At 66.6% G+C, this 57032-nt stretch carries 46 protein-coding genes and 1 pseudogene (1 of these 47 running past the window's edge); 20 read left to right on the top strand and 27 right to left on the bottom strand.

Translation table 11 applies throughout. The features are described from left to right. Positions 1 to 1551, top strand: partial view of a beta-mannosidase gene (locus GTP90_RS14175; RefSeq protein ID WP_161084158.1) — the 3' portion only. The gene continues 1026 nt to the left of window position 1, outside the view; the window shows 1551 of its 2577 coding nt (coding positions 1027-2577); the start codon falls outside the window, past its left edge; it ends in the stop codon at positions 1549 to 1551. Positions 1552 to 1587: 36 nt separating this feature from the next. Here GTP90_RS14175 and GTP90_RS14170 read toward each other — a convergent pair whose 3' ends face one another. From GTP90_RS14170 to GTP90_RS14160, 3 genes are all read right to left on the bottom strand, one after another. Next, the gene (locus tag GTP90_RS14170; protein ID WP_161084157.1) at positions 1588 to 2853 is read right to left on the bottom strand and encodes an MFS transporter; all 1266 of its coding nucleotides are present in this window, start codon (positions 2851 to 2853) and stop codon (positions 1588 to 1590) included. Between the two features lie 111 nt (positions 2854 to 2964). Beyond that, positions 2965 to 5400: a GH92 family glycosyl hydrolase gene (locus GTP90_RS14165; protein ID WP_254451858.1), complete on the bottom strand. Its 2436-nt coding sequence runs from the start codon at positions 5398 to 5400 to the stop codon at positions 2965 to 2967. Positions 5401 to 5431: 31 nt separating this feature from the next. Continuing rightward, complete coding sequence (locus GTP90_RS14160) at positions 5432 to 7462, bottom strand: glycoside hydrolase family 97 protein (protein ID WP_161084156.1); 2031 nt, start codon at positions 7460 to 7462, stop codon at positions 5432 to 5434. A 325-nt stretch (positions 7463 to 7787) separates the two neighbouring features. Between GTP90_RS14160 and GTP90_RS14155 the strand changes: the two genes are divergently transcribed. Next, positions 7788 to 8243: a cache domain-containing protein gene (locus GTP90_RS14155; protein ID WP_175048087.1), complete on the top strand. Its 456-nt coding sequence runs from the start codon at positions 7788 to 7790 to the stop codon at positions 8241 to 8243. An 18-nt stretch (positions 8244 to 8261) separates the two neighbouring features. Here the strand turns inward: GTP90_RS14155 and GTP90_RS14150 are convergent, their stop codons facing one another. From GTP90_RS14150 to GTP90_RS14140, 3 genes are read right to left on the bottom strand one after another with little or no spacing between them, the layout of a single operon-like run. Continuing rightward, positions 8262 to 10124, bottom strand: a complete 1863-nt coding sequence (locus tag GTP90_RS14150) for a feruloyl-CoA synthase (protein ID WP_161084155.1) — start codon at positions 10122 to 10124, stop codon at positions 8262 to 8264. 14 nt (positions 10125 to 10138) lie between these two features. Continuing rightward, positions 10139 to 11593 (bottom strand): aldehyde dehydrogenase, encoded by a 1455-nt coding sequence (locus tag GTP90_RS14145; protein WP_161084154.1) that lies wholly within the window; start codon positions 11591 to 11593, stop codon positions 10139 to 10141. Between the two features lie 47 nt (positions 11594 to 11640). Continuing rightward, positions 11641 to 12474 (bottom strand): p-hydroxycinnamoyl CoA hydratase/lyase, encoded by an 834-nt coding sequence (locus GTP90_RS14140; RefSeq protein ID WP_161084153.1) that lies wholly within the window; start codon positions 12472 to 12474, stop codon positions 11641 to 11643. A 119-nt stretch (positions 12475 to 12593) separates the two neighbouring features. On the opposite strand from GTP90_RS14140, the gene GTP90_RS14135 reads away from it, so the two are divergent. Next, positions 12594 to 13052, top strand: a complete 459-nt coding sequence (locus GTP90_RS14135) for a MarR family winged helix-turn-helix transcriptional regulator (RefSeq protein WP_161084152.1) — start codon at positions 12594 to 12596, stop codon at positions 13050 to 13052. Here the strand turns inward: GTP90_RS14135 and GTP90_RS14130 are convergent. The 7 genes from GTP90_RS14130 to GTP90_RS14100 are packed head-to-tail and all read right to left on the bottom strand — an operon-like array spanning position 13029 to position 25027. Further along, entirely contained in the window at positions 13029 to 14312 is a 1284-nt protein-coding gene (locus GTP90_RS14130; RefSeq protein ID WP_161084151.1) for a thiolase family protein, read from the bottom strand. The two genes, GTP90_RS14135 and GTP90_RS14130, sit on opposite strands and share 24 nt — an antisense overlap. Further along, complete coding sequence (locus GTP90_RS37585) at positions 14309 to 18499, bottom strand: carboxylesterase family protein (protein ID WP_161084150.1); 4191 nt, start codon at positions 18497 to 18499, stop codon at positions 14309 to 14311. The genes GTP90_RS14130 and GTP90_RS37585 overlap by 4 nt, the downstream gene beginning before the upstream one ends. A 36-nt stretch (positions 18500 to 18535) precedes the next feature. Further along, positions 18536 to 19621, bottom strand: a complete 1086-nt coding sequence (locus GTP90_RS14120; protein WP_161084149.1) for a WD40/YVTN/BNR-like repeat-containing protein — start codon at positions 19619 to 19621, stop codon at positions 18536 to 18538. Between the two features lie 15 nt (positions 19622 to 19636). Continuing rightward, positions 19637 to 20995: a DUF1329 domain-containing protein gene (locus tag GTP90_RS14115; protein WP_161084148.1), complete on the bottom strand. Its 1359-nt coding sequence runs from the start codon at positions 20993 to 20995 to the stop codon at positions 19637 to 19639. Positions 20996 to 21008: 13 nt separating this feature from the next. Further along, positions 21009 to 22712 (bottom strand): DUF1302 domain-containing protein, encoded by a 1704-nt coding sequence (locus tag GTP90_RS14110; protein WP_161084147.1) that lies wholly within the window; start codon positions 22710 to 22712, stop codon positions 21009 to 21011. Between the two features lie 59 nt (positions 22713 to 22771). Then, positions 22772 to 23539, bottom strand: a complete 768-nt coding sequence (locus tag GTP90_RS14105) for a coniferyl-alcohol dehydrogenase (RefSeq protein ID WP_161084146.1) — start codon at positions 23537 to 23539, stop codon at positions 22772 to 22774. Positions 23540 to 23557: 18 nt separating this feature from the next. Beyond that, positions 23558 to 25027, bottom strand: a complete 1470-nt coding sequence (locus GTP90_RS14100; RefSeq protein WP_161084145.1) for a benzaldehyde dehydrogenase — start codon at positions 25025 to 25027, stop codon at positions 23558 to 23560. Between the two features lie 301 nt (positions 25028 to 25328). Here GTP90_RS14100 and GTP90_RS14095 point away from each other — a divergent pair, with 301 nt between their 5' ends. Continuing rightward, positions 25329 to 27137 carry a sigma-54-dependent Fis family transcriptional regulator gene (locus GTP90_RS14095; protein ID WP_161084144.1) on the top strand — a complete coding sequence of 603 codons (1809 nt, stop codon included), beginning with the start codon at positions 25329 to 25331 and terminating at the stop codon, positions 27135 to 27137. 7 nt (positions 27138 to 27144) lie between these two features. Here the strand turns inward: GTP90_RS14095 and GTP90_RS14090 are convergent, their stop codons facing one another. Then, positions 27145 to 27636 (bottom strand): MarR family winged helix-turn-helix transcriptional regulator, encoded by a 492-nt coding sequence (locus GTP90_RS14090; RefSeq protein ID WP_161084143.1) that lies wholly within the window; start codon positions 27634 to 27636, stop codon positions 27145 to 27147. A gap of 128 nt (positions 27637 to 27764) precedes the next feature. Here GTP90_RS14090 and GTP90_RS14085 point away from each other — a divergent pair, with 128 nt between their 5' ends. Together GTP90_RS14085 and GTP90_RS14080 are read left to right on the top strand one after the other, a co-directional pair. After that, complete coding sequence (locus GTP90_RS14085; RefSeq protein WP_161084142.1) at positions 27765 to 28925, top strand: ABC transporter substrate-binding protein; 1161 nt, start codon at positions 27765 to 27767, stop codon at positions 28923 to 28925. An 11-nt stretch (positions 28926 to 28936) separates the two neighbouring features. Further along, positions 28937 to 30664: a tannase/feruloyl esterase family alpha/beta hydrolase gene (locus tag GTP90_RS14080; RefSeq protein ID WP_161084141.1), complete on the top strand. Its 1728-nt coding sequence runs from the start codon at positions 28937 to 28939 to the stop codon at positions 30662 to 30664. Positions 30665 to 30677: 13 nt separating this feature from the next. On the opposite strand, the gene GTP90_RS14075 is transcribed toward GTP90_RS14080, so the two are convergent. Next, positions 30678 to 31853 (bottom strand): ABC transporter substrate-binding protein, encoded by a 1176-nt coding sequence (locus tag GTP90_RS14075; RefSeq protein ID WP_161084140.1) that lies wholly within the window; start codon positions 31851 to 31853, stop codon positions 30678 to 30680. Between the two features lie 206 nt (positions 31854 to 32059). Here GTP90_RS14075 and GTP90_RS14070 point away from each other — a divergent pair, with 206 nt between their 5' ends. Further along, positions 32060 to 33151, top strand: coding sequence for a porin (locus GTP90_RS14070; RefSeq protein WP_161084139.1), 1092 nt, complete (start codon positions 32060 to 32062; stop codon positions 33149 to 33151). On the opposite strand, the gene GTP90_RS14065 is transcribed toward GTP90_RS14070, so the two are convergent. Then, positions 33148 to 33987, bottom strand: coding sequence for an IclR family transcriptional regulator domain-containing protein (locus tag GTP90_RS14065; RefSeq protein WP_161084138.1), 840 nt, complete (start codon positions 33985 to 33987; stop codon positions 33148 to 33150). The two genes, GTP90_RS14070 and GTP90_RS14065, sit on opposite strands and share 4 nt — an antisense overlap. Positions 33988 to 34122: 135 nt before the next feature. Here GTP90_RS14065 and GTP90_RS14060 point away from each other — a divergent pair, with 135 nt between their 5' ends. From GTP90_RS14060 to GTP90_RS14030, 7 genes are all read left to right on the top strand, one after another. Then, complete coding sequence (locus GTP90_RS14060; protein ID WP_161084137.1) at positions 34123 to 34788, top strand: 3-oxoacid CoA-transferase subunit A; 666 nt, start codon at positions 34123 to 34125, stop codon at positions 34786 to 34788. After that, entirely contained in the window at positions 34785 to 35429 is a 645-nt protein-coding gene (locus tag GTP90_RS14055) for a CoA transferase subunit B (protein WP_161084136.1), read from the top strand. Before GTP90_RS14060 ends, GTP90_RS14055 begins: the two co-directional genes overlap by 4 nt. A gap of 11 nt (positions 35430 to 35440) precedes the next feature. Continuing rightward, entirely contained in the window at positions 35441 to 36655 is a 1215-nt protein-coding gene (pcaF, locus tag GTP90_RS14050; protein ID WP_161084135.1) for a 3-oxoadipyl-CoA thiolase, read from the top strand. 69 nt (positions 36656 to 36724) lie between these two features. Further along, positions 36725 to 37591, top strand: coding sequence for a branched-chain amino acid ABC transporter permease (locus GTP90_RS14045; protein WP_161084134.1), 867 nt, complete (start codon positions 36725 to 36727; stop codon positions 37589 to 37591). Between the two features lie 59 nt (positions 37592 to 37650). Continuing rightward, the gene (locus GTP90_RS14040) at positions 37651 to 38622 is read left to right on the top strand and encodes a branched-chain amino acid ABC transporter permease (protein ID WP_254451862.1); all 972 of its coding nucleotides are present in this window, start codon (positions 37651 to 37653) and stop codon (positions 38620 to 38622) included. Next, on the top strand, positions 38619 to 39377 hold the full coding sequence (locus GTP90_RS14035) for an ABC transporter ATP-binding protein (protein WP_117011121.1): 759 nt from the start codon (positions 38619 to 38621) through the stop codon (positions 39375 to 39377). The genes GTP90_RS14040 and GTP90_RS14035 overlap by 4 nt, the downstream gene beginning before the upstream one ends. Further along, on the top strand, positions 39370 to 40071 hold the full coding sequence (locus GTP90_RS14030; protein ID WP_161084132.1) for an ABC transporter ATP-binding protein: 702 nt from the start codon (positions 39370 to 39372) through the stop codon (positions 40069 to 40071). The genes GTP90_RS14035 and GTP90_RS14030 overlap by 8 nt, the downstream gene beginning before the upstream one ends. A 9-nt stretch (positions 40072 to 40080) precedes the next feature. Here GTP90_RS14030 and GTP90_RS14025 read toward each other — a convergent pair whose 3' ends face one another. The 3 genes from GTP90_RS14025 to GTP90_RS14015 all read right to left on the bottom strand — a co-directional run bounded on the left by GTP90_RS14025 (position 40081) and on the right by GTP90_RS14015 (position 41688). Further along, positions 40081 to 40542 (bottom strand): cache domain-containing protein, encoded by a 462-nt coding sequence (locus GTP90_RS14025; RefSeq protein ID WP_161084131.1) that lies wholly within the window; start codon positions 40540 to 40542, stop codon positions 40081 to 40083. 77 nt (positions 40543 to 40619) lie between these two features. Further along, complete coding sequence (locus tag GTP90_RS14020; protein ID WP_161084130.1) at positions 40620 to 41081, bottom strand: cache domain-containing protein; 462 nt, start codon at positions 41079 to 41081, stop codon at positions 40620 to 40622. A 112-nt stretch (positions 41082 to 41193) separates the two neighbouring features. Beyond that, complete coding sequence (locus GTP90_RS14015) at positions 41194 to 41688, bottom strand: MarR family winged helix-turn-helix transcriptional regulator (RefSeq protein ID WP_161084129.1); 495 nt, start codon at positions 41686 to 41688, stop codon at positions 41194 to 41196. A gap of 109 nt (positions 41689 to 41797) precedes the next feature. On the opposite strand from GTP90_RS14015, the gene GTP90_RS14010 reads away from it, so the two are divergent. From GTP90_RS14010 to GTP90_RS14000, 3 genes are read left to right on the top strand one after another with little or no spacing between them, the layout of a single operon-like run. Then, on the top strand, positions 41798 to 42829 hold the full coding sequence (locus GTP90_RS14010) for an aromatic ring-hydroxylating dioxygenase subunit alpha (protein ID WP_161084128.1): 1032 nt from the start codon (positions 41798 to 41800) through the stop codon (positions 42827 to 42829). Further along, positions 42826 to 43791 carry a PDR/VanB family oxidoreductase gene (locus GTP90_RS14005; RefSeq protein WP_161084127.1) on the top strand — a complete coding sequence of 322 codons (966 nt, stop codon included), beginning with the start codon at positions 42826 to 42828 and terminating at the stop codon, positions 43789 to 43791. Before GTP90_RS14010 ends, GTP90_RS14005 begins: the two co-directional genes overlap by 4 nt. A gap of 15 nt (positions 43792 to 43806) precedes the next feature. Further along, positions 43807 to 44991, top strand: coding sequence for an ABC transporter substrate-binding protein (locus GTP90_RS14000; protein ID WP_161084126.1), 1185 nt, complete (start codon positions 43807 to 43809; stop codon positions 44989 to 44991). Positions 44992 to 44996: 5 nt separating this feature from the next. Here GTP90_RS14000 and pcaCD read toward each other — a convergent pair whose 3' ends face one another. The 4 genes from pcaCD to pcaH are packed head-to-tail and all read right to left on the bottom strand — an operon-like array spanning position 44997 to position 48916. Continuing rightward, positions 44997 to 46259 carry a bifunctional 4-carboxymuconolactone decarboxylase/3-oxoadipate enol-lactonase PcaCD gene (gene pcaCD, locus GTP90_RS13995; RefSeq protein WP_161084125.1) on the bottom strand — a complete coding sequence of 421 codons (1263 nt, stop codon included), beginning with the start codon at positions 46257 to 46259 and terminating at the stop codon, positions 44997 to 44999. Beyond that, positions 46256 to 47659, bottom strand: a complete 1404-nt coding sequence (gene pcaB, locus GTP90_RS13990; RefSeq protein WP_161084124.1) for a 3-carboxy-cis,cis-muconate cycloisomerase — start codon at positions 47657 to 47659, stop codon at positions 46256 to 46258. Before pcaB ends, pcaCD begins: the two co-directional genes overlap by 4 nt. Positions 47660 to 47677: 18 nt before the next feature. Beyond that, complete coding sequence (locus GTP90_RS13985) at positions 47678 to 48211, bottom strand: peptidase associated/transthyretin-like domain-containing protein (protein WP_161084123.1); 534 nt, start codon at positions 48209 to 48211, stop codon at positions 47678 to 47680. Positions 48212 to 48223: 12 nt separating this feature from the next. Beyond that, a complete protein-coding gene (gene pcaH / locus GTP90_RS13980; protein ID WP_161084122.1) occupies positions 48224 to 48916 on the bottom strand; it encodes a protocatechuate 3,4-dioxygenase subunit beta in 693 nt (230 codons plus the stop codon). Between the two features lie 144 nt (positions 48917 to 49060). Here pcaH and GTP90_RS13975 point away from each other — a divergent pair, with 144 nt between their 5' ends. Both GTP90_RS13975 and GTP90_RS13970 read left to right on the top strand, forming a co-directional pair. Next, positions 49061 to 49834 carry an IclR family transcriptional regulator domain-containing protein gene (locus tag GTP90_RS13975; RefSeq protein WP_161084121.1) on the top strand — a complete coding sequence of 258 codons (774 nt, stop codon included), beginning with the start codon at positions 49061 to 49063 and terminating at the stop codon, positions 49832 to 49834. Positions 49835 to 49925: 91 nt separating this feature from the next. Next, the gene (locus GTP90_RS13970) at positions 49926 to 52826 is read left to right on the top strand and encodes a ligand-binding sensor domain-containing protein (protein WP_161084120.1); all 2901 of its coding nucleotides are present in this window, start codon (positions 49926 to 49928) and stop codon (positions 52824 to 52826) included. Between the two features lies 1 nt (position 52827). Here the strand turns inward: GTP90_RS13970 and GTP90_RS13965 are convergent, their stop codons facing one another. Beyond that, positions 52828 to 53718 carry a helix-turn-helix domain-containing protein gene (locus tag GTP90_RS13965; RefSeq protein WP_161084119.1) on the bottom strand — a complete coding sequence of 297 codons (891 nt, stop codon included), beginning with the start codon at positions 53716 to 53718 and terminating at the stop codon, positions 52828 to 52830. A gap of 125 nt (positions 53719 to 53843) precedes the next feature. On the opposite strand from GTP90_RS13965, the gene GTP90_RS13960 reads away from it, so the two are divergent. Beyond that, positions 53844 to 55010 carry a 4-hydroxybenzoate 3-monooxygenase gene (locus tag GTP90_RS13960; RefSeq protein ID WP_161084118.1) on the top strand — a complete coding sequence of 389 codons (1167 nt, stop codon included), beginning with the start codon at positions 53844 to 53846 and terminating at the stop codon, positions 55008 to 55010. A 5-nt stretch (positions 55011 to 55015) separates the two neighbouring features. Here GTP90_RS13960 and GTP90_RS13955 read toward each other — a convergent pair whose 3' ends face one another. The 3 genes and pseudogenes from GTP90_RS13955 to GTP90_RS13945 form a co-directional block, all read right to left on the bottom strand. Next, positions 55016 to 55234, bottom strand: a complete 219-nt coding sequence (locus GTP90_RS13955) for a hypothetical protein (RefSeq protein ID WP_117011105.1) — start codon at positions 55232 to 55234, stop codon at positions 55016 to 55018. Between the two features lie 24 nt (positions 55235 to 55258). Next, on the bottom strand, positions 55259 to 56185 hold the full coding sequence (locus GTP90_RS13950; protein WP_161084117.1) for a PaaX family transcriptional regulator C-terminal domain-containing protein: 927 nt from the start codon (positions 56183 to 56185) through the stop codon (positions 55259 to 55261). After that, positions 56182 to 57032 (bottom strand): annotated as a pseudogene (locus tag GTP90_RS13945) (permease); the annotation flags it as partial. The pseudogene GTP90_RS13945 and the gene GTP90_RS13950, both read right to left, overlap by 4 nt.

Here is a 57032-nt window from a genome sequence, read left to right as displayed (position 1 = left end):
GTCGTCAACGACATCGCCGTGTTCGCCAAGGGCGCCAACGTGATCCCGTTCGACATGTTCCCCAACCGGGTGGCCCCGGCGGCGATGCGCGCGATACTGGAGTCGGCGCGGGAGGCCAACATGAACATGCTGCGCAACTGGGGCGGCGGCTATTACGAGTGCGACGAGTTCTACGACATCGCCGACGAGCTGGGCCTGATGGTCTGGCAGGATTTCATGTTCGGCGGCGGCGTCGTGCCGGCCTACGATGCGCGTTTCCGCTACAACGTGCTGCGCGAGGCGGTGCAGCAGGTGCGCCGGCTGCGCGACCACGCCTGCGTTGTGCTCTGGTGCGGCAACAACGAGGAGGAAACCGCGTGGAAGGAGTGGGGCGTCGGCGCCAAACTGGCGGCGGAGGCGCCGGAGTTCGCCGCCACCGTCTGGGATGGCTATGTGCGCCTGTTCGGCGCCAACCTGCGCAAGGTGGTGGCCCGGCACGGCGGCGGCATGCCGTATCTGTCCAGCTCGCCGAGCAACGACCTGGACGGCCCGGCCAACGACAGCGACAACGGCGACAAGCATTACTGGGATGTCTGGGCCGGCTCCAAGCCGGTCGAAGCGTATTTGCGGGAGACGCCGCGCTTCATGTCCGAGTTCGGCCTGCAGGCCTGGCCGGTGGCCGCCACCATCGACAGCGCGATCGCGCGCGCGCACCAGCAGGTCGACTCGCCGCAGGTGCGCGGCCACCAGAAATTCCTGGCCGGCGCCGGCAACGACAGGATCTTGCACTACATCCGCGCCAACTATCGCGAGCCGGCCAGCTTCGCCGACTTCGTCTACCTGAGCCAGGTGATGCAGGCCGAGGGCATCGAGCTGGCCAGCCTGCACCACCGCGCCAGCATGCCGCGCACGATGGGCTCGTTGTACTGGCAGCTCAACGATGTCTGGCCGGGCGCCTCCTGGGCCAGCGTCGACTACCATGGGCGCTGGAAGGCGCTGCAATTCCATGCGCGGCGCTTCTTCGCGCCGGTCATTGTCGCGGCCACCCGCGACGAGGGCGTGACCTGCGTGGCGCTGGTGTCGGACCACCAGCAGACGTTGCTGGGCGAACTGCGCGTGCGCGTGATGGACATGCATGGCCATTGTCTGCGCGACACCCGGGAACAGCATGTGATGCCGCCCTGCGCCGCCATGCAGGTGGCCAGCTACCACGACCAGCAGCTGCTGGGACCGTTGGACGCGCGCAGCCACGTGGCGGTGTTCGACCTGTCGCTGGCCGGCGAGCTGGTCTCGCGTGGCGTGGTCTACTTCGCGCCGGCCAGGGAAGTGAAGTGGCCGGCATCGGCACTGCACGCGGAGCTGGGCGAACAGGACGGCGAAGTGCGGCTCGAGCTGTCGTGCAAGGCGCTGGCGCGCGCGGTGTGGGTGGAGTTTGAAGGGCTGGACGTGGAGGTGTCGGACAATGCGCTGACCATGCTGCCGGGCGAGCGGCGCGTGCTGCGCCTCGGCGGCGCCGGCCTCGACGACCTGCGCCGCTGCCTCAAGCTGCGCCACCTGGGCGAGGCGGCCTGACGCCTTGCGGCGCCGGCACGCGCCGGCGCCGCTTGCCTATTGCTTCGGCGCCGCGCCGGGCAAGGGCATGCGCCGCACCAGCAGCGTGACCGGCACGGCGCTCAGCAGCACCCACAGGAAGAAATGCTGGTAGCCCAGCGCCGCCTGGATGTCGCCGCTGATCACCTTGAAGATCACAAAACCCAGCTGCATGATGCCCGACGCCAGCGCGTAATGCGCCGCGCAATATTTTCCCACCGACAGCACCTGGATGATGAACAGGATCAGGCCGACAAAGCCGAAACCATAGCCCAGCATCTCCACGCTGATGGCCGCCGTGATGACCCACAGGTCGGTGGGCATCTGGGTGCTGAGGAAATAGAACACCAGGTTGGGCAGGTTGACCGCCAGCACCAGCGGCAGCAGGGCGCGCCGCAGGCCCAGCCAGGCCGCGAAGTAGCCGCCCCCCAGGCTGCCCAGGATGAAGGTCAGCGTGCCGGCCGTGCCGTACACCGAGCCGATCTGGCCGGTCGTCAGGCCCAGGCCGCCCAACTCCCGCGCGTCGCGCAGGAACAGCGGCGCGATGGTCTGCACCTGGGCCTCGCCGGCGCGAAACAGGATGATGAACACGATGCACAGCCAGATGTCCGGCTTGCGGAAAAAGTCGCTGAACACGTCGCGCAGCGTTTCGCCGGCGCTCATCGGCGAGCCGGCCGGCGCGGGCGTGTGCGGGATCGCCCTCCAGTGGTAGGCCCCGAGCGCGAGCATGATGGCCGCCAGCAGCACGAAGATGATGGCCCACGCGGTGCGCACCGGGTAACGGCTTTCCAGGTAGCCGGCAAGGATCACCAGGCCGCCAAGCGAGAGGAACTTGCCGGCGTTGAAGAAGGCGCCGCACCAGCCCGCGTAGCGGGCCTGCTGGTACTCGTTCAGGTGCAGGATGTAGAGGCCGTCGGCGGCGATGTCGTGCGTGGCCGCCGACAGCGAGGCCAGCATGAACACCGCGATGCAGGCCGCGAAATAGCTGGGCAGCTGCAGCGCCAGCGCGACCAGGCCGAAGGCGCAGCCGGTGATCCACTGGCAGACGATGACGGTGCTTTTCTTGTTCGAGCTCAGTTCCAGCAGCGGGCTCCAGAGCGGCTTGAAGACCCAGGCCAGGCCGAGGAAGCCGGTCCAGTGGGTGATTTGCTCGTTCGATATCCGCAGGCTCTTGAACATCAGGCTGGCGACCAGGGCGACCGCGTAGAACGGCAATCCCTCGGCCAGGTACAGGCTGGTGATCCAGCGCAGCGGATTGCGCATGCTATCGGTGTGTTGGTTCATGTCGGAACTTTCGGGAAGGCAGGCCGGCGCGGGCGTGCGGCCGCCTGCCCGTGGTGGCGCGGGCAGGCGGGAGGACGACGAGGGAATGCCCGGCGCGAACCGGGCAGGGTGTTACGGCGCCGCGCTGGCGCCCGGTTCAGGCGGCACGCTGGCCGGGCTGCTGCCCCAGTGTGCGGCGGCCGGGTCGGTGGACAATTGCATGCGCAGCTGTCCGCCGCGCTGCAGTTGTTCCCAGTCCAGCCAGACCTTGTCGTGCGGCTTGGCGTTCCAGCTCAGCTGCGTGACGAAGGAGGGCAATGCCGCCGGCGAGGTGGCCGACGATGCGGCCGGCGCATTCTTCTCGATGAGCAGCTGCTTGCCGTTGCCCAGGTCGACCTGGGCCTTGGCGAACTTCGGCTCATGCAGCAGGAAGCGGCCGCTGCCCGGCGTCGACGGATAGATGCCCAGCGCGCTGAACACATACCACGCCGACATCGTGCCCAGGTCGTCGTTGCCGGTCACGCCGTTGGGCGCGTTGCTGAACAGCGTTTCGGCGGCGCGCAGCACGGCGCTGGTTTTCCACGGCTGGCCGACCAGCGTGTACATCCACGGCGCGTGCAGGTCCGGTTCGTTGTTGGGGTTGTAGCGGAACTGGTTGTAGTAGTTGTACGCGCCCATCACCCATTCCTTGCGCACCGCCTGGAAGGGATCGGCGCTCAGCGCGTCGTAGGCGAAGAAGGCGTCGAGCCGGCGCGCGGTCTGCTCGCGTCCGCCCATGGCCTTGACCATGCCGCCCACGTCCTGCTGCACCAGCCACTGGTATTGCCAGGCCGTGCCCTCGTGGAAGCCGTGCTCGGCGCGCGGCGTGTAGCTGCCGTCGAGCTCGGTGTACCACTGGCCGTCGGCGGTCTTGGCGCGCGGGAAGCCCTGGAAGCCCAGCTGCTGGTCCTTGGCCGCGTTGTCCCAGACGTTGCGCCAGTTGCCGGCGCGCTGGCGCAGCAGCGCCGCGTCGGCCTTCTTGCCCAGCGCCTCGGCCATGAAGGCCAGCGCGCCGTCGGCCTGCGCATATTCCATCGTGGCCGAGCCGCCGTGGTGCGGATCGACGTCCATGCCCTTGGCGCGGAACGACAGGTCGTACTGCACGTAACCCTTGCTCAGGTAGCTGGGGTTGCCGGCGCGGCCCTCGCTGCGGCTGCCGAACGGCGGCACGCCGAAGGCGTTCTCGCGCAGCGCCGCGTAGGCTTGCTGCTCGCGGCCCTTGAGAGCGCCGTAGCGCCACAGGTCGACCAGGAACGGTGTGACCGGGTCGCCCGTCATCACGTTCGATTCGAAATTGGCGTAGCCCCAGCGCGGCAGCCAGCCGCCTTGCTCGCGGATCTTCAGCACCGAATCGGCGATGTCGCGCGCACGCTCGGGACGCAGCAGCGCGATCAGCTGGTTCTGCGCGCGGTAGGTGTCCCACAGCGAGAAGAACTCGTAGTAGGTGGCGTTGCCGGCCGAGTGGATGCGGTCGTCGTAGCCGCGGTAGCGGCCGTCGACGTCGTTGCCGGTCAGCGGCTGCAGCAGGGCGTGGTACAGCGCGGTGTAGAACACGGTGCGCTGGTTCTGGTCGGCGCCCTCGATGCTGACCGACTTGAGTTCCTTCTGCCACGCCTGCTGCGCCTGCTCGCGCATGCTGTCGAAGCTGCGCGGCGCGCCTTGCGCGTAGGCGTCGGCGCGCAGGTTGCGGCGGGCGCCGTCGGCGTCAACGTGCGAGATGGCGCTGATGGCCGTCACCGCCTGCTGGTCCTTGACGTCGAAGGTGAACCAGGCGCCGTGCGGGCGGCTGTCGCCTTGCAGGCTGGGCTGGCGCGAGCCGGGCGTGCCGCCGGTCTCGTTCCAGATGCCGTGCGCGCTGAAGGGGCGGTCGAACTCCATGCGGAACCAGGTGGCGTACTGCGCGCCGCCGCAGAAGCTGCGCGTGACGATCTTGCCTTCCACGCTGTGGTCGTCCACCACGCGCAGGCTGCTGCCGACCACCGAATGGCGCTCGTTGGCCTGGCCCAGGTTGACCAGGATGTGGCCTTGCGCGGTGCCGTGCGCGAAGGTGTAGCGTTCGGCGGCGGCGCGGGTGAGGGCGGTGGTTTCGGCGGTGATGCCGCCGTAGCTGGTCAGCTTGACCTTGAAGTAGCCGGCATCGCCCACCTCGCCGTCGTGGGTGTACTCGGACGCGTAGCGCTTGTGGTCGAAGCTGTCGGCCTTGCTGGTGTCGAAGGTGCCGCCCTTGCCGATGCTGCCGGTGACCGGCAGCACCGACAGCTTGCCGCCCTGTTCCCAGCAGCCCGCGCCGGACAGGAAGAAGTGGCCGAAGCCGCGGATCTTGGGATCGGTGTAGTGCCAGCCGGCGTAGTGCTCGCCGATCGGACTCACCTGCAGCATGCCGAACGGCGCCGACGCGCCGGGGAAGGTGTTGCCGTCGTCCTGCGTGCCGATGAAGGTGTTGACCGGCGCGGTTGAGGTTGCCGCGATGGCCTGGGTGCCCAAGCAAAACGCCGCGCCGGCAAGGATGCCGTAAATCTTGTTCTTCATGCGTGTCTCCAAAAATTATTGTTGTGGGTGTTCAGTCGAGTGCCTTGAAGCGCACCGCCGCGCCGCCGCCCGGCGCCAGCCACAGCGGCAGCACATCGTCGCGGCCGACCTCGCGCTGTTCGATGACGATGTCGTAGGGATTGCTCTCCCAGTCGGCGCGCGCGCCGTCGCGGTAGATCTGCGCCTGGTAGCGCTTGGACGGCGCCAGGAAATCCAGCTTGAGCTTGAGCGAACGCGGCTGCTCGTTGCTGAGCGCGCCGAGGAACCAGTCGGCGCCGCCACGCTGCTGGCGCGCCATCGCCACGTACTGGCCGACCTCGCCGGCGATGGCGCGGCTCTGCTCCCAGTCGGTCGGCACGTCGACGATGAACTGGAAGGCGTCGCGCCGCGCCTCGTAGTTTTCCGGCAGGTCGGCCGCCATCTGGATCGGGCTGTACAGCACCACGTACAGCGCCAGCTCCTTGGCCAGCGTCGAGCGCACGCGGTTCTCGGACTGCTCGCCGTTCGGCTTCAGGTTGAAGATGCCCGGTGTATAGTCGAACGGCCCGGACAGCATGCGCGTGAACGGCAGGATGGCCGTGTGCTCGGGCGGATTGGGCGGGAAGCCCCAGGCGTTGTACTCCTGGCCGCGCGCGCCTTCGCGGGTGATCCAGTTGGGGTAGGTGCGGCGCAGGCCGGTGTCCTTGACCGGCTCGTGGGTGTCGATGCTGATGTGGCGCTTGGCCGCCTCTTGCACCGAGCGCAGGTATTCGCCGACCATGAACTGGCCGTCGTGCCACTCGTAGCGCACGCGGCCCTGCGCATCGATGCGCTTGATTTTGGCGTTGTCGGCCACGTAGCCGGTCTTCACCTGGGTGACGCCGTTGTCGCGGTAGTAGTCGTAGGCGGCGCCCATCTGGCTGGCGTAGTGGCTGACCGCGCCCGAGGTCTCGTGGTGGCCGATCAGCTGCACGCCGGTTTTCTTCGCGTAGGCGGCCACCGCCTTCATGTCGAAGTCGGGGTAGGGCTGGGTGAACTTGAACAGGTCGCCGTTGTCCGGCCATTCGCCGTCCCAGCCCACGTTCCAGCCTTCGACCAGCACGCCGGAGAAGCCGTACCTGGCGGCGAAGTCCATGTAGCGCTTGGTCTCCTCGGTGGTGGCGCCGTGCTTGGGGCCGGACGACCAGGTCTTCTGCCACAGGTGCATGGCCCACCAGATGCCGATGTACTTGCCCGGCTTGACCCAGGAGACGTCGCCCAGCTTGTTCGGCTCGTTCAGGTTGAGGATCAGGTCGGAGTTGAGCAGGCCGGGCGCGTCCGGCGAGATCTGGACGGTGCGCCAGGGCGACTTGAATTCGCCGTGGGTCTTGACCTTGACGCCGTCGTACCACGGCGTCAGGTCGGCCTTGAAGACGCCGTCGCGCTGCTGCGCCAGGGTCATCGACGCGTAGTCGGTCAGCGCCGCCTCGTGGATGCTCAGGTGGACGCCCGAGGCCGTGCGCATCGTGAACGGCGTCTCGACGTGTGCAGCGTCGCGCAGCGGGGTGCTGCGGTACAGGTATTCCAGGCTGCGCCAGGCGCGCGCCGGGATCCACCAAGCGCGGGTGGTGTCGACGTCGGGCAGGTTGAATTCGGTCGATTCGTCGACGATCTCGGCCTGGTCAAAGCCAGCCTGCTTGGGCGCCTCGTAGCGGAAGCCGATGCCGTCGTCGAACACCCGGAAGCGCACGGTGAAGCGGCCGGCCGTTGCATCCTTGGCGGCGAAGTCGACCCGCAGTTCATTGTGCTTGTCGTGCACCAGCTTGCGCTCGCCCCAGGGCTGGGTCCATTCGGTATCGGCGGCGGCCGGCGCGCTGGCGACGATCTGGTAGCCGTCGCCGAACGACGGCTGGTCCTTGAACACCAGGCCCAGGCGGGAATGGTTGATGATGTCCTTGCCGCGATAGCTGACCCGGTAGCTTGGATGGGCGCGGTCATCGCTGACGGTGACGACAACGGCGCCGTCGGGCGAGCGCACGCTCAGGTCGGTGGCGCAGGCGAGCGGCGCGACCAGCGCGAGCAGCAGGGCGGTGGAGATATGCATACGGCGGTTCCGGTGTGGATGAAGTGCTGATTTAATCACGACCAGCCGGGGCGGGGCAGGGGAAGGCCCCGGGGAGGGCTCAGTTTCACTTGTTTCACTAAACAAGAGGCTGTTGCCGTGAAATCGCGCGGGCGGCGGCCGGCTGGGATGGTCTATGCTGGCGCTGGGCATGTCGTACGTCCCGAGCCGGAGCGGCTACGTTAAGCATTCGCCAATAAGGGAAATCACGTAGCGGAGCGGCCCGCGGAGGGCGGTTTCAAACTGCTATAGTTGGGATGCCGCCAATGCAGCGGCGCTCGACCAATTTCGGAGACTGGGTAAGATTATGAAAAATACCATGCTGGCGGTGCTGCTGTCTGCCACCGCGTTAAGCTCCGTGCCGGCGCTTGCCGCCGACGCCTCCGCCGCCGCCGTCGCGATGGTGGACAAGGGCGCCGCCTACTTGCAAAAGAATGGCAAGGACGCGCTGATCAAGGAAGTCAACAACAAGAATCCAGAGTTCGTCACCGAACACACCTACCTGACGGTGCGTGCGCTGGACGGCACCCAACTGGCCCATCCCACCAACCCCAAGCTGGTCGGCAAGAACATGGTGGTGCTGCCGGACGCGGACGGCAAGCTGTTCCGCAAGGAGATCATCGACCAGGCCAAGGCCAAGGGCAAAGGTTGGGTGGACTACCGCTACAACAATCCGAACACCGGCGAAATCGAGAAGAAGTCGACCTACTTCGTCAAGGAAGGCGACATCATTCTCGAAGCCGGCATCTACAAAGGCAAATAGCCTTTACGGCGGGCGCGTTCAGCCGGCGACCAGCACGCCGGCGTGGGTGCCGTCGTACATCGCCGCCACCAGCGCGGCGCGCCGCTCCAGCACCACGCGCTGGTTGATCGACCCCTTGTCGGTCTGCTCGCCGGCCGTCACCGACGGCGCTTCCTCCAGCAGCAGCAGGCGGTCGACCCGCGAAGCCGATCCCGTGGCCACTACGTTCAACTGCGCCAGCAACTGCTGGAAGTGGCGCCGCACCGGCGCGCTGGACAGGATGGCGGCGGCACCGGCATCCTCGCCCAGCCCCGACAGCAACTGGCACTGGTCCATGCGCGGGAACACCAGCAAACCTATGGCGTCGCGGTCGATGCCGGCCACCACCACATCCTGGATATAGGGCGCGCCGGTGCTGATGACCCTTGCCCGCAACGGCCCCACGCTGACGAAGGTGCCGCTGCTTAGCTTGAAGTCCTCGGCGATGCGGCCGTCGAACATCAAGCCCAGTTCCGGCCGCGCCGGATCGACGAAGCGCACCGCGTCGCCGCTGCGGTAGTAGCCTTCCTCGTCGAAGGCGTCGGCGGTGGCCTGCTGCGCGCGCCAGTAGCCGGGCATGACGTGCGGGCCGCGGAAGCGCGCCTCGTACTTGCCGTCCACCTGCACCAGCTTGACCTCGCAGGCCGGCGCCGGCAGCCCGACATAACCGGCCATCATCACCGGACCGGTGGTGAAGGTGCACGACGGCGCGGTCTCCGTCATGCCCAGGCCGGCCATGATGCGGATGCGCTGGCCGCAGCGGTTCTCGCTGACCCGTTCCAGCGCATCCCACGCCGCCTGCGACAGGCCGGCGCCGGCGAAGAAGAACAGCTCCATCTGCGAGAAGAAGTGGCGGCACAGTTCCGGGTCTGCCTCCAGCGCGGCGGTGAGCAGCTCCCAGCCTTTGGGCACGTTGAAGAACACCGTCGGCGCGATCTCCTTCAGGTTGCGCACCGTGGCGGCGAAGTCGCGCGCGGTGGGCTTGCCGTCGTCGATGTAGTAGCTGCCGCCGTTGTACAGCGCGATGCCGACGTTATGGCTGCCGCCGAAGGTGTGGCTCCACGGCAGCCAGTCCAGCAGCACCGGCGGCTTGTCGCCGAAGGCCGGGAAGGTTTGCAGCAGCATCTGCTGGTTGGCGCATAACATGCGTTGTGTGGTGGTGACGGCCTTGGGCAGCTTGGTCGAGCCGGAGGTGAACAGGAACTTGGCGATGCTGTGCGGGCCGATGGCGGCGTTGGCCGCGTCCACCGTGCGCGGCACGGTCGCCAGCAGTTGCGCCAGCGGCGTGCTGGCGCGGCCGGCGTCGCCGTGGCTGGTGACGATCTCCACCTCGTCCGGTACCGTGACCGCCAGCGCCTCCGCGCAGGCGGCGCCGTCGGAGGCGTAGACCATGCCGGGCGTCAGGTGGCGCACGAAGTGGGTCAGTTTGGTGAGGTCGGCGTGGGGGCCGGAGGCGGCCGGCGACACCGGGCAATAGGGGATGCCGGCGTACAGCGCGCCCAGCGCCAGTTGCAGGTGCTGCAGGTCGTTCCCGGACAGGACCATCAGCGGGCGTTCAGCCGACAGGCCGCGGTCCAGCAAGGCCTGGCCGACAGCGCGCGCCTGTTCCAGCATCTCGCGATAGCTGATGCGCTGCCACGCGCCGTCGGCGCCGCGCTGCGCGACCAGCGTGCGGTCCGGATGGCGCTCGGCGCCGAGCACCAGGCGGTCGGTGAGGCGGTCGGGGTAGGCGTCCAGCGTTTCCTGCGACGCCAGGCGCCAGGCGCCGTCGGCGCCGGCCTCGATCCGCACCGGCGCGCCGCCGACGCGCACCGGGCGATAGCGCGACAGGTCCAGCGCGGAGGAGGTTGGGAGCTGCGTCATCGCGTGCTCCCTCATCACACCGGGTAGTGGCGGTGGCCGCTCTGGATGGTGATCCAGCGCAGGTCCGTGAATTCGGCGATGCCGGCCTTGCCGCCGAATCGCCCGTAGCCGCTGGCCTTGACGCCGCCGAACGGCATCTGCGCCTCGTCGGCCACGGTGGAGCTGTTGATGTGGCAGATGCCCGATTCCACGCGGCGCGCCAGCGCCATGGCGCGGCCGATGTCGCGGCTGAAGATGGCGGCGGACAGGCCGTATTCGCTGGCGTTGGCCTCGGCCAGCGCCGCTTCGTCGCCGTCGACGCGGATGATGCCGACGATGGGACCGAACGACTCTTCCTGGTACACCGCCATGTCCGGCGTGATGTGGTCGATGATGGCCGCTTGCAGCACGTTGCCGTCGCGGTCCGCGCTGCCGCAGACCAGCTTCGCGCCCTTGGCTTCGGCGTCGGCGATCATGCCTGCCACGCGGCCGGCGGCCGAGGCGTCGACCATGCCGCCCAATACGGCGCCTTCCTCGCCCGGTCTGCCGGCGCGCAGGCCGGCGGTCTTGACGCGCAGTTTTTCGACGAAGGCGTCGGCCACCTTGTTGTCGACGATGATGCGGTCGGTGGACATGCAGATCTGGCCCTGGTTGAAGAAGGAGCCGAAGGCCGCAGCCTGGACCGCCTCATCGAGGTCGGCGTCGTCCAGCACCAGCAGCGGATTCTTGCCGCCCAATTCCAGCACCACCGGCTTCAGATGCTGCGCGGCCTGCTGGGCGATGATGCGGCCCACCTTGGTGGAACCGGTGAAGTTGATGCGCTTGACGGCCGGATTGGCGATCAGGCGCGCCACCACGGCGGCGGCGTCCTGCGGCGCGTTGCTGATCACGTTGACCACGCCGGCCGGGAAGCCGGCATCCTCGAACACCTTGCCGATCAGGCGGTGCAGGGCGGGGCAGATCTCGGACGACTTGAGCACCACCGTGTTGCCGCAGGCCAGAGGCGTGGCGATGGCGCGCGTGCCAAGGATCACCGGCGCGTTCCACGGCGCGATGCCGAGCACCACGCCGCAGGCCTGGCGCATGCCCATCGCCATCAGGCCCGGCACGTCGGATGGAATCACTTCGCCGGCGATCTGGGTGGTGAGCGAGGCCGCCTCGCGCAGCATGGAGGACGCCAGCATCACATTGAAGCCGTACCATCCGGCCACGCCGCCCGCTTCGGCCACGCCGGCCGCGATGAACTCGGGCGCGCGCGCCTGCAGGCAGTCGGCCGCCTTGAGCAGCAGGCGACGGCGTTCGTTGGGCGCGGTGGCGGACCAGCCGGGGAAGGCCGCGTGCGCGGCGGCGACGGCGGCATCGGCATCGTCCAGCGTGGCGGCGGCGGCCACCGAGGCGGTGTCGCCGGTGGCCGGGTTGAGGCGCTGGTAAGTGGCGCCGGTGGATGAGGCCTGGTCCAGGCCTCCGATCAGCAAACGGGCTTCAAGCATGGCGTATCTCCTGTGTTATTTTGTGGCGTCGGGCTGCGTTGTGCGTCTTATGCGCGCTTGTAGGTCTGCAGGCCTGGTTTGATGGTCTTATCGTCCAGGAACTGCTTGAGGCCCTGGGCGCGGCCCTTTTCCGGGTCGCGGAAGTTGGATTGATCGACTTTGGCGTACAGGTAGTCTTCATTCTGCTCCCAGGTCAGTTCGCGGCAGCGTTTGAAACCGTTCTTGGCGATGCGCAGCACCGTCGGCGACTTGGCCAGCAGCTTCTCGGCCAGTTCGATGGTGGCTTCGCGCAGCTGCGCCAGCGGCACGCTCTTGTTCACCAGGCCCATGGCCGCCGCTTCCTTGCCGGTGAAGGTGTCGCCGGTCATTATGTAGTGTAGCGCCTGACGGTGGCCCATGGTGTCGGCGACCGCCTTGCTGACCAGGTTACCGGGCGGGATGCCCCAGTTGATCTCCGAGAGGCCGTACACGGCTTCGTCGGCGGAGATGGCCAGGTCGCAGGCCACCAGCGGCGAGAAGGCGCCGCCGAAGCACCAGCCGTTGACCATGGCGATGGTCGGCTTGCTGTACATGCGCAGCAGCTTCCACTGCCATTGCGAGCAATCGCGGCGCAGCTTCTCCTGGTAGATCTCCGGCTTGCCGTCGTTCTCGCGGAAGTACTCCTTCAGGTCCATGCCGGCGGTCCAGCTGTCGCCCGCGCCGGTCAGCACCAGCACTTCGGCCTCCGGATCCTGCTCCAGGGTTTCCAGCACGTCGATCATCTCGCGGTTCAGCGTTGGGCTCATGGCGTTGCGCTTTTCCGGACGGTTCAGGGTCACCCAGGCGATGCCGCCGGTGATGTCGACTTTGACGGTGGTCCAGCGCTTGTCGTATTGGCTCATTTCGGTCTCACTCTATGTTAGGTTAATATCAGGTTGCCTGATACGTGTCTTATAATATATGCTGCTTGGCCTGTAATGCAAGCGCTTTTCGAACGCTTTTTTTGAACACCTGGACCACGATGAAAAAACAACCGCCCGCCGCCACGCACGATAAACCCAGCGGCATCGCCTACCTGATCGGCCGCATCGACCATGTGCTGAGCCGGCGCCTGCGCGACAGCCTGGGATTGCTGGGCATGACGGCCGCGCAGTACACGGCGCTGTCGGTGCTGGACACGCAACAGCAGCTGTCCAACGCGCAGCTGGCCGAGCGCTCGATGATCTCGCCGCAGTCGGCCAACGAGATGGTCAAGGCGATGGAGGCGCGCGGCTGGATCGAACGCCAGGCCGACGCCAACCATGGCCGCATCATCCATCTGCGCCTGAGCGCCGAGGGCAGCGCCTTGCTGCGCCAGGGCGATGCCGCCGTGGCGGAACTGGAGCGCGCCATGCTGGCCGAACTGGGGCCGGACCAGCGCGGCGAACTGCATGCGCAACTGCGGCTGCTGCTGCGCTCATTGAGCGCCATCGTTCTGTAACTGCCGCCAGCGCGCATTCTCCAGCAGCAGGGCGATGCCCTGGCCGCCGCCGATGCAGGCCGCCGCCACGCCGTAGCGCTGGCGCCGCAGGTCGAGCGCGCGCGCCAGCGTGATCGTCAGGCGCACGCCGGTCGCCGCCAGCGGATGTCCCAGCGCGATCGCGCCGCCGTGGATATTGAGGCGATCCCGGTCCAGTTTCAATTCTCGTTCGACCGCGATGATCTGCGCGCCCTGCGCTTCGTTAATTTCAAACAGGCCGATTTGCGGCACGCCCAGGCCGCAGCGGTCCAGCAGCAGGCGGATCGCCGGTGCGGGACCGATGCCCATCACCTCCGGCGGCACGCCGACCACCGCGGCGGCCACGATGCGCGCCTGCGCCCGGTGCCCGCCGGCCATCGCGTAGGCGCCGGAGCTGACAATGGCGGCCGCCGCGCCGTCGGCCAGCGCGCAGCTGTTGCCGCCGGTCTGCACGCCGTGTGGGTAGAGTGGCCGCAGGGTGGCCAGCACCGACGGCGGCGAGATGCGCGGATGGGTGTCCTGTGCCAGTTCGGTCAGCGCGCCGTTCAGCCGGATGTGGCGGTCGGCATAGCCGTCCAGCGTGAAGGTCTCGTTGGCGACGGCCACGGTCTCTCCTGCGTGGAAGCCGGCGTTCCTGGCGTCGAGCGCGCGGGCGTGGGACAGTGCGGCGAATTTATCCACCTCGGCGCGTGTGATGCCGTACTGGCGTGCCAGGTTCTCGGCGGTCTGCGGCATGGTGATGCCGGGCGCGGGATCGGTCAGCGCCTCCCACAGGAAATCCTCGAAGCCGACCTGCGCGCCCAACTTGAAGCCGCTGCGGTGGCCGAAGGCGGCGATCGGGTTGCGCGTCATCGATTCGGTGCCCACCACCAGCACCGTGTCGGCGTAACCCAGCGCGATCTGGTCGCCGGCCTGGCGGAACAATTCGAAGCCGGTGCCGCAGATGCGCTGCACGTTCAGCGCCGGCACCGTCAGCGGCACGCCCGCGTACAGGCCGATATGACGGGCCAGCATGTACTGGTGACAGTCGCCCGGCGCCATGCTGCCGGTGATGACCGAGTCGATGTCGGCGGCCGGCACGCCGCTGCGCCGCAGCACCGCGCGTGCGGCCTTGATGCCGAGGTCCGTGGGCGAGATGTGGCTGAAGGCGCCGCAGTAGTCGGCCATCGGCGTGCGCAGGCCGTCGAGCAGCCATAAGTCGTCATAGGCCTGGAAGAAGCCTTTGCTGGCGCTCATGCTCATGGCCAGTAGCTGGGACGCAGCTGGCCGGTCGGGCCGGTGTAGCCGTGGGTGCGGGCGTAGTCCTCCAGCGCATGCGGCGCTTCGAAGCCGCCGAAGATCGACCACAGGAACATGCGGCCGTAAAGTTCGCAGCGTTCGCGCGGATCGCCACGCAGCGCCTGGTCGCGTTCCAGCGCGGCCTTCAGTGTGGCCAGGCTGTTTTCGTGGGCCACCATGCGGGTGCCGCCGCCGGCGCTGGTGTCGAACACCATCAGGCGGTGGTCACTGGCGTCGCCGCTCCAGCGCAGCCATTCAGGCAGCGCGCCGGCCGGGCCGGTGCCCGGTTCGCCGTGGCGGGCGAAGTGGGTCCAGTAGCCGGCCATGGCGTCGGAGACCTCCTTGCGGCCGGGCAGGTTGGCGGCGGTGAAGGAGCGGAACGGATCGAATTCGCCTTCGAGATCGCGGAATACGAAGGCCACGTCCAGCACGTGCGCGGCGCCCAGCAGCACGCGCGGCGCGATGAACGGAACGGCGGGTTGCTCGTCCCAGTCGAAGCGGTAGGTCCACACGTCGCGGTGGCCCGAGGCCACCATCGCGCTGGCCGGCTCCAGCGCGCCGGTGGCCTGCCACAAGGCGGACATGTAGGCGGCATGGCGCTGGTAGCGGGCGCGGTCGCGCATCAAGGGTATTTGGCCGAACAGCATCCGCACGTAGTCGGGATTGTTGGACATGAACAGCTTGTACTCGTCGCGGTTGGTGCCGATGATGACCGGCACCGCGTTGTAGCGGCTACGGTCGGCGAACACCTCGGCCAGCGGCATGGCCGGCAGCACGTGGCCGTCCTGGATCACGCAGGGCGCATCGTAGAAGCTGAGCGCACCGGGCGTGATGGGCGCGAGCAGCGTTTCGGCGGGCAGGCCGCGTACGTAGGTGGCGATGTCGGCGGCCGGCATGGTCGCGATCAGCGCCTTGGCGGCATTGCGGTCGGCGGCGCGGCCGTCGCGCTGCAGCCATCGGCACAGCAGCTCGCGGGAGCTGAGGGCGTGGCCTGGTTGGACGTCGTCCGTATAGTTGCGGGCCTGCGCCGGCGAGTAGCTGACCGCCAGCGGCGATTGCAGGATGGCGCGGTGGAACAGTCCCTTGGCCAGGGGGCTGGCCAGCAGCGTGTAGGCATTCAGGCCGCCGGCCGATTCGCCAAACACCGTGACATTATCGGGATCGCCACCGAAAGCTCCGATGTGCTGGCGTACCCATTGCAACGCCGCGACCAGGTCCAGCGTGCCGAAATTGCCGGAGCGGTCGGCGGGAGTGTCGCCTTCCTGCGCCAGTTCTTCGAGGCTGAACCAGCCGAGGATGCCGAGCCGGTAATTGGCCGATATCACGATCACCTTGTCCTGGCCGGCCAGGTTGCGCAGCGTGGTGTAAGTGGCTGCGGTGCCGGCGGTGTTGGCGCCGCCGTGGATCCAGAACATCACCGGCAGCGCGGCAGCCCGGGCCTGGTCAGGCGTCAGCTGCGGCGCGAACACGTTCAGCGTCAGGCAGTCCTCGGAACCGGCCACCTGGCCCCATACCGCCGGTGGCAGTTCGAGCGTGACGCCGCCAAGTTGCAGCGCCGGGCGGCCGAAGGCCAGCGCCTCGCGTACGCCCTTCCATGGCTGCGGCGGACGCGGGGCCTTCCAGCGCAGCGGGCCAACCGGCGGCTGGGCGAAGGGGATGCCGAGCCAGGCGTGGGTGTGGTGACGGTCGGTGCGGCCCACTACATCGCCCAGCGCGGTATGGCGCCGAGAATCGGCGGCGGGGATCGCGGCATCGGGTTGCGGCGCTTCGTTGTGCGCGGTCCTTTGCGGCATCAGGAAGTGCGCCAGCGCCGGCACCAGTACCAGCGCGCCGACCATATTCCAAAGGAACATGAAGGCCAGCAGGATGCCCATGTCGGCCTGGAATTTGATCGGCGAGAACAGCCAGGTGGCCACTGCCACGGCCAGCGTCACGCCGGTCAGGATCACCACGCGGCCGGTGAAGCGCAGCGCGTGCAGGTAGGCGTCGGACAGGCTGGCGCCCGCCCGCATGCGGGTCAGCATCACGCTGAGCACGTACAGCGCGTAGTCCACGCCGATGCCCACGCCGAGCGCGATCACCGGCAGCGTGGCGACCTTGACGCCCATACCCAATACCACCATCAGCACCTCGCACAGGATGGACGTGAGCACCAGTGGCAGGATGGCTACCACCACGGCGCGCCAGCTGCGGAAGGTGGCGTAGCACAGCAGGATCACCGCGCCGTAGACCCAGAACAGCATGTCGTGCATGGCCTGCTTGACGACGATGTTGGTCGCGGCCTCGATGCCGGCGCTACCGGCGGCCAGCTGGAACTGTACCTCCGGCGTATCGTTGGCCGCGGCGAAGGCTTCGACCGCGTCGACCACACGGGTGAGCGTGGCGGCCTTGTGGTCCTTCAGGTAGACGTACAGCGACAGCAGCGAGCAGCTCTGGTTGAACAGCTCGCGCGGCGCGCGGGTCTGCACCGCACCCAGCGCGCCGGCGTTGGGGATCAGGTCGTACCATTTGAAGTTGCCTTCGTTGTAGCCGGTGGTGGCGAGTTTGCTCAGTGCCGCCATCGAGTTGGTGGAGTCGACGCCGGGCAGCTGCTCCAACTGCCACGCCAGCGCGTCCACGCTGGCCAGCGTGGCGTAGCGGGTGCACTGGTCGGGCGCGGTCTTGATCATCACCACCAGGATGTCGGAACTGGCCGCGTAGTTGGCGACCATGAAGCCGTTGTCGCGGTTGTAGCGCGAATCGGCCCGCAGTTCCGGTGCGCCGGGATCGAGGTCGCCGACCTTCAGGTTAAGGCTATACAGGTAGCCAAGGCCGCCCAGCAGCACGCTGGCGGCTACCGTAATGGCGGCCCAGCGGCGCTGGGTGAAGCGGTCAAGGAAGACCCACAGCCAGGGCTGGGCCGAGCCTTCGCCGCTATCGGCCTGCAGGCTGCGCGCCGCGGCCTTGGCGCTCACGCCGGTGTAGGACAGCAGCACCGGCAGCAGCACCAGGTTGGTGAAGATCAGCACCGCCACGCCGATGCTGGCGATGATGGCGAGATCCTGGATCACCTTGATGCGAATGCTGACCAGCACCGCGAAGCCGACCGCGTCGCACAGCAGCGCGGTGAGGCCCGCCGCGAACAGGCGGCGGAAGGTGTAGCGCGCCGCCACCACGCGATGCGTGCCGCGGCCCACGTCCTGCATGATGCCGTTCATCTTCTGCGCGCCGTGGCTCATGCCGATGGCGAACACCAGGAACGGCACCAGCACCGAGTAGGGATCGAGCTCGTAGTGCAAGGTGGCCAGCAGGCCGCACTGCCACAGCACCGCGATCAGCGAGCACACGACCACCAGCGTGGTGCTGCGCCAGCAGCGCGTGTACCAGAACAGCACCCCGCCGGCGATGGCGATCGCCAGCAGGAAGAACATCAGTACCTGTTGCAGGCCTTCGATCAGGTCACCGACGATCTTGGCGAAACCGGTGATGTGTATGCGCACGCCTTCCTTCTGGTACTTGGCGCGGATCTGTTCCAGCCGTTCCGACAAGGCGCCGTAGTCGAGCGCCTGGCCGGTCTGCGGATTCTGCTCCAGCAGCGGCACGAAGACGATGCTGGACTTGAAGTCCGCCGCCACCAGCTGGCCAATCTCGCCTGAGCGGGCGACGTTGGCGCGCAACTGCGCCAGGCTGGCGGCCGAACCGTCGTAGCCGTCCGGGATGACGGTGCCGCCGTCCAGTCCTTCCTCGGTGACGGCTGCCCAGCGCGTGCTGGGTGTCCACAGCGATTTCATGAAGGGCCGGTCCACGCCGGGCAGCAGGAACAGTTCGTCGTTCAGGCGTTGCAGGGTATCGAGATAGGCGCGGTCATAGATGGTGCCGCCGCCCGCTTCGACGGCGATGCGCACCGAGTTGCCCAGTCCATTCAGGTCGGCCTTATTGGCCAGGTAGTTGACCACGTAGGGGTGGGCGCTGGGGATCATTTTCTCGAAGCTGGCATTGAGCTTGATGCGCGTGGCCTGGTAGCCCAGCAGGATGGTCGCCAACAGGCAAAGCAGGATGACCAGCGGCCGGTGGTTGAACAGCGCGCGCTCGCCCAGGTTGCCCGAGCCGGTGTCGAAATCCTCCAGCCGCCGTACCACCGGCTGTTGTTCTAAGTCTTGATCTGTGTGCATGATGTTCCAGCCATATTCGTATGTAGGGGAAGGGCGCTAGCGCGGCGCTGCGGCCGAGGCGACCCGGCGCAGGCCGCGCAGCCCGGCCACCACCAACGCGCCGTCGCGGGCTTGGGCGACGGCGGCCAGCGGCAGGGCGGGCGGCAGTGCGCCGTCGGTTTGCGCGACGAAGCTTCGGCCCTGGTCGCGGCTGAGCAGCACGTCGCCGCCTTGGCTGACCAGAACCAGCGTGCCGTCGGCCAGTTCGGCGCCGCCGGCCAGCGATGCCTGGACGCCGGTTTCGACCTTGCTCCAGCTGGCGCCCTGGTCGCCGGACCAGTAGGCGTTGCCGCGCAAGCCGTAGGCCAGCAGCGCGCCGCCGCGTGTGGCCAGCAGCCCGAAATAGCTGCCCTTGTACGGCGTGGCGAGGGCGTTGAAGCTGGCTCCCTGGTCGGTGGAGCGTAGCAGCAGGCCTTGTTCGCCAACCAGATAAAGCGCACCGCCGGCGCCGCGCATGCCGTACAGGTGCAGGCCCTTGGGATTGACGACGTGCTGCTGCCATGGCTGCCAGGTGGCGCCGCCGTCGGCGGTCTTGAACAGCAGGTTGTAGGCGCCCAGCACATAGCCGCTGCGCAGGGTGTCGAAGTACAGGTCGAGGAAGGGCTTGTCCGGGCCGTCGTCCACCAGGTGCTGGGCGTCCGCCAGTGCGCGGGCCTGTTCCGGGCCGGCGACATCGGCCGCCGCCCGCAACGCCAGCGCTGCGGCCTGGATGCCGTCCAGCTGCTTGGTCCAAGTGGCGCCGCCATCGGCGCTGTGCAGGACCACGCCCTGATGGCCGACCGCCCATCCTCGTTTGGCGTCGACGAACTGCAATGCCGTCAGGCTCACGCCGACCGGCACACTGGCCTGGCGCCAGGTGACGCCGGCATCGTCCGAATACAGGATGGTGCCGCGCTCACCGGCCGCCACCAGCCGCTGGCCGGCGGCGGCGATGGCCAGCATGGCCGCGTTCAGCGCCTTGGGCGTGACCAGGGCCGGTTGCTTCAGCGCCACCGGAGCGGTTGCCTGCGCCAGCGCGCACGACGAAGCAAAGAACGCTCCTAGCACCGCATGGCGGGCCGCGTGTGGATTCAGAATGTTCATCGAACGCCCCTTCACTTAACGCGAGCCTTGGTTGGCCAGTTCCTCGGGACCGAAATAGCTGGCCGGCAGGCGCGGGATGGTCTTGTACTGCGTGGCGAGATCGTTGGAAGCCTCGTTCAGCAGATAAGCGCCGGTCTGTACGTTGTACGTGCCCCACATGACGTTACCCACCACGGCCGGCACGTCCGGCGCCAGCAGCGTTAGCGTGTAGTTGCCGCGCCAGATCTGGCCTTGCGCGTCGTAGCCATCCACCATGATGATCTGCCAGGTGTCTTCATCCAGGTAGTAGCGGCGCTTGGTGACGACGTGGCGTTTTCCCGGCATCAGGCTGGCCTCCACTTCCCACACGCGATGCAGCTCCCACCGCACCAGGTCCGGATTAAGGAACTGCGGGCCAACCAGGTCGCTGATCTTGGCAGAGGCGGCGCGGTTGTTGTTATACGGGATGTACATCTCCTTCTTGCCGATCAATTTGAGTTCGTGATGGTCGATAGGGCCGAACAGCATGAACGCCTCGTCGAACAGGCCGATGCCGGAGGTGACCGAGTCCGGCGTATCGTAGGACACGGACGGCGCGCGCCGCACGCGGCGCTGGCCCACCAGGTACTGCCAGATGGCGCGTGGCTGCGCGTCGCTGATGCCGTCGTGGACCAGGATGCCTTCGCCGGCCTTGGACGCCGGCGCGCGCGTGATCAGGCGGCCGAACTGGTAGATGCCGTCGAATTTTTCCAGGCTGCCGTCCTTGAAGTAGTAAGGCCGCATGATGGTCTGTTCAGCCTCGGTGGCGGTGGCGCGCTTGCCGTCCGGCGTGACGATGGTGGTCCGCAGCGGGAATACGGTGGTCTCGCCGGTCCACGCCAGGCGGTGGTTCATCATGGCCTCGTAGCCGGTCTTCGGAATCGGGAACGGAATGCCGCCAAACGCACCTTCCACGCCGAAACCGCCGTCGATGGACTTGGCGCGGGTGGCATTTTTGAAGGTGTTCTCGTACACCCAAGCCGGCGCGCCGCCGGTGCGGTGGGTCGGATAAACGTCGATGCGGTAGTTCGGATACTTCTTCAGCAGCGCCACGGTGGCGGCGGACAGCTTGGCCGCGTACTGGTCGACATTCTTGCCGGTGATGGCCAGCGTCGGCTTCTCGGTGGCGAAGGGATCGGCGCGGAAGTCGCCGGGCTTGAAGCCGGCGGGAACCTTGGCGTAGACGCCATCCCAGGCCGGAATCGTGCCGTCTTTGTTGCCGGCTTTCTCGGCACCGAGCGGGGTCAGGGTGGAGTGCAGCTTGGCCGCTTCGTCGGCGGTGACGGCGGCGCCGGCGTGCGGCAGGGCGAAAGCCATCGACAGCGCGGCGGCGGCAAAAGTCAGGGTCGTCTTCATTATAGTTTTGTCCTTAGAATGCGCGTTTGATGTTGAAGGAGATGTAATCGCGGTCCGCCAGCGACTGGGCGTAGCTCAGGATGGGCGTATTGGTGGCCGGATTGTTCTTCAGGAAGGTGCCGCTGCCGCCGAGGAAGCGCACGTAGCTGATGCCGAACTTCCAGTCCTGGTGATACGTGGCGTTGACCCCGATATTGAAGTCGCCGCCGTGCGAGCTGCCGCCGTTGAAGTTGAACACTGCGCGCGAACGGCCGTCGATGTTGTAGCCGACGCCGATGGGGACCGACAGGTCGAGGCCATCGATCACCTGGTAGTAGGACGGCTCGAAGATCACGCGCGCCGAGGTGGCGTCGCGCGTGGTGTTGGGATCGAGCGAGCCTTGCCAGGTGACGCTGGTGGCGCGGTTCCACGCCAGTTCGCCCAGCAGCGAGGCGCCCTGGAAGAACGGATTGGTTGGCATCACATAGATCGCGGACAGGTTGACGTGGGCCGTGTTGCCGACCGCGTAGGCCGGATTGCCGCTGTTGTCGGCAAAGACGCCGGCACCGGCGCGCGACAGGAAATTGGGCGTCGGGTCGCTGACCAGCGGCGTATTGCGGCGTACCGAAACCTCGGCCGCCACGTTCGCGCCCAGCAGCACGGTGCTGGCGCTGGCGCCGAAGGTGCGGATGCCTTCCGCGTACACGGCGCGCACGGTCGATGGCGCGCCTGGCGGGAATCCCGGCGCGAAGCCCAGGTAGAAGTAGGGCGTCTTGTCGTGGTAGCGCGCCGCGTAGAAGCCGTATTCGACGTCGGAGCCGGCAGGCGAGAACTTGACCTGTATGCCGCCCTGGCCGGAGTTCCTGGCCTTCATGTCCGGCTGCGTGTAGAAGGCTGGCGCGCCGCTGTTGGTCGGCGCGACCAGGAAGGCGCTGCTGCCGGCGCCCGCCGCATCGTAGGAACTGAGGTAGCTGCCGACGCCGGGGATTTGCGTTGGCCGCCATTCGAACTGGTAGTAGCCGCCGATCGACACATTCGGCAGCACTTGCAGCTGGCCCGAGACCTGGTTGACCGGCCGCAGGATCTCCTTGAACTGCGCGCCCGGAACGCTGAGCAGTTTGACCAGGTCGACCGGTCCCTGCGCGTTGGCGATACCGTTGGCGCCGAAGAACAGGCTCTCGCCGTATTGCAGCGTGTGGCGGCCCACGCGCACGGTGCCGGGCAGCTCGCCCAAGGAACCCTTGGCGAAGACGAAGGCGTCCAGCAGCTCGGCGTTGCGGCCGTGGAGCAGACGGGTGCCGTCGGTGAACTCGTTGCCGGCCTTGCCGGTCAGCGTGGCGGCGTTGCTGGCGTAGGAGGCGTTGTCGTTGCTACGGTTGTAGGAGGCGTCGTACCAGGCGGCGGCGCTGATGCGCATGCCCAGGTTGCGGGTACCGGCGTCGAACTCGGACAACCAATCGATGCGGCTGGAGACGATGCCCTTGCGGCGGAAGTTCTGGTTGCCGTCGTCGATGTTATAGCCGGTGAAGTCGGCGGGGCCGGCTGCCGGATAACCGCCCGCCAGCAGGCGCGAATCGGCGTCCTTGAGGCGGTAGGCGCCGCTGTACTTGAAGGTGTTGTTCCAGCTGATCTTGAGCTCGGGATTGGCGGTCTCGAATTCGTATGCGTGGGCGGCCGGCAGTGCGGCCGCCACGGCCAATGCCAACAGGGTTGGACTCAGGCGTTTGTTCGCTTGCATGGTTTATCTCCTCGTTATAGTTGTATGGCCGCTCACGCGCGGCCGGGCGGATGCACGCATCAGATAAAGGTCGAAGCCAGTCCTCCATCCACGGGCAGGTTGATGCCGCTGATCCAGCGCGATTCGTCGCTGCACAGGAAGCTGATGGCGGCGGCCACTTCGTCGGCGTAGGCAGGGCGCTTCATGCGGTGGGCGTCGCGCTGCACGCGTTCCTCGCCCAGCATGGAGACGAAGTCGCCCAGGATGGGCGTGAATACGGGACCCGGCGCCACGCTGTTCATGCGTACCGAGTGCTGCATGAACCACTTCTGTGACTGGGCATAGGTCCAGACGATCAGCGCCTCCTTGAAGTACTGGTAGCAGGTGTCGGCCGGGACGGGATGCGCGTCCAGCCATGCCTGGCCTTCGGTGAAGCCACGCACGGCGGCCAGCTGCTTGTGCAGTTCCAGCCGTTCCGGCCATTCCGCACCCAGGATGGAGGCGACGTTGACGATGGAGCCGCCGGCCGGCATGCGCGGCAGCACAGCCTCGGTCAGGTGGCGCAGGCCGAGGTAGTTGACCCGTGCCAGCAGCGCGGGATCGGCGGTGCCGGGCACGCCGGCGATATTGCACAACGCATCCACGCGTTCCGGCAACTGGGCGACGGCGGCGTCGATGCTGGCGGTCTGGCCCAGGTCGACGGAGATAAAGCCGTCCAGCGTCAGTCCAGGTTCGGTGCGGTCCATGCCGATCACGGTGGCGCCTTCGAAGCGCGCCAGGCGCGCCACTTCCGCGCCGATGCCGGATGCGGCGCCGGTGACGACGATGGTCTTGTTACGTAACTTCATACGATCTCCTTGTAGTTGTTAGAAGGGATAGCGCGGCGCTTCGGTCTTCACCGTGAGCCACTGCCATTGGGTGAATTCGTCCCAGTCGGCGCTGCCGCCGTGGCGGCCGCCGTTGCCCGAGGTGCCGCCGCCGCCGAACGGCGCGTGCGCTTCGGCCAGCACCGTCTGGTCGTTGATGTGGGCGTGGCCGGCCGGCACGCGGTCGACGATGAACATGGCGCGCGCCAGCGTCGGCGTGATCACGCCCAGCGCCAGGCAGCCGGTGGTGGCGGAGGCCAGCGCGATGGCTTCCTGGTCGGTGTCGAACACGGTGACCGAGGCCACGGGGCCGAACAGCTCTTCCTCGAAGCAGCGCATGCCGGGGCGCACGCCGGTCAACACGGTGGGCTGGTAGAACTGGTTTTCGTAGGTGCCGCCGGCCAGCAGGGTAGCGCCGGCGGCCACGCTGTCCTGCACGATGCTGTGCACGCGCTGCACTTGGCGGGCGTTGATCAGCGGCCCAAGCGCCACCTTGCCGCTCATCGGATCACCCACCGGCAGCTGGCCGGCCTTGGCCACCAGGCGTTCGATGACGGCTGCGGCGATGCCGCGCTGGAGCAGGATGCGGCCGGATGCCATGCAGATCTGTCCCTGGTGCAGATAAGCGCCCCAAGCCACGTTAGCGGCGGCGATATCGGGATCGGCATCATCGAGGATGATCAGCGAGTTTTTGCCGCCCAGTTCCAGCGACATCTTCTTCAGGTTGCGGCCCGCCAGTTCGCCGATGCTGCGGCCGACGGCAGTCGATCCGGTGAAGGCGATCATGGCGATGTCGGGATGGCTGCACATCGCCTGTCCCGCTTCGGCGCCGCCGGGCAGCACATGCAGCACGCCTTTGGGCAGGCCGGCTTCTTCGAAGATGCGGGCGATCAGGACGCCGCCGCTGACGGGCGTCTGCAGGTCCGGCTTGTGCACCACGGCGTTACCGGTGGCCAGCGCCGGAGCGATCGAGCGGATCGACAGGATCAGCGGGAAGTTGAACGGCGAGATCACGCCGACCACGCCGTGCGGCATGCGCCGGGCGATGCTCATCTGGCCGCTGGCGGAGGCCAGCAACTGGCCCTTGGGCTGGGTGAGCATGGAGGCCGCTTCCTGCAGGTGGGCGCTGGCTTCGCGCAGCTCCAGGTCGGCCTTGGGGCGGATTGCGCCGGTCTCGCGCACGATCCATGTCGCCAGTTCGTCGTGATGTTCGGCGATGACGGCTGCGGCGCGGCGGAAGATGGCGGCGCGTTCCTTGTAGTCGCTGGCGGCCCACGCGGCCTGCGCGGCGCGGGCTTGCGTGGCGGAGCGCGCCACGTCGTCGGCGTCGGCCAGGCCGATGCGGCCCAGTTGTTCGCCTGTTGCCGGTTCGGTGAAGGTATGGACGCCGCCATGGCTGGCGATCCAGTCGCCGGTGAAGATGCGGCCTTGCCAGATCGATGGACGTAAAAGCGCATTCGCGTTGGTCATGCTGTCTCCTTTGAATGATGGGTGGTGGGGAAGTCAGCCTCGGTGCACGCTGTTAGCACGCTAGTTGCATGAAGGTCTGCTTGCCGCTCTTGCCTTAGCTATTACAAGTTGTGTGCCAGCTCGTCGCGCGGCGTCGCTATTGCGGCGCACCATGCGGCGCCTTCGCTGGGCGTAGCGCCCGTTTTTAAAGGGCGCGCGCAGCGCAGTGCAGCAAAAAAGAAGAGACACCGGCGATTGATGAAATGATCAAATAGGAGAACTGCCGATGTATGATTTGGTAAAAGACGATGAAAGTGGAGACATGAGCAAACCCCCTCGCGTATCGCTGGCGGAGATGTCGCGCGTTAGCGGCAAGGTGCTGCAGCATGGCGACAGCCAGCACCTGAAGGCCGGCGCGGCGCCCACGCTGGACGACCTGACGCAAAGCCTGCACTTCTCGCCCGGCGATGGCCGCATCTGGCTCAACGGCCAGCGCATGCAGCTGCTGCATATCACCTCGCTCGGCGCGCTGCGGCGCGAGCTGCTGGAGAGCATAGGCCCGGAACGCACGCGCGGCCTGCTCACGCGGGTAGGCTATTCGGCTGGGGCGCGCGACGCGCAGTTGCTGCGCGAACGCTGGCCGGACGCCGAACCGGGTTCGCTGTTCGCCGCCGGCCCGCGCATGCATTCGCTGGAAGGCGCAGTGAAGGTCGAGCCGCTGCATTTCGAATTCGACTTCGAACGCGGCACCTACCATGGCGAATTCCTGTGGCACCACTCCAGCGAAGCCGAGGTGCACGCGGCCGATTTTGGCATCGGCACCGAGCCGGCATGCTGGATGCAGACCGGCTACGCCATCGGCTATACCAGCGCGATGATCGGACGGCTGACCATCTACCGCGAAATCGAATGCACGTCGATGGGCCACAAGCACTGCCGCCTTATCGGCAAGCCTGCCGACGAGTGGGACAACGTGGAAGAAGACCTGCGCTTCCTGAATGCGGAATCGTTCGTCAGCACCACCGCCTACAGTGGACCGGGCCAGCACCAGCAGGCCGCGCCGCTGCCCGGCGACGATGGACGTTCATACGGAGAGAAGGAAATGGTGGGCGTGTCGTCGGCGTTCAACGCGGCCTGCCACATGCTCAAGCGCGTGGCGCCGACCGCCGCCACGGTGCTGTTCACAGGCGAGTCGGGCGTGGGCAAGGAGCTGTTCGCGTATATGCTGCACCAGATCGGCGCCCGCAAGGAGCAGCCTTTCGTGGCCGTGAACTGCGCGGCGATTCCCGAGACGCTGATCGAATCCGAACTGTTTGGCGTGGAGCGCGGCGCCTTCACCGGCGCCAGCCAGTCGCGGCCCGGCCGCTTCGAGCGCGCCTCCGGCGGCACGCTGTTCCTCGACGAGATAGGCACGCTTAGCCTGGTGGCGCAGGGGAAGCTGCTGCGCGCCTTGCAGGAGGGCGAGATCGAGCGGGTAGGGGGCGTGCGCAGCGTGAAGGTGGACGTGCGGCTGGTGGCGGCCACCAATGTCGATTTGCGCGAGGAGATCCGCCAGGGACGCTTCCGCGAAGACCTGTTCTTCCGCCTGAACGTGTTCCCCATCCGGCTGCCGCCGCTGCGCGACCGGCGCGACGACATCCCGCTGTTGATGGGTTACTTCATGCGCCACTACGGGCAAAAGCACCAGCGCCGCGTGACCGGCTTCACGGCGCGCGCGGTCGATGCGCTGCTCAACTACCACTTCCCGGGGAATATCCGCGAGCTGCAAAACCTGGTGGAGCGGGGTGTCATCTACGCCGACGAGGACGGTCCTATCGATCTGCCGCATCTGTTCACCAGCGGCGAGGAATCGCAGACCTCATACTTCTCGCTGGCGCAGACCGGGCGCCTGACCAGCCACGAGGTGCCGGCGGCGCCCGCAGGCGCCTTGCTGGACGTGCTGCCCGGGATGCTGCGGCAGCAGGCCGCGGAACAGGGCCAGGAGCAGAACTGGTCGCTGGACCATCTGGAAAGCACGCTGATACTGGCGGCGGTGAAGCGCGCGGACGGCAACCTGTCGGCGGCGGCGCGCATGCTGGGCCTGACGCGGCCGCAGCTCTCCTACCGCATGAAGAAGCTGCAGCAGGGCTGACGCCCGCTCACTCCAGGTAGATCTTCTGCAGAAGCTCGATGAGCTGCGCGCGCTCGGCGTCGGTCAGCCTGGCCGTCGCATCCACTTCCAGTTCGCTGGCGGTCTTCTCCGCCTTGGTGCACATGCTCAGGCCTGCGGGCGTGAGCACCAGCGTTTGCGAACGCCGGTCCAGCGGACTGCGTTGGCGCAGCAGCAGCCCACGGTCCTGCAGCTTGTCGAGCAGGATGGCGAGGTTGGGCGGGGACACATTCACCGCCGCCGACAAGCGCTTCTGGTTGATGTTGGGATTGGCCTTGAGCAGACTCAGAACGCTGAAATCCACCGGCCGCAGCTCGTACTTCGCCATGCGCTTCTCGAACAGCGGCATGATGCGGATGTAGGCACGGCGGCAGTTATAGCCCACCAGATCCTGCAGCACACGCTGGTCCAGCGGCTGCTCGGCCGCCTCCTGGACGGCGTCGATGAGTTCAATCTTCTTTTTCTTGGGCTGCGTTGTCATGTTCGGATTCTAGCAAAGAAGCGGCTTCCGGGCCATCCCGATGCTTGCAATCTCCCGAAAATGCGTATAGTCTATAATCATTATAAAACATAACTAATTATCTCAACACCATCCATCGAGGAGACACGATGAAACGCAGTGTGATTACCGCCGTATTGTTCACCGCATTGGCCGCCGGCGCGGCCCAGGCCCAGGAGCCGATCCGCATCGGCGTCATCGCCGCGCTCACCGGGCCGTTTGCCAATACCGGCAAGCCGTTCGAGGACGGCATCAAGACCTATATGCAGCAATTCGGCGACCAGGTGGCCGGCCGGAAGATCGAAATCATCTATCGCGATGACGGCGGCACCAATGTCGACCAGTCCAAAAGGGCGGCGCAGGAGCTGATCACGCGGGAACGCGTGAGCTTCCTGATCGGCTTCTCGCTCACGCCGAGCGCCATGGCGGTGGCGCCCATCGCCACCCAGGCCAAGATGCCGATGATCGTGATGAACGCCGTTACCAACGGCATCACCGCCAAGTCGCCGTACATGCTGCGCACCAGTATGACGATGCACCAGATGACCGGGCCTTTCGGCACCTGGACGGCGAAGAACAAGATCGGCAAGGTCTATACGCTGGTCAGCGACTACAGCACCGGGCTGGATGCGGAGGCGCGCTTCACCAAGGAGTTCAACGCCGGCGGCGGCAAGGTGGTGGGTTCGGCCCGCGCTCCGCTCGCAAATCCCGACTACTCCCCGTTCATCCAGCGTATCAAGGATGAAAAACCGGACGCGCTGTTCTTCTTCGCCCCCGGCGTGGAGGACGGCATCGGCCTGCTGAAAGCCTTCAGCGACAAGGGCCTGGACAAGGCGGGCATCAAGTTCCTCGGCGTGGGCGACATGACCAGCGAGACGCCGACGCTGGAAGCGCTGGGCGACCGCGCGCTGGGCGCGGTGACGGTGCTGAACTACGCGCCAACCCTGGACAATGACGTCAACAAGGCCTTCCTGAAAGCCTACGCACAGGCCAATCCAACCCGGCCGCCCGCCACCTTCGTCACCGTGGCAGCCTACGACACCATGGGCATGATCTACGAAACCGTCCGCAAGCTGGGGGGAACGGTCACCGGCGACAAGGCCATGCAGGCACTGGCGGGAATGAAGCGCGATAGCCCGCGTGGGCCGATCAGCATCGACCCCGCCACCCGCGACATTGTGCAGAACATGTACATCCGCGAAGTGAAGAAGGTCAACGGAAAACTGGTGAACGAGCCGATCGCCGTGCTGCGCGACGTCAGCCCCAACTAAGGAGATATCCGATGAAGATCGAACGACGTGTCTTGAAGGGCGCGCCGCTGGCGGCGCTTTGCCTGTCGGCTGTGACGCTGAGCGCCTGCGGTGGCGACGGTGGCAGCAAGTCCGATGGAACTGTGTCGCTGCCGCAGCTGACAGCGGCCAGCGCCGGTAAGCTCGGCTCCTGCACCGACCTGGCCAGCCGCATCTCCTATCCCAACACGACCATCGCCAGCGCGGCCTCGGTGGCCGCCGGTGTGCTGACGGTAGCCGGCAAGCCGGTGCCTGCGCACTGCCTGGTGAAGGGATCGATGTTCCAGCGCACCGGCACGGTCGACGGGCAAAGCTATGCGATCGGTTTCGAGATGCGCCTGCCGGTGGACTGGAATGGCCGCTTCTTCTACCAGGCCAACGGCGGCCTTGACGGCGCTGTCGTCACGGCGACCGGCGACGTGGGCGGCGGCGGGCAATTGGACAATGCGTTGAACCAGGGCTTTGCCGTGATCAGCTCCGACGCGGGCCACGGCGCGGCGACGCCGCTGTTCGGCCTCGACCCGCAGGCGCGGCTGGACTACGGCTACCAGGCCTCGGGCAAGCTGGCGCCGATGGCGAAGAGCGTGATCCAGACCGCCTACGGCAAGGGGCCGGACCGTTCCTACTTCGGCGGCTGCTCCAACGGCGGCCGTCATACGATGGTGGCAGCGGCCCGCTACGGCGACCAGTTCGACGGCTACCTGGTCGGCGATCCGGGCTTCCGCCTGCCGCTGGCGGCCATCGCCAACATCGCCGGCGGCCAGACCTACGCCGCGCTGGCGAGCACGCCCGGCGACTTGTCGACCGGCTTCACGGCGGCGGAACGCGCGTTGGTATCCAATGCGGTGCTGGATAAATGCGATGCGCTCGATGGCGCCAAGGATGGCCTGGTGCAGGACACGAGCGCCTGCCAGGCAGCATTCAACCTGGATCGCGATGTGCCGTCCTGCGGCGCGCAAGGCCGCGACGGCACCTGTCTCAGCGCGGCGCAGAAGACGTCGATCGGGCAGCTGTTCACTGGCGCGGTCACCAGCAGCAAGACCAAGTTCTATTCGAGCTTCCCGTACGACGCGGGCCTGGGCACCGGCAATTGGGCGTTCTGGAAGTTCTTCAGCCCTCTGCAGCTGGATTCCGGCGCGGTGGCGATGATCTGGAAGGTGCCGCCGGTGAACCCGGCGACCTTTAACGGCGCCACCTTCGCGCTGTCGTCCAGCATCGACACTCTGCTGACGCAAGTCGCCGCGACCGACGGGACCTACACGGAAAGCGCCATGTCCTTCATGCTGCCGCCGCACCTGACCGACTACAGCACCGTGAAGAATCGTGGCGCCAAGATGATGCTGTATCACGGCACCAGCGATCCGATCTTCTCCAGCGACGACACCAAGGCCTGGTATGACAACCTGCGTACCGCGAACGGCGGCGATGCTTCCGGCTTCGCGCGCTACTATCAGGTGCCAGGCATGAACCACTGTTCCGGTGGCCCGGCCACCGACCAATTCGACATGCTGACGCCTCTGGTGAACTGGGTCGAGAAGGGCCAGGCGCCGGAACGGGTTGTGGCCAGCGCGCGTGGCCCGGGCAACGCCGGTGGCGCCAATGCCGATGTGCCAGCGTCGTGGTCCGCCACGCGCACCCGCCCACTGTGTCCTTATCCGCAGGTGGCGAAGTACAACGGCAGCGGCAGCATCGAGGACGCCGCCAACTTCAGCTGCAAGTAGAAGGGGGGACGGTCTACTTGCCCGGGTCCTTCTGGTTGGTGAACTGGTCGAATTCGACGTTATAGAATTCGCTGCCAACCGTTTCGACCTTGCGCACGTAGACCGTCTGCACGATGTCGCGCGTCTGCGGATCGATGCTGATCGGGCCGCGCGGGCTGTTGAGCTTCATGGTCTTCAGGATGGCCATGGCATGGTCGCCGTCGATCTTGCCGTTCAATTTGCGCGCCACCTCGTAGATCGCCGCCATGCCGTCATACGCCGCCACGGCCATGAAGTTCGGACGCCCCGCACCCGGGTTGGCCGACTCAAAACTCTTCAGGAAGGCGGCGTTCTCCGGCGACTTGTGTGCGGCCGAGTAGTGGAAGGTGGTGATCACGCCCAGCGTGGCGTCGCCCATGGCCGGCAGCACGTGGTCGTCGGTCAGGTCGCCGGTGGCGATGACCTTGATGCCCGCCGCCGCCAGGCCGCGTTCGCGGTAGCCTTTCATGAAGGCGATGCCTTGCTCGCCGGCTGGCACGAAGATGAACACCGCGTCCGGCTTGGCGTCCTTGATGCGCTGGATGTAGGGCGCGAATTCCGGATTGCGCAGCGGGACGCGGATCGCTTCCGTCACCGCGCCACCGCCTTTGACCAGTTCATTCTTGAACGCGGCTTCGGCGTCGATGCCGGGGCCATAGTCCGCCACCAGCGTCACCACCTTCTTGATGTTGTTCTTGGCCGCCCACGTCGCCATGGGCGCGGAGATTTGCGGCAGCGTCATCGAAAAGCGCGCGATGTAGTTGGACTTGGTGGTGATGACCGAGGTGGCGGCGTTCATGATGATCATCGGCTTCTTCGCCTGCTCGGCGATAGGGGCCACCGCCAGCGCTTCCGGCGTCAGGCCGAAGCCGGCCAGGAAGTCCACCTTGTCGCGCACCACCAGTTCCTGCGCCAGCCGCTTGGCGATTTCGGGCGAGGGGCCGGTTGTGTCCTTGTAGATGATTTCGATCTTCTTCCCGCCCACGCTGGCGCCGTTCTGCGCCATCCATGCCTTGATGCCGCCCTCCATCTGCTTGCCGTAGTCCGCGAAGGGACCGGAGAAGGCGGCGATCACGCCGACCTTGATGGTGTCTTCGGCCTGTGCCAACGGCATCGCGGACCACGCGCTGGCGGCGAGTGTCGCAATTGCTACAAAATTTTTAATCGTCATGCTGGTCTCCAGTGTCGTTCTGTTTTCTCTATGAAGAATGGCCCGGCGCGGCATATGGCTGCAGCGATGGACTCAATTCTGCCACGCGGCGTTTGTTGACAGCGCAGCGCTTCCTGCATAGTATCTAATCTATGTGCGATTAACAACCTAATGTTCGATTATCGCACATCTTAAAAATAACGACTGTCAGATAACAGGAGACTGGAATGAAGAACGCAATCCGATGCGCTGCGGCGCTGCTGGCTGGGGTCAGCGCATCCGGCGCCATGGCGCAAAGCAGCGTCACGGTGTACGGCCTTGTAGATACAGGGCTGGTTTATACGACCAACGCCAACGCCGCCGGCGCCAGCATCACCAAGATGCCGTCGTTGACGGGCTCCTTCCCGTCGCGCTTGGGCTTCCGCGGCAGCGAGGACCTGGGCGACGGCCTGCAGGCGGTGTTCACGCTGGAGATGGGCCTGTCGATGGACACCGGTAACATGGGACAGGGCAACCGCCTGTTCGGCCGCCAGGCATCGGTGGGATTGAAGGGCTCTTTCGGTACGGTGACGCTGGGCCGCCAGATCAACATGACCTACATCGCCGGACAGAAGGCGGACGTGCTGGGACCTAACCTGTTCGCGATCGGCAGCATCGATCCCTACCTGCCGAACGCCCGCAGCGACAACGCCATCGGCTACCTCGGCAACTTCAACAACTTCGTGGTCGGCGCCACCTACAGCACCGGGCGCGATGCATCGGCTGCTGGCGGTCCCGCCGCCACGGGCTGCCCAGGCGAAGTGGCCGGCAATTCGAAGGCCTGCCGCCAGATCACTGGCCTGGTAGGCTATGAGACCGCGGAGTATGGACTGAACACCTCCTACGACATCATGTACGGTAACGTCGGCGCAGCCGGTGGCCTCACCAGCAGCGACAACAGCGACAAGCGCATCACCGTCAACGGCTATGCCAAGGTTGGTGCGGGCAAGATCGGCGCCGGTATTGTCGACCGCACCACGCGCGCTGTCACCGGCCTGACCGAATCGGATCTGTACTTCCTGGGTGTGAGCTATCCGGTGACGCCGTTCTCCACGCTGGATGTGCAGGTAGCGCGCCGCGACACCAAGAACAGCAGCTCGGACGTCGACATGGTGGTGGCCCGCTTGACCTACTACCTGTCCAAACGCACCGCCGTGTATGGCGCCTTGGGCCGCATGAAGAACTCCGGCACGTCGGCCGTGGCCCTGGACGCCGGCGGCACGGTTGGCGCAGGCATGACGCAGAACGGCGTCATGGCCGGCCTGCGCCACAGCTTCTAAGGCAGGAGTATCGAGAGTTCCTGGGCCCCGCGCAGCAGCACGGGCAGGAACTCTTTCTCCAACTGCTTGACGCTGACGCGCGAAGCCTGGGCGCCGACGTTGAGCGCCGCCAGCACCGTGCCGGAGGCGCCGCGCACCGGCACGGCGATGGAGCGCAGGCCCAGTTCCAGTTCCTCGTCGTTGATGGCGTAGCCGGCCTGGCGCACGCCGGCCAGGATCTCGCGCAGGCGCTTCTGGTTGACCACCGTGTTTTCCGTCATCGGCCGCAGCGCGGTGCGGGCCAGGTACTGGTCCAGCTCCGCCGGCGGCAGGTACGCCAGCATCACGCGGCCCAGCGAGGTGCAGTAGGCGGGCAGGCGGCTGCCGGTGTTCAGCGCCACCGACATCACCCGCGAGGTGGCGGCGCGCGCCACATAGAGCACCTCGTCGTCATCCAGCACCGCCAGCGAACTCGATTCGTTCAGGGCGCGGCTGATGTTGTTCAGGTAGGGCTGGGCCGACACCGTCAACGGCGTCGACGACAGGTAGGAATAGCCCAGCGTGAGCACCTTGGGACGCAGCGAAAAATTGTTCAACTCCGCATCCACATATCCCAGCTCGCGCAGCGTGTGCAGGCAGCGCCGCACGGCCGCGCGCGGGATGCCGGTTTTCTGGCTGATGTTGGCGATGGTCTGCGGCTTGCGCGAATCGCTGAAGGCGCGCACCACGGCCAGGCCGCGCGCCAGCGAGGTCATGAAACTGGGATCGGTCAGCGCGTCGATCTGTTCGGAGATGCTCGGTTCGCGCTCCGGCTCTGCCTCGGCGACGCGGGTTTTGGGTTTGGTGGTCTTGGACATGGCGTGATTTTAATGCAGGCGGCGCGTTCGATAGGTGTTTTTTTGTTGACCGTGCCGTGTTTACGTTGCTACACTGGCTGTGCGGTAATAAATCATTAGTTCGATTACCGCACAATGAAACGAAAAGGCAGGCATATGATCGATAAAACATTTGCATCACTGGAGCGCGCCGTGGCTGACATCCACGACGGCGCGACGGTCATGATCGGCGGCTTCGGCAACGCCGGCATGCCGTCCGCGCTGATCGACGCGCTGATCGCACAGGGCGCGCGCGAGCTCACCATCGTCAACAACAACGCCGGCAACGGCGAGACCGGGCTGGCCGCGCTGCTCAAGGCCAAGCGGGTGCGCAAGATCATCTGCTCCTTCCCGCGCCAGACCGACTCCCATCACTTCGACGCGCTTTACCGCGCCGGCGAGATCGAGCTGGAACTGACCCCGCAGGGCAACCTGGCCGAACGCATACGTGCCGCCGGCGCAGGCATCGGCGGTTTCTTCTCGCCCACCGGCTATGGCACGCTGCTGGCCGAGGGCAAGGAGACGCGCCTGATCGACGGCCGCCACTACGTGCTGGAGTCGCCCATCCACGCCGATTTCGCGCTGATCAAGGCGCTGCGCGGCGACCGCTGGGGCAACCTGGTGTACCGCAAGACGGCCCGCAACTTCGGCCCCATCATGGCGATGGCCGCCAAGACCACCATCGCCCAGGTGCAGCAGGTGGTGGCGCTGGGCGAGCTCGATCCCGAAGTGATCGTCACCCCCGGCATTTTTGTCCAGCGCGTAGTGAAGGAATCGGCATGACCAGCAAATACACCCGCGACCAGATGGCCGCCCGCGTGGCGCAGGATATTCCCGAAGGCGCCTACGTCAACCTGGGCATCGGCCTGCCGACCAAGGTGGCCGACCACCTGCCGGCCGAGCGCGAAGTCTTCCTGCACAGCGAGAACGGCCTGCTTGGCATGGGCCCGGCGCCGGCGCCCGGCGAGGAGGACGAAGACCTGATCAACGCCGGCAAGCAGCCGGTCACGCTGCTGACGGGCGGCGCCTACTTCCACCACGGCGACTCCTTCGCCATGATGCGCGGCGGCCACCTGGACGTGTGTGTGCTTGGCGCCTTCCAGGTGGCTGCCAACGGCGACCTGGCCAACTGGCACACCGGCGCGCCGGACGCGATACCGGCCGTCGGCGGCGCGATGGACCTGGCGATCGGCGCCAAGCAGGTGTTCGTGATGATGGAGCACCAGACCAAGAACGGCGACAGCAAGATCGTCAACCAGTGCAGCTATCCGCTGACTGGCGTGGCCTGCGTCAACCGCATTTACACCGACCTGGCCGTACTGGATGTGACGCCGGAAGGCCTGGCTGTGCGTGAAATGGCGCCGGGCTTGAGTTTTGAAGAACTGCAGGCCGCCACGGGCGCGCCTTTACTGCGGTTGAAATAGGAGAGTACGAGATGAACGAAGCATATATCTGCGATGCGGTCCGCACCCCGATAGGCCGCTACGGCGGTGCGTTGAAAGACGTGCGCGCCGACGACCTGGGTGCCGTGCCGCTGCGTGAACTGATGCGCCGCAATCCCGGCGTGCAGTGGGAGGAGGTCGATGACGTGATCTACGGCTGCGCCAACCAGGCCGGCGAGGATAATCGCAACGTGGCGCGCATGTCTGCGCTGCTGGCCGGGCTGCCGCAGGAGGTTCCGGGTTCCACCGTCAACCGCCTGTGCGGCTCGGGCATGGACGCCATCGGCACGGCGGCGCGCGCGATCCAGGCCGGCGATGCCTGCCTGATGATCGCCGGCGGCGTGGAGTCGATGACGCGCGCGCCTTTCGTCATGGGCAAGCCCGATGCGGCGTTCAGCCGCAACGCATCGCTGCAGGACACCACCATGGGCTGGCGCTTCATCAACAAGGCGCTGAAGGAAGCCTACGGCGTGGAGACCATGCCGGAGACGGCGGAGAATGTCGCGCAGGATTACGGCATCAGCCGCGCCGACCAGGATGCGTTTGCGCTGGCGAGCCAGAACAAGACCGCGATCGCCATCGCCGAAGGCATCTTCGAGCGCGAGATCGTGCCGGTCACGCTGCCCCAAAGCCGCCGCGCTGCGGGCGACGAGCCGGTGCTGTTCAAGCAGGACGAGCATCCGCGCGCCACCACCATCGAAGCGCTGGCCAAGCTGAAAGGCGTGGTGCGGCCCGAGGGTAGTGTCACCGCCGGCAATGCGTCCGGCATCAACGACGGAGCCTGCGCGCTGTTGATCGCCAGCGGCGACGCGGTTGGACGCCACGGCCTCAAGCCGCTGGCACGCATCGTCGGCATGGCGACGGCCGGCGTGGCGCCGCGTGTGATGGGTATCGGTCCGGTGCCGGCAGTGCAAAAGCTGCTGCGCCAGACCGGCCTGACGCTGGAGCAGATGGACGTGATCGAATTGAACGAAGCCTTCGCCGCGCAGGGCCTGGCCGTGCTGCGACAGCTTGGCCTGCGCGACGACGATGCGCGCGTCAACCCCAATGGCGGCGCCATCGCGCTGGGCCATCCGCTGGGCATGAGCGGCGCGCGCCTGGTCACCACGGCGACTTACCAGCTGCATCGCAGCGGGGGCCGTTATGCGCTGTGTACGATGTGTATCGGCGTGGGGCAGGGCATCGCGATGATCATCGAAAGAGTGTGATTCAATGTGGTTTGTAGAGAAGTAGTGGAGACAAAAAATGTATAAGACTATTCAATCGAGGAGGCGGACATGCTAGTCAACTTCGCCGGCGTGCTGTTTGACGGTATCGCCTACGGCAGCCTGCTGTTCCTCATCAGTGTCGGCCTGTCGGTCACGATGGGCATGATGAACTTCATTAACCTCGCGCACGGCGCCTTTGCCATGTTGGGCGGCTACGTCAGCGTGACGGTGCTGTCCCGGCTCGGCGTGCCGTTCCTGGCGTCGCTGCCGCTGGCCTTCCTGGCCTCCGCAGCGGCGGGACTGGTGCTGGAGCGCCTGCTGTACCGCCGCCTGTACCGCGCCAGCCATCTGGACCAGGTGCTGTTCTCGATCGGACTGACTTTCATGTCGGTGGCCGGTGCGACCTGGCTGTTCGGCCCTTCGCAGCAGCCGGTGACGCTGCCGGACTGGCTGCGTGGCCAGGTGCCGTTGTTCGGTCTTGAGGTGGGCGCGTATCGCCTGTTCCTGATCGGCGTGGTGGTGCTGGTCACGGTGGCACTGGGCCTGCTGATCGAGCGTACCCGCTTCGGCGCGCAGATCCGCGCTTCGGTGGACAACCAGACCGCATCCGCAGGCTTGGGCATCAACGTGGGCCTGGTGTTCAGCCTGACCTTCGCGCTGGGTTCCGGCCTGGCTGGCCTGGGCGGTGGCTTGGGCATCGATGTGCTGGGCCTGGACCCGACCTTCCCGATCAAATACATGGTCTACTTCCTGCTGGTCGTCGCCGTCGGCGGCGCGGGCACCATCAAGGGGCCGCTGCTGGCGGCCGTGATCCTTGGCGTGTTCGACGTGGCCGGCAAATACTACGTGCCGCAGGTCGGCGCCTTCGTCATCTACGGCTTGATGGTGGTGTTGCTGATCCTGTTCCCGGCTGGCCTGATCAGGAGGAAAGCATGAACGCCTTCGCTGAAGTGGAAGTCAAACCGGCGCCCGCCGCCGTCAACAAGGTGCAGAGAATGAGCCAACTCCGTTTGCCGCACGACCGCTGGTCGCCGCTGGAAATCGCCTTCTGGCTGCTGCCGGTGGCCGCGTATTTCGCCTTCCCCGGCTATCTGGTCCTGATCAGCCAGATCATGATCATTGGCCTGTTCGCATTGTCGCTGGACCTGATGCTGGGCTATGCCGGCATCGTCTCGCTGGGCCATGCGGCCTTCTTCGGGCTGGGCGCCTACACCGCCGGGCTGCTGTCGGTGCACGGCTGGAGCGAACCATTCAGCGGCCTGCTGGCCGGCGCTGCGGTGGCGGGCCTGTTCGGCTTCGTCGTCTCCTTCCTGGTGGTGCGCGGCCAGGACTTGACGCGCCTGATGGTCACGCTGGGCATAGGCCTGATGCTGTTCGAGGCGGCCAACAAGGCATCCTTCCTCACCGGCGGCGTGGACGGCTTGTCCGGCATGGTGGTCGGTAAATTGTTCGGCGCCTTCGAATTCGATTTGAACGGCAACGTGGCTTTCTGCTACAGCTTCGCCGTGCTGTTCATCGTGTTCGTGGTGCTGCGGCGGGTGGTGAAGTCGCCATTCGGTTTGAGCCTGGTCGGCATCCGTGAGGGCGTGCGGCGCATGCCGGCGCTGGGCGTGAACGTCAACCGCCGCCTGGTGGCCGTGTTCACGCTGGCCGCCACGGTGGCCGGCCTGGCGGGCGCGCTGCTGGCGCAGACGACGCAGTTCGTCGGCCTCGATTCGCTGGGCTTCCCGCGCTCGGCCGAGCTGCTGATCATGCTGGTGCTGGGCGGGACCGGCCGGCTTTACGGCGCGCTGGTTGGCGCCGCCGTGTTCATGCTGGCGCAGGATTACATCGCCGGCCTCAATCCCGCTTACTGGCAGTTCTATATCGGCCTGCTGTTAATGGTGATCGTGCTGTTTGCGCGCGGCGGCATCCTGGGCGGCCTGGAAAAAATGGCGTCGAGTTTCAAACGGAAGGAGCAGGCATGAGCCAGGACATCACTCTGCGCACGGAAGGCTTGACCAAGCGCTGGGGCCCATTCGTCGCCAACAGCGACGTAAGCCTGACCTTCGAACCGGGCGCGCGCCACGCGCTGATCGGCCCCAATGGCGCCGGCAAGACCACCTTCATCAACCTGCTGACGGGCGGTTTCATGCCCAGCAGCGGCAAGGTCTACCTGGGCGGCGAGGACATCACGCACCTGCCGCAGCACCAGCGGGTGCGGCGCGGCATGACGCGCACCTTCCAGCTCAACACCCTGTTCGCCGGCATGACGGTGCTGGAATCGGTGGCGCTGGCGGTGTGCGAGCGGCGCGGCCTGCAATCGGTGTGGTACAAGACGGTCGCCAAACACGCCGACGTGATCGACGAGGCGATGGCCTTGCTGGCGACGCTCAAGCTGACCGACCAGGCCAACAGCGTCACGCGCAGCATGGCTTACGGTAAGCAGCGGCTGGTGGAGATCGCGTTGGCGCTGGCGACCAAGCCGCGCATCCTGCTGCTGGACGAGCCGGCGGCCGGCATTCCGCAGGCGGAGAGCAAGGAGCTGTTCGAAGTGCTGGCGCAGCTGCCGCGCGACGTGACGGTGCTGTTCATCGAACACGATATGGGACTGGTGTTCCGCTTCGCCGACCGCATCACGGTGCTCGTCGGCGGCAAGGTGCTGACCGAAGGGACGCCGGCGGAGATCGCGGCGGACCCGCGCGTGAAGGAAGTTTATCTGGGGGAGGCCGAACATGGCTGAATTGCTGGCGCTCGATAAAGTCACCGCCGGTTACGGCGAGTCCATCGTTCTCGAAGATGTATCGTTCACACTGAACGAGGGTGACAGCCTGGCGCTGTTGGGCCGCAATGGCGTCGGCAAGACCAGCCTGCTGGTGACGCTGATGGGATTGACGCGGCTGCACGGCGGCGGCATCCGCTGGGCCGGCAGCGACATCGCGCGCATGCCCACGCACCGGCGTTCGCGCGCGGGCCTGGGCTGGGTGCCGCAGGAGCGGCACATGTTCCCGTCGCTGACGGTGGAGGAGCATCTGACGGTGGTGGCGCGGCCAGGCCGCTGGAACCTGCAGAAGATCTACGAGATTTTCCCGCGGCTGGCGGAACGCCGCGCCAACATGGGCAACCAGCTGTCAGGCGGCGAGCAGCAGATGGTGGCGATCGCCCGCGCGCTGATGACCAATCCGCGCATCCTGTTGCTGGACGAGCCGATGGAGGGACTGGCGCCCATCATCGTGCAGGAACTGGTGAAGGTGATACGGCGGCTGGTGAAGGAGGAGGGCATGTCGGTGATCGTGGTGGAGCAGCATGCGCGGCTGGCGTTGTCGTTGACACAGCGCGCCATCGTGCTCGATCGCGGCCGCATCGTGCACGACTCGGACAGCGTAAGCCTGCTGGCCGACGGCGACAAGCTCGATCGCCTGGTCGCCGTGGCGTGAGGCGGGGGATTATTTAGGCTTGTAGATGCCAGCGCCGACGGTGTACTTATCCTCGGCCTGGCGGATATAGGAGGTCTTGTCCTCCAGCGCCTTGGTGACGGGATTGACCCAGACGTAATCGACCCAGCCGGGTTTCTTCGACTGTGCCACATCCCGCATCTCCTGCACGAACTTTTTGCCGTTGGCGTCCTTCAGCTGGGACATGTCCTTGCCGTTCATCTTGGGCGTGGCGGCGTGGCAGACCATCATCATCTGCCCATCCTGCACGAACACATACAAGTCTCCCTGCATGAAGCCGCCCTTCGGGTCGGCGAAGTCTTTGCAGGCTTGTTCTATCCCTTTTTTCTGTATGTTGGCCACGGCCTTGTCCACCAGGGCGATGGCGTCGGCCTTGGTGGCGGTTTGCGCGAGGACCGGCAGGGCGGGGGCCAGCAGCGCGGCGGTCAGGCCGGCGATAACGTAACGTTTCATGACGACTCCTGTTTTGATGGTAGCGGCATTCTGCGATGCCGCCACCAGCTTACCGCGCCCGCGGCTGGCGCGCCAGCTTACTTTTTATCGTAGATGCCGACACTGACCATGTATTTTTCATCCGCCCTCTGTACAAAGGCGGACTTGGGCTCCAGCGCCTTGGAGGTCGGGTTGGGCCAGACATAGTCCACCCATCCCGGCTTCCCTGACAGCGCGATCTTCTTCATCTCCTGGGTGAAGTATTTGCCGTTGGAGTCTTTCAGTTCGGTCATGTCCTTGCCGTTCATTTTAGGCAGCAGCGGATGGCACACCATCTTGCACTGCATGTCCTGCACCACGACATACACGTCGCCCTGGATGTATCCGGCCTTTGGATCGGCGAACTGTTTGCAGGCCTGCTCCACGCCGGCTTTCTGGATGGTGGCCACCGCTTTTTCCGCGAGTTCGGTGGCGGCGGTCCTGGCGGCGTTCTGTGCGAGCGCGGGCAGGGCGGGTATAAGCAGCATGGCGGTCAGGCCGGCGATGGCATAGCGTTTCATGGGGTCTCCTGTTGTGGTTATCGGTCCACCCGAACGACGGGCGGCCAATCCCATGATACTTGAACTGTGTGCGATTAAAAGACCTTTGTGCGGCAACCGCACACTATGTTTTTCAGCCTTCCATGCGCGCCGCAGGTGCGGCGCTGCTCAACGGCGCCCGGCTTTGCTCGTTGTTTTCCTGCACAAGCTTGGTCAGCAGCGCCATGAACTGCAGCTGCTCGGCGCCGGTCAACGGCGCCAGCAAACGCCGGCGTAAGCGCTGGGAGCCGGGGATCAAATCGCGCAGCAGCTGTTCGCCGGCGCCGGTGATGGTGAGGGCGCGCTGGCGGCGGTTGGTCGGAATCACGGTGCGCGTCAGCAGGCCCTTTTCCTCCAGGCGCGCGCAGACGGTGGCGCCGGTCGAAGTGTCGATGCCGCTGATGGCCGACAGCGACACCTGGTCGATGCCTCCGTGGCTCTCAAGATTGCGCAGCATCGCGTACTGCACCGGCGTCAGCTCGCTGCCCATTTCATCGTAAAAAATCGACACCGAGATTTGCTGCGCGCGCCGCAGCAAATGGCCCGGATGTTCGAATAGGCTGGTCAGTTGACTCTCTGTTTCTGGCATGGCGTGGTCTCTGCGAAAAGAATTCATCCCGGCTGTTTACATCGCCGGTTTACGGACTATACTCTACAACATTCAGTGCACTGAATAATAACCAAAACAAGGAGACGCGATGTACCCAAAAAATACCTGGTATGTGGCCTGTACCCCGGACGAAATCGAGACCAAGCCGCTGGGGCGCCAGATCTGCGGCGAGAAGATCGTGTTCTATCGCGGCGCTGAAGGAAAGGTCGCGGCGGTGGAAGACTTCTGCCCGCATCGCGGCGCGCCGCTGTCGCTGGGCTTTGTGCGCGACGGCCAACTGGTGTGCGGCTACCACGGCCTGGAGATGGGCTGCGACGGAAAGGTGATCAGCATGCCGGGCCAGCGCGTGCGTGGCTTCCCTTGCATCCGCAGCTATCCGGTGGAGGAGCGCTACGGATTTATCTGGGTCTGGACCGGCGACCGTGAACTGGCCGATCCGGCCTTGATCCATCATCTGGAATGGGCGGACAATCCTGCTTGGGCCTACGGCGGCGGCCTGTATCACATCAACTGCGAATACCGCCTGATGATCGACAACCTGATGGACCTGACGCACGAGACCTATGTGCATGCGTCGAGCATTGGCCAGAAGGAGATCGACGAGGCGCCCGTCAATACAAAGGTCGAGGGCGAGCAGGTCATCACGAGCCGCTACATGGAGAACATCATGGCGCCGCCGTTCTGGCGCGCCGCGCTGCGCGGCAACGGCCTGGCGGACGACGTGCCGGTGGACCGTTGGCAGATCTGCCGCTTCACGCCGCCGAGCCATGTGATGATCGAAGTTGGCGTGGCCCACGCGGGCAAAGGCGGATACGACGCGGCGCCGGAGCACAAGGCGTCCAGCATCGTGGTCGACTTCATCACGCCGGAAACCGAAACCTCGCACTGGTACTTCTGGGGCATGGCCCGCAACTTCAAACCGGACGACAAGGAACTGACGGACTCCATCCGCACCGGCCAGGGCAAGATCTTCGGCGAGGACCGTGAGATGCTGGAGCTCCAGCAGGCCAACATCCTGCGCCACCCGGAGCGCAAGCTGCTGATGTTGAACATCGATGCCGGCGGCGTGCAATCGCGCCGCATTCTGGACCAGTGGATGGAGAAGGAGCAGGGCGCATGAGCGCCGGCTTGCTGCAAGTGCGTGTCGAACGCCGGCATGCGGAAGCGGAGGATATCTGCAGTTATGAGCTGGTCAGCGCCGACGGCGCCGCGCTGCCGGCTTTTACGGCGGGCGCGCATATCGACGTGCATGTCGGCCCGGGCCTGGTGCGGCAGTACTCGCTGTGCAATCCGCCGCATGAGCGCCACCGCTACCTGATCGGCGTACTGCGCGATCCATCGTCGCGCGGCGGTTCGAAAGGCATGCATGATGACGTGCGGGCCGGCGCCACGCTGCAAATCAGCGAACCGAAAAACCACTTCCCGCTGGCCGATGCTGAACAAAGCCTGCTGCTGGCGGGCGGCATCGGCGTCACGCCGATCCTGGCGATGGCGGAAGCGCTGTCGGCGCGCGGCGCGGCGTTCCAGATGCACTACTGCGCGCGCTCGCCCGAGCGCACCGCGTTCCGCCAGCGCATCGCCGACGCCCCGTTCGCGGCGCAGGTGCACTTTCATTACGACAGTGGCGACGCCGCGCAAAAGCTGGACCTGCCCGCGCTGCTGGCGCAACTGGACCGCGGCACCCACATCTACCTGTGCGGCCCGGCCGGATTCATCGACCACGTCAAGGCAGCGGCCAAGGCGCAGGACTGGCCGCAGGACCAGCTACATCTTGAATACTTCGGCGCCGCCGCCGTGCCGGCAGCCGATGGCGACCAGCCGTTCGAGGTGAAGCTGGCCTCCAGCGGCAAGGTGTACGCCATCCCGGCCGGCACCTCCGTGTTGCGCGTGTTGAACGACGCCGGCGTGTTCATTCCCGCCTCGTGCGAGCAGGGCGTTTGCGGCACCTGCCTGACGCGCGTGCTAGACGGCGTGCCCGACCACCGCGACCTGTACCTCGAAGAGTCGGAGCAAGCCGCCAACGACCAGTTCACCCCTTGCTGTTCCCGTTCCAAGACCCCGACGCTGTTGTTGGACTTATAAAAAATAGGAGACACCATGCCAGACCGTATCAACCACCAACGCCGCCACCTGCTGTTGGGCGCCGCCGCCTTGTCGGCCGGCGCGCTGCCCACTTTCGCCCGCGCCGCCGAACCGCTGAAGGTCGGCCTGATTGTGCCGATGTCCGGACCTTTCGCTTCCACCGGCCGCCAGATCGAGGCGGCGGTCAAGCTGTACATGCGCCAGAACGGCGCCAGCGTGGCAGGGCGTCCGATCGAGATCATCCTCAAGGACGACGGCGGCGTGGCGCCGGACGTGACCAAGCGGCTGGCGCAGGAACTGGTCTCGCGCGACAAGGTGCAGGTACTGGCCGGCTTCGGCCTCACGCCGTTGGCCTTCGCCGCCGCGCCGGTCGCCACGCAGGCCAAGGTGCCGATGATTGTGATGGCAGCCGCCGCGTCGGCTGTGCCGCAGCGGTCACCGTACATCGTGCGCACCGGCTTCACGCTGGCGCAGGTGACGGCGCCGATGGCTCATTGGGCGTCCAAAAACAAGATCAGGACTGCGGTGACCTTGGTCAGCGATTATGGACCGGGGCTGGATGCGGAGAAGGTGTTCGTCAAAGGCCTGCTTGAAGGCGGCGGCAAGGTGGCCGACAGCCTGCGCGCACCGCTTCGCAATCCGGACTACGCGCCGTTCCTGGCGCGGGTGCGGGACTTGAAACCGGATGCGCTGTTTGTGTTCGTGCCGTCGGGCGAGGGCGCGGCGGTGCTCAAGCAGTTCACCGAGCGAGGGCTGGCCGCCGCCGGCATACGGCTGATCTGCACCGGCGATGTGCTGGACGACGACCTGATGGCCAGCATCGGCCAGGCCGCCGCCGGTGTGGTCAGCAGCCACCATTACTCGGCCGCGCATCCGTCGGCGGAGAACAAGGCGTATGTGGAAGCCTTCGGCAAGGCCAATCCGGGCATGCGGCCCAACTTCCATTCGGTCGGTGCCTATGACGGCATGCACCTGCTGTACCAGGCGCTCAAGCAGACCAACGGCGACAGCGACGGCGATAAGCTGCTGGCGGCGATGAAGGGCATGGCGTGGACCAGCGTGCGCGGCCCGGTCAGCATCGACGCCGCCACGCGCGACATCGTGCAGACCGTGTACATCCGCAAGGCCGAGGCCAACGCTGGCTCCTACTTCAACATCGAGTTCGACCAGACCGACAAGGTGCGCGATCCGGGCGTTTAACGCGTCTACAAACCGGCCAGGAAGCCTGTGACAGCCGCCGCGAACAGCGCCGGCTGTTCGACCGCGCCCAGGTGCGACGCCCCGGGCAGTACGACCAGCGCGGCGCCGGGTATGGCTTGCTGCACGATCTGCGACATGGCGACCGGAGTTCCCTGGTCCAGCTCACCGGCGATGAGCAGCGTGGGCACGGCGATGGCGCCCAGCCGGTCCGTCGTGTCCACAGTGCCGACCGCGTTGCAGCAGCCGATGTAGCCGGTGCTGTCTGTGCTGAGCAGGCGGCGGCGGAAGCGCGCCACAGTGGCCGCGTGCTCGGCGCGGAAGGCGTCGTGGAAGTAGCGGCCCATCACCGCGTCGGCGATCACCTCGATGCCCTGTTCGCGCACGGTGGCGATACGCTGCTGCCACGCTTCGCGCGCTGTCTCGGGATAGCGGGAGGTGGTGTTGCCCAGCACCAGCGCGCGCACCAGCGACGGATGGCGCAGCGCCACCTCCTGGCCGACCATGCCGCCCATCGACAAGCCTATCCACACAACCGGGCCGGTATCGAGTTCGCGTAGCAGCGCGGCTGCGTCGTCGGCCAGGTCGGCCATGGTGTACAAGCCTTGCGGTGCGGACGAGGCGCCGTGGCCGCGATGGTCGTAGGCGATCACGCGGCAGTCGGTGGCCAGTTGGTTGGCCAGGCTGTCCCACATGGTCAGGTCGCAGCCGAGGGCGTGGCTCAGCACCACCGTGTGGCGCGGCGCCTTGCCGCTGCGCGGTTCGCGCACCGTGTAGTGCAGCGCGGGCTGGCCGGCACTGCGGCCCTCGCGGCCGATGCCGGGATGGTTGGAGGCGGCAGGCGACGCCGGCTCCAGCGTGTAGCCGATCTGGGGACCGACTTCGCGCAGGATCGCCATCGCGTGGCCGAAGGCGGTGTTGGCGGCGGGGACACCGGCGTAGATCGCCGATTGCATCAGCACTTCCTTCAATTCGTCCGGCGACAGGCGGTTGGCCGCGTCGCCCAGCAGCGCGGCGCGCACGTGCAGTTCGAATTCCTCCCAGCGGCCCAAGGCGATGGTGGTGGCGAGCACCATGGCGCGACGGGTCTTCTGTTCCAGGCCCGGACGGCCCCAGATGTCGTTCCACGCAAAGCGTGTGATCATGTTCTGGAACTCGGCGTTGAAGCTGTTGGCGTTGGCGAGGGATTTGTCCACCCAGGCGTCGCCGAGGATGGCGCGGCGGTTGTTCAGTCCACGTTCGAAATCGTGGTCGATGGGATCGAAGCTCATGCGGATGTCCTGTGAGGGAATGGGGTGGAGTTCAGTGCCGCGATCTGCTCGCGCAGGCTTTGCAGCTGATGCTGCGCCAGGCGCTGGGCCGGCAGCGCCGCGGCGGCGGGATCGAACAGCGTCGCCAGCGCGGCCGGATCGACCTGCTTGCGCAACTGCTCGTCCGCGCGCACGCCATCGGCCAGCACCTCGGCCAGATTGCGTCCGCTGGCCAGCGCCTCGGCGCTCATCGCTTCCAGCAGGCTGTGGGCCGCCGGGCGGCCGATGCTGGCGGCCAGCCAGGCCGATGCCGCCTCGGCGAACACCAGTCCCTGCAAGGCGTCGATATTGCGCCGCATGCGGGCCGGATCGACGTGCAGGCCGGCGAGGGCGTCGTTCAGTGCTTGCAGGGCGCCGTGCGCGCTGAGGAACAGCGTTGGCCATTCGGCGAGTTCGGCCTGCCAGTTGCCCAGGCCTCGTTCATGCTGCTGACCCATGCTGGCCAGCAGCGCGGCCGCGTGCTGCGGCGTGCGGGTGGCGGCGGCCAGCGCGATCATGGCCGATACCGGGTTGCGCTTGTGCGGCATGGCGGAGGAGCCGCCGCGTCCATTGCCGGACGGTTCGGCCAGTTCGGCGATTTCGCCCTGCGCCATCAGGCTGATGTCGGTGGCGATCTTGCCCAGGCTCCCGGTGAGGACCGCCACTTCCAATCCCAGTCGCACCCACTCGTCGCGCTGCGTGTGCCAGGTTGCATCCGCGACCTTCAGGCCGAGGTCCGCCGCCACCTGCGCCGCCACCGCCGTGCCATGTTCGCCCATCACGGACAAGGTGCCGACCGCGCCGCCCAGTTGCAGCTGCAACGCGCGGGTGGCGCATTCGCGCAGACGCGCGCGGGCCCGCACCAGCGGCGCCAGCCAGCCGGCCACTTTGAAACCGAAGCTGCTTACCTGCGCCGGTTGCATCAGCGTGCGCGCCAGGACCGGCGTGGCCACATGCCGGTCCGCCAGCTGCAGCACGTGGCCGGTCAGGTCGTGCAGGCCGTCGTCCAGCAGCTGCAAGGCGTCGCGCGTGGCCAGCACCATGGCCGTGTCGATCACGTCCTGGCTGGTGCTTCCCCAATGGACGCGGGCCGCCGCCTCGGCGTCGTACAGTGCCACGGTCCGCGTCAGCTCGCGCACCAGCGGAATGGCCAGGCTGCCGGCGCGGCGTCCGGCGCTGACGATGGCCGGGATGTCGTACAGCTGCGCGTTGCAGACGCCGGCGATGGCGCGCGCCGACTGCGCCGGCAGCATGCCTTGCCTGGCCTGCGCTTCGGCCAGCGCCTGTTCGAAGCGCAGCATGGCCTGCACGATCGCCGCGTCGTCGAAGACGGCGATCATGTCCGGCGTGGTGAGGAAACTGTCGAAGATGGATACGCTCAATTGAACTCCGCTGGCAGGTCAGGCATAGTCGAAGAATGCGGTCTCTTTGTCGGACTGCATCCAGATGTCCCAATGATAGACCCCCGGCGCGGTCTTGCGGGCGACCAGCGTGGCGCGGCGTTCCGCGGGCACCTGCGCCAGTATCTCCGATTGCGCCAGGCCGCTGTCGTCCTCCAGGAACACGGCGGTGAACTGGTGCTTGACCAGGCCGCGCGCGAACACGGTGATGAAGGTGGCCGGGGCGCCGCTCACCGGCGCCGCGCATTGCGACAGCCGCAGGCTGAATTCTCCCTTTTCTCCGCTGGGCACGCGGCGGAAGCCAGGCAGCGCCTGGGCCGCTTCCGCGCCGGCGGCTTCCGGCTGCCAGGCTTCGATCTGGGCGTCGTTGATCGGCGTGCCGTCGCCGTCGTAGATCGTGCCGCTGATGGTGATGGTTGGCGCGCTGGTTTCCAGCGTGGCGGCGGCGCTGGCGTCGACCGCCCACTGCCAGGCTGCGTGCGAAAACGGTCCGATGGTTTGCGAGGTGGTGATCGCAGTGGTAATGTGGCTCATGCGGGAACTCCTTTAAATGCCCATCGGCGTGGCGTCGCGGCCGCGCAGTACGATATCGAATTCATAGCCCAGCATCTTGTCGCTGTCGGTGTACTCCAGGCTGAAGCGGGAGATCAGGCGCTGGCGCGCGGCCAGGTCCGGGATGCTCTGGAAGATCGGGTCGTAGGCGAACAGCGGATCGTTGGGGAAGTACATCTGCGTGACCAGGCGCTGCGCGTACACATTGCCGAACAGGGAAAAATGAATGTGCGCAGGGCGCCAGGCCTTCTCGTGATTACCCCACGGGTAGGGGCCGGGCTTGATGGTGACGAAGCGGTAGCGGCCATCGTCGTCGGTCATCATCTTGCCGATGCCGTAGAAGTTGGGATCGAGCGGCGCGTCGTGCTGGTCCTTCTTGTGCCAGTAGCGGCCCGCCGCGTTGCACTGCCAGACCTCCAGCAGCGAATTGCGAACCGGCTTGCCGTCTTCGTCGACCACGCGGCCGGTGACGACGATCTTCTCGCCCAGCGGCGCGCCGTGGCCGTGCGCCGTCAGGTCCATATCGTTGGGCAGCAGGATGCGCGGCGAGGGGATCAGGTTGTCCTCCACCGGCTGGCCGGCGCGGATGCGCAGCAGCGGCTGGGCGGGGCCGCGCTTGAGCGTGGACTTGTACGAGGGGTAGATCAGTTCCGGGTAGACGCCGGACGGAATGGCATCGAATTTCAAGACGGGCCTCCTGTTGGTTGTTCTGGTTTGTGTGGCAACCATGTTAGGGAAAGCGCCTGGGCGTCACAATACGCCGCCGTCGGATGAAATTCGCTATGCGCCCATTTTGTGCGATACTCGCACAAATCGCCATTTTTCTCGCTTATGACCACTGAAAACGACGCACCCGCCGCGCGCGACATGGTGGCCGGCCTTGAAAAAGGCCTGCTGGTGATCGCCGCCTTCGACCAGGAGCGCAGCCGCCTGAGCATCGCCGAGGTGGCCGAGCGCACCGGCCTGACCCGCGCCGCCGCGCGCCGCTACCTGATCACGCTGACGCACCTGGGCTATATGCGGCACGAGAACAAGCTGTTCGCGTTGACGCCGATGGTGCTGCGGCTAGGCCAATCGTATCTGCATTCGGCGCGGCTGCCGCGCATCGTGCAGCCCTTGTTGTACCGGCTGGCCTACGCGCTGGGCGAGGCGGCATCGGCCGGCGTGCTTGATCACGACCAGCTGGTGTGCGTGGCCGCCGTCAGCGCCGGGCAGCTGGTGTCGGTCACGCTGCAGCCGGGCACCCGCGTGCCGGCCTACTGCACCGCCAATGGCCGCGTGCTGCTGGCGCACCTGCCGCAGCCGCAGATCGACGTCTTCCTGGAACGCGCGCAGCCCGAGCGCATCACCGAGCACACCATCGTCAGCAAGGAGCGCCTTGCGCTGGAGATCGCGCGCGCCCGCGCGCAAGGCTACGCGCTGGTGGACCAGGAGCTGGAACTGGGCCTGCGCACCATCGCCGTGCCGCTCAAGAATTTTCGCGGCGACGTGGTGGCGGCGATGAACATCAGCGTCCACGCCGGCCGCATGCCGCGCGAGGAGATGGTGGAGCGCTGCCTGCCGGCGCTGATCAAGATGCAGGTGGAACTGAACGCGTTGTTGTAAAGCGGTGCGGGACCGGTTGCGTCGTCATTGCAAATCGGCAATACTGCCTTGGATAAGAGCCTCGATCGACCGAACCTGTAGCGAAATGATAGTGAACCTCTTGAATTCCCGTGTGTTGGCGCGGACGCTGGCGCGCCTGGCGGCCTGCCTCCTGTGCCTGGGCGCGGCCCGCGCACAGCAATTGCCGCTGCGGTACTTCACCCAGCAGGACGGCCTGGGGAACCTGAGCGTGATGGCGCTGGTGCAGGACCGCGCTGGCTACCTCTGGCTGGGCACGGAGAATGGCCTGTTCCGCTATAACGGCGCGCGGTTCGAGCGTTACGGCCGGGATCAGGGCTTGCAGCAAACCGGGATCACGGCGCTGCTGGCGCAAGGCGACCAGCTGTGGGTAGGGACCGGCGAAGGCTTGTACCGGCGGGTGGGCGAGCGCCTGGTGCCGCTGCAGTACCAGGGCAAGCACCTGTCCATCTGGGCCGGCCAGATGTTCGCACCGGGCCGCGACGGCCCGCTGTTGTTCGTCAGCGCGCGGCACCTGTACCGGCTCACCGACAAGCCGGGTGGCGCTGTCATCGAACCATATTTTTCGGCTCGCCAGCTCAAGGACCAGCCCAAGCTGGAGGATATCAGCAGCGTCGCCGTGGACAGCGGCGGCCTTTGGCTAGGCTGCGGCGGATCGGTGTGCCGCGCCAATGATGCCGGCGTCACCGTCTGGGGCGAGGCGGCCGGCGTGCCTGTCGATTATTGGAGGACCATCCTGCCAGCCGCCGACGGCACGCTTTGGGCGCGAAGCGAACTTCGTGTTATCGCGCTGCCGCCTGGCGCTACCCGGTTTGTCGACCGGGCGCCGCCCAGTGACGTGATGCACAAGGCATCCCAATTGTCGGCGCTGGGCGATGATGGCGCGGGAGCTGTGTTCACCAATACCGACACCGGCCTGGCGCGTTGGCGCGACGGCCGTTGGGAGTTCTTCGGCCCAGGTAACGGCTTGCGGAGCGCGGGCGGCGTCAACGCCACGCTGGTGGACCGCGACGGCGGCCTGTGGCTGGGCACGCGCGGCCGGGGACTGGTTCAATGGCGCGGCTACGGCCAATGGGAAAACTGGAGCTCGGCCCAGGGCTTGCAGGACGACGTCGTCCTGTCATTCGCACGCGACGGCCAGGGGCGCATGCATGTGGGTTCGCGATCCGGGCCGGCATTGCTGGAACAGGGCGCTCTGCGCCCGATCGCCGCGCATGCCGATCACCAGTGGGCGGATCAGGCGGTGGACCGCAGTGGCAGGGTCTGGGCGGGGACCTACCTCGGCCTGCTGTTCCGGCATGATCCTGCGACCGGGGTCGAGGTTCAGGTGGCGACGCTGCCGCCCATCCTGCACCTGCGCATGGACCGCGACGGCGCGCTCTGGATAGGCACCAGCAACGGCGTGTACCTGCTGGAGCATCCCGAGCTGGGTGGCCAGCCACGCCTGGCGCCCGGTTCGGCCGCCTTGGGCGATCTGACCGATGAATCCATTAACAGCAGCTGCCAAAGCGCCAACGGCGATCTGTGGTTCATCAGCGAGCATCTGCTGCTGCAATATGACGGGCGACGCTGGCAACGCCACAAGCTGCTGGACGCGGACGGCACCGACTCGTTCTCGACGATCGCCTGCGCGGCCGATGGCTCGTTCTGGATAGGCAGCTCGGGCACCGGCTTATGGCGGGCGGCGCCCGGCAAGCGAGGGATCGAACTGCGTCTGGCGGCGCCCTTGCCAGGCCTGTCCCTCATGGCCTTGCACATGGATCGGCGTGGATGGCTGTGGATGGGCAGCGACGCCGGCATCGTGGTGCGCAACGGCGAACGCTTGCGGCGGCTGGACCAGGACGATGGCCTGGTCTGGAGTGATGTCAACGGGCGCGGATTTTATGAAGACGCCGACGGCTCGATGTGGATCGCCACCAGCAACGGCGTTTCGCATGTTCTGCATCCTGAGCGCCTGTTTCCGCTGCCGGCGGTGGACGCGGTGCTGGAGAATGTCATGCGCGGCGGCCAGTACATCGCCTTGCAGGACGGCGCGTCCTTGCGTTGGAGTGACGAAGCGCTCAATTTCAGCCTGGCCAGTCTCACGTACCAGCACCGCGCCGGACTGCGTTTCCGCTACCGGTTGGATGGGCTGGAGCAGGGATGGTCCCAGTCGGCGGCGCCCGATATCCGCTATGCGTCGCTGGCCCCTGGACGTTATCGCCTGCAGTTCGGGATCACGGATGTGGAGACGGGGGCGATGCCGGCGCTGCGCGAGATCGGCTTCACCGTCACCCCGCCGTGGTGGCGGACCACGGCGTTCTACGTGTTGTGCGCGCTGGCCCTGGCTGGCGCGGTCTTCGCCTTCCACCGCTACCGCATCCGCGCGCTGACCCGCAGGACAGCGCGGATGGAGAAACTGGTGCGGGAACTGGTGAGCGAACGCACGCGGGAGCTGGAGAAGTCGCAGGATGCGCTGCGCCTGCGCGCCATGCAGGATGGCCTGACCAAGGCATGGAACCGCGCCGCGATGATGGAATACCTGGAGCAGGAAGTGCTGCGCGCGAGCCAGCTGCGGCGGCCCTTCCTGGTGGTGCTGCTGGATCTGGACCACTTCAAGCGCATCAACGACACCCACGGCCACCTGGCCGGCGACAGCGTGCTGCGCGAGGTAGTGGCGCGTCTCGGCGGCGCGGTGCGATCCAGCGACCTGGTGGGCCGCTATGGCGGCGAGGAGTTCCTGCTGCTGTTGCCGGAGCTGGACCAGGCGCGCGGCAAGGCGCAGCTGGAGCGCCTGCGCGGTGTGATCGAAGCGGCGCCGGTGCCGATCGGCGACGGCAAGGCCATCGATGTCACGGCCAGCTTCGGCGTGAAGGAGTTCGATCCGGCCAAGCCGCTGACGCCATTGGAGCTGATCGGCCAGGCCGACGCCGCCCTTTACCGCGCCAAGGCGCAGGGCCGCAACCGCGTGGTGTTCGACGGCGGTGAGGCTTGAATCAACCGGCGCGGAACTCCTTCGGCGTCCGGCCCATGCGCTTCTTGAACAGGCGGCTGAAGTAGGCCGGATCCTGGAACCCCAGCTCGTAGGCGATGCTGGCGATGCTGGACGGCAGGTAGGTCAGCTTGCGGCAAGCCTCCAGCATCAGCCGGTCCTGCGTGATGTCGAAGGCCGATTTGCCGGACAGCTTGAGGCACAGGCGATTGAGCCGCGTCGGCGTGGCCCTAAGCGCCTCGGCATACTGGCCGATTTGCCATTGTTCCTTGTAGCGCCGTTCCACCTCGGCGCGGAAGCGGCTGAATAGTTCGAAGTCGCTTCGGCCCGACTGGTCGGCCAGGCGCCGCTCGGCGTGCAAGCGCACCAGCAACAGCAAAGCGCTGCGCGCCAGCCATTCCAGCATCAGCGTGTGGCCGTATTGCGGCCACGCCGCCTCCGTCAGCAGGTTTTGCAGCAGCGACTCCAGGCGCGCGCGCAGCTCCGGCTGGCCGGACAGGTCGATCATCAGCGGTTCGACGAACAGCGGGGAGTACAGGTCGCCGTGGTTCTCCGCCACCGCGAACACCACGTTCTGGTCCACCGTCAGCACGTAGCCGTGCGCCTCGGCCGAGAAGTCGAAGCCGTGCACCACCGACGGGTGCAGCGTGATGACGGCCGGCGCGCGGCATTCCCAGACGGCGCCGTCGACGCTGGCGCGCACTTCGCCGCCATAGAGGAAAAGTACCTGAAACAGGCCGGCGTGGGTATGCTTTTCGATGTGCCAGTGGTGCACCCGGCTGCGGGTTTCTATCAGCTCGATATGCACGAATTCGGCGTTTTCCACCCGTGTTTGCTCGCCGTACAGGGCGAACTGCGGGACGTCTGGCGGTGCCGGTTTTGCGTTGCGGGTCATGGAGGCGGGCGCCGATGGAAGTGGATGGGTGTCGAAATAGTACAAGTTTTATGCCGATTCATCCATTTTTTTTGCGATGGCCCGGCGCTACGATGGCGGCACACTAACACCATATCGGAGACAACATGCGTACCCAGGTAACCATTATCGGCGCCGGCCCAGCGGGCCTGCTGCTATCCCATCTGCTGCACTTGAGCGGCATCGAATCGATCGTGCTGGAGACGCGCAGCCGCGCCGACATCGAGGCGACCATCCGCGCCGGCGTGCTGGAACAGGGCACGATGGACATCCTCGCCAACGCCGGCGTCGGCGCCCGCATGAAGGCCGAGGGCGCGCTGCACCACGGCGTGGAACTGGCTTTCGGCGGCCGGCGCCACCGCATCGACCTGACCGAATTGACCGGCAAGGCCATCACCGTCTATCCGCAGCATGAGGTGATCAAGGACCTGGTGGCGGCACGCCTGGCCGCGCAGGGGCAGCTGCTGTTCGAAGTCAGCGGCGTGCAGCTGCAAGGCGTAGACACCACCACGCCGTCTGTGAGTTTTGTGCGTGCGGGCGAGGCGGCGCGCATCGATGCCGATTTCGTCATCGGCTGCGATGGCTACCATGGCGTGACGCGGCCGGCCATGCCGCCGCAGGGCCGCGAGGACTTCACCCGCAACTACGGCTTCGGGTGGTTCGGCATCCTGGTGGAATCGGCGCCGTCATCGGATGAGCTGATCTACGCGCGTCACGATCGTGGCTTTGCGCTGGTCAGCAAGCGCACGCCGACGGTGCAGCGCCTTTACTTCCAGTGCGATCCGGCCGATCACGTCGACAACTGGTCGGACGACCGGATCTGGGCCGAGCTGCACGCGCGGCTGGAGAACAACGACGGCTGGCGCGTCAACGAGGGCCGCATCTTCCAGAAGGGGATCATTGGCATGCGCAGTTTCGTGTCGACGCCGATGCAGGCGGGACGCCTGTTCCTGGCCGGCGACTCGGCCCACATTGTACCGCCGACCGGCGCCAAGGGCATGAACCTGGCGGTGTCGGATGTGAACGTGCTGGCGCAGGGGCTGGAACAGTTCTACCGGCAGGGCCGGGACGATCGCCTGCAAGGCTACACGGATGCCGCGTTGAAGCGCATCTGGCGCGCCGAGTACTTCTCGTGGTGGATGACCAGCCTGCTGCACACCTTCGCCGACGCCACGCCGTTCCAGCGCGAGATGCAGCGCGCCGAATTGGAGTGCGTGGTCAGCTCGCGCGCAATGGCGACCGCGCTGGCGGAAAACTACGTCGGCGCGTTCTGACCGCGTCAGCGTTTCCTGCCCGGCGACGCCACGGCCGCCATGGGCGCGCGCGGGCTGGCCGCACCGAACAGCGCTTCGACCATCGGGTCGCGGCGCACCACGGTCTTGTTGGCGCGCAGCGGTTGGCAGATGTCGTCGATCAGGCGGTGTATGCGGCTGCCTTCGCGGCTGATGGTGACGCTCAAGGTGGGACCGTTGTAGAAGGTCTCGATGATGGATTCCATAGGTTTCTCCTGAATGTATGGACCTTATGCCGTCAGCACATGGTCGGATGTAAGTAGCGGGCGGCGTATCCGCGCGACGCCGGGGGCAGGGCTGGGCGCCGCCGCGGCGGCCGTCACCGTCTGGATATGGCGGCGCGCCTGTCCGGCGCAGCGGCAGTACAGGGCCACGTAGGTCTGGTAGGCGGCCATCGCCGGCCACGAAACCGGCAGCAGCTCCTGCGGCAGCAGCGGATCGGCGCGGCGGCAATGCTGGTAGCCGTGGCTCACCAGCAGCCGTATCGCGAAAGCTTGCGCGTCGCTGATGGCGCCGTGCTGGTCGAGCAGCTTGCGCAAGGGTTGGAAGCGCTGCTGGAATTCGCGATACAACGCGTCGGCGGCATCCAGGTCCCATTCGCTGCGGCCGAACAGCGGCTGGCGCATCGCCGCGGCCAACTGCGTGCCGCTGACGTCGAACGACGCCAGCCCGTGGTCTTCCGAGGCGGACGCGCCCTCGATGCCGGCGCAGTACGATGCTGGCCGCGCCAGCAGGTTGTGCGCCAACGGGCAGTAGTCCAGTGCCAGCAGGCGCTTGCGCGCGGCGGTGTAGCGGGCGGCGCTGATGCCGCCGCTGTTGACCAGGATGGTCCACTCTTCGGCGAAGCTGCGGGCCGGCGGAATGTCGAGCCGTTGGCGCGCGGCGCGCACCGCGGCCGCCGTGGCCGGGGTCAGCATGCACAGGCTGCGGCGGCCATGGCGCTCGACCCGGATAGCCTGGTGTTCGGTCAGGCGGAACAGCGCCGTGCGGATCGCCCGCTCCTGGAAGCCCAGTGGCTCCATCAGCGTGATGGCACTGGCCAGCCATTGGCTCTTTTGCCCGAATAACTGGGCTTCGCTGAACATCAGTACCAGCATGGTGTTCAGGCGCGGCCTGGCTTGCCGCAGATAGTCTTCGAGATAGCTTTCGGTATTCATGTTGGTGCCGTAACGGATAAGGGGGAGCCGGACGCTGGGCGCAGCCGCCAGTACAGGCGCGCCGCCGTGGCCAGGTTGTACCAGAGCCAGAGGCAGGCCACGCACATCAGGGCGGCGGCCGGCCGGGCCAGCGCGTCGGGGCGCAGGCAGGCGGCCACCAGCAGCAGCAAGGCTGCCGCGTGGGCCCAGAACTGCCACTTCGCGCGGGACTCGGGAATGATCTTGTTAATGCCGGGGAGCTTGTGTCCGGGGCTTGGCGCCTCTTCGCGCAGGTGGTACCAGGTCAGGAAGGGCACGATCTTGTACAGCATGCCGTGGATGGCCGATTGCGCGACGCCGGCCACCAGCAATACGCCCAGCAGCAGCGGGCGCGCATTCGACTCCGCAGGCCACAGCCACACCACCAGCGCGGCCAGCACGCTGGCCATCGCGGTGCGCCAGTACAGCGTGGTGGGATCGGCGGTCGGGCGGGTGCGGCGCGCCAGCAGGTACAGGGTGCAGGCGCCGAACACGCCGTAGCCGGCGCCCAGCAGCACGGTGCAGGCCTCGTGGAACAGGCGGGCCGGCCCTTGCAGGCCACTCGACAGCGAGGATGCCGTCAGCAGCAGGAACATGGCGGTGGTGTAGCAGCCGGTCAGCAGCGCGGGATAGGGCGGCGTGACCATGAACATCGGCACCACCTGGAAGGCGATGGCGATCACCAGCAGGCCGACCCACCCCTGCAGGCCCCACATGGCGTGCAGGTCGGTCAGGCGGGCCAGCGGCCAGCCGGTGGCGCCGGGCCAGGCGAAGGCGCCGGCCAGCAGGCCGCCCAGCACCATCGTCACGGCCAGCGCGGCCAGCGCCA

The sequence above is a fragment of the Duganella vulcania genome (assembly GCF_009857655.1).
GTDB classification, from domain to species: domain Bacteria; phylum Pseudomonadota; class Gammaproteobacteria; order Burkholderiales; family Burkholderiaceae_D; genus Rugamonas; species Rugamonas vulcania.
The sequence above is the reverse complement of the archived record's forward strand: the minus strand, read 5'-3'. Positions and strand labels throughout refer to the sequence as shown.

Coding starts and splice junctions, on each gene's coding strand:
- GTP90_RS14000 (WP_161084126.1), top strand. CDS start 43,807: ATGCCAGACCGTATCAACCACCAACGCCGCCACCTGCTGTTGGGCGCC.
- GTP90_RS13975 (WP_161084121.1), top strand. CDS start 49,061: ATGACCACTGAAAACGACGCACCCGCCGCGCGCGACATGGTGGCCGGC.
- GTP90_RS14170 (WP_161084157.1), bottom strand. CDS start 2,853: ATGAACCAACACACCGATAGCATGCGCAATCCGCTGCGCTGGATCACC.
- GTP90_RS13955 (WP_117011105.1), bottom strand. CDS start 55,234: ATGGAATCCATCATCGAGACCTTCTACAACGGTCCCACCTTGAGCGTC.
- GTP90_RS14090 (WP_161084143.1), bottom strand. CDS start 27,636: ATGACAACGCAGCCCAAGAAAAAGAAGATTGAACTCATCGACGCCGTC.
- GTP90_RS13950 (WP_161084117.1), bottom strand. CDS start 56,185: ATGAATACCGAAAGCTATCTCGAAGACTATCTGCGGCAAGCCAGGCCG.
- GTP90_RS14110 (WP_161084147.1), bottom strand. CDS start 22,712: ATGCAAGCGAACAAACGCCTGAGTCCAACCCTGTTGGCATTGGCCGTG.
- GTP90_RS14065 (WP_161084138.1), bottom strand. CDS start 33,987: ATGTCCAAGACCACCAAACCCAAAACCCGCGTCGCCGAGGCAGAGCCG.
- GTP90_RS14060 (WP_161084137.1), top strand. CDS start 34,123: ATGATCGATAAAACATTTGCATCACTGGAGCGCGCCGTGGCTGACATC.
- GTP90_RS14015 (WP_161084129.1), bottom strand. CDS start 41,688: ATGCCAGAAACAGAGAGTCAACTGACCAGCCTATTCGAACATCCGGGC.
- GTP90_RS14140 (WP_161084153.1), bottom strand. CDS start 12,474: ATGAGCCAATACGACAAGCGCTGGACCACCGTCAAAGTCGACATCACC.
- GTP90_RS14145 (WP_161084154.1), bottom strand. CDS start 11,593: ATGCTTGAAGCCCGTTTGCTGATCGGAGGCCTGGACCAGGCCTCATCC.
- GTP90_RS13965 (WP_161084119.1), bottom strand. CDS start 53,718: ATGACCCGCAACGCAAAACCGGCACCGCCAGACGTCCCGCAGTTCGCC.
- pcaCD (WP_161084125.1), bottom strand. CDS start 46,259: ATGAGCTTCGATCCCATCGACCACGATTTCGAACGTGGACTGAACAAC.
- GTP90_RS14010 (WP_161084128.1), top strand. CDS start 41,798: ATGTACCCAAAAAATACCTGGTATGTGGCCTGTACCCCGGACGAAATC.
- GTP90_RS14020 (WP_161084130.1), bottom strand. CDS start 41,081: ATGAAACGCTATGCCATCGCCGGCCTGACCGCCATGCTGCTTATACCC.
- GTP90_RS14085 (WP_161084142.1), top strand. CDS start 27,765: ATGAAACGCAGTGTGATTACCGCCGTATTGTTCACCGCATTGGCCGCC.
- pcaF (WP_161084135.1), top strand. CDS start 35,441: ATGAACGAAGCATATATCTGCGATGCGGTCCGCACCCCGATAGGCCGC.
- GTP90_RS14040 (WP_254451862.1), top strand. CDS start 37,651: ATGAGCCAACTCCGTTTGCCGCACGACCGCTGGTCGCCGCTGGAAATC.
- GTP90_RS14165 (WP_254451858.1), bottom strand. CDS start 5,400: ATGAAGAACAAGATTTACGGCATCCTTGCCGGCGCGGCGTTTTGCTTG.
- GTP90_RS14045 (WP_161084134.1), top strand. CDS start 36,725: ATGCTAGTCAACTTCGCCGGCGTGCTGTTTGACGGTATCGCCTACGGC.
- GTP90_RS14135 (WP_161084152.1), top strand. CDS start 12,594: ATGAAAAAACAACCGCCCGCCGCCACGCACGATAAACCCAGCGGCATC.
- GTP90_RS14095 (WP_161084144.1), top strand. CDS start 25,329: ATGAGCAAACCCCCTCGCGTATCGCTGGCGGAGATGTCGCGCGTTAGC.
- GTP90_RS14120 (WP_161084149.1), bottom strand. CDS start 19,621: ATGAACATTCTGAATCCACACGCGGCCCGCCATGCGGTGCTAGGAGCG.
- GTP90_RS37585 (WP_161084150.1), bottom strand. CDS start 18,499: ATGCACACAGATCAAGACTTAGAACAACAGCCGGTGGTACGGCGGCTG.
- GTP90_RS14080 (WP_161084141.1), top strand. CDS start 28,937: ATGAAGATCGAACGACGTGTCTTGAAGGGCGCGCCGCTGGCGGCGCTT.
- GTP90_RS14160 (WP_161084156.1), bottom strand. CDS start 7,462: ATGCATATCTCCACCGCCCTGCTGCTCGCGCTGGTCGCGCCGCTCGCC.
- GTP90_RS14105 (WP_161084146.1), bottom strand. CDS start 23,539: ATGAAGTTACGTAACAAGACCATCGTCGTCACCGGCGCCGCATCCGGC.
- GTP90_RS14115 (WP_161084148.1), bottom strand. CDS start 20,995: ATGAAGACGACCCTGACTTTTGCCGCCGCCGCGCTGTCGATGGCTTTC.
- GTP90_RS14155 (WP_175048087.1), top strand. CDS start 7,788: ATGAAAAATACCATGCTGGCGGTGCTGCTGTCTGCCACCGCGTTAAGC.
- GTP90_RS14070 (WP_161084139.1), top strand. CDS start 32,060: ATGAAGAACGCAATCCGATGCGCTGCGGCGCTGCTGGCTGGGGTCAGC.
- GTP90_RS14100 (WP_161084145.1), bottom strand. CDS start 25,027: ATGACCAACGCGAATGCGCTTTTACGTCCATCGATCTGGCAAGGCCGC.
- GTP90_RS14150 (WP_161084155.1), bottom strand. CDS start 10,124: ATGACGCAGCTCCCAACCTCCTCCGCGCTGGACCTGTCGCGCTATCGC.
- GTP90_RS14130 (WP_161084151.1), bottom strand. CDS start 14,312: ATGAGCATGAGCGCCAGCAAAGGCTTCTTCCAGGCCTATGACGACTTA.
- GTP90_RS14030 (WP_161084132.1), top strand. CDS start 39,370: ATGGCTGAATTGCTGGCGCTCGATAAAGTCACCGCCGGTTACGGCGAG.
- GTP90_RS13960 (WP_161084118.1), top strand. CDS start 53,844: ATGCGTACCCAGGTAACCATTATCGGCGCCGGCCCAGCGGGCCTGCTG.
- GTP90_RS14025 (WP_161084131.1), bottom strand. CDS start 40,542: ATGAAACGTTACGTTATCGCCGGCCTGACCGCCGCGCTGCTGGCCCCC.
- GTP90_RS14005 (WP_161084127.1), top strand. CDS start 42,826: ATGAGCGCCGGCTTGCTGCAAGTGCGTGTCGAACGCCGGCATGCGGAA.
- GTP90_RS13985 (WP_161084123.1), bottom strand. CDS start 48,211: ATGAGCCACATTACCACTGCGATCACCACCTCGCAAACCATCGGACCG.
- GTP90_RS14075 (WP_161084140.1), bottom strand. CDS start 31,853: ATGACGATTAAAAATTTTGTAGCAATTGCGACACTCGCCGCCAGCGCG.
- GTP90_RS14035 (WP_117011121.1), top strand. CDS start 38,619: ATGAGCCAGGACATCACTCTGCGCACGGAAGGCTTGACCAAGCGCTGG.
- GTP90_RS14055 (WP_161084136.1), top strand. CDS start 34,785: ATGACCAGCAAATACACCCGCGACCAGATGGCCGCCCGCGTGGCGCAG.